Consider the following 57,671-nt stretch of genomic DNA (forward strand, 5'->3'; position numbering starts at 1 on the left):
CCTGGGAGCCTCCACAAGGACGTTGGCGTCAGGAGGCCTGACGTGGCCGCGTCGAGCGCCGCGCAGGCCTACCGGAGAGGGAGCCTCTGGCAGAGGGGGCGCGGCGAGCGCCTCCTCGCGTTCGCCGGCGTGAGGCGAGGCGAGCTCGTGCTCGACCTCGGCTGCGGCACCGGCGGCCTCACGCGGCAGCTCGCCGAGCTCGTGGGCCCCGACGGGCGCGTCCTTGGGATCGATCCGGACGAGGCGCGGATCGCGCTCGCCCGGCGCACCGCAGGCGCGCCCAACCTGGAGTTCCAGGTGGCGGCGGCCGAGACCCTCGGCGAGGTCGCCCGGGAGCGCTCCTTCGATCTCGTCTTCTCGAACTTCGTGTTTCACTGGATCCGCGACAAGCGCGCGGTCCTCCGCCTGACGCGCGACCGGCTCCGCCCCGCAGGCCGCATCCTCGTCCAGTGCGTCTCGTCGCTCCCCGCGCTCGTCGGGGAGCTCTCGCGGCTCGCAGACCCTTCCGGGGAGAGGATCCTGCGGGATTTCGCCTTCGAGGACGCCGCGGCGCTCGCGCACCACGTCGAGGGCGCCGGGCTGCAGCTGCTCCGCCTGGAGGAGCAGCATGGTACTCACGTGGTTCCGACGCTGGACGCGTTGCTGAGGTGGTGGCAGGCGACGACCCACGAGCGGTTCGACCCGCGGGCCATCGAGCCCGCGGCGCTCTCTCGGTTCGCCGAGCAGCACGGCGACGGCGGCGTGTTCCGGGTGCGCGAGACGTTCTGCTGGTTCGAGGCGCGGCTCGCCCCGGCGCACTCGTGGGGACGCGAAGGCTGACCGCTCAATCTCGAGGATTTTTCTGGATTGCTTCGACGTTTGTCTGGTTGCGGGACCAGGACGACGCGATGCTCCTGGTTGACAGGCCCCGTTCTTTTCCGAGGTGGGCTACCATGCGCTCTCCGCAGCCTCCCGCGGCGGGGCCCGCACCCAGGACCGATCCGAATGTCGATCTTCGAGCTCTCGTTCCAGTCCGGGGAGGACTCGCTCTCCGTGCGCCGTGTCGTGGTCCAGGAGGCTGTCTCCGAGCTCTTCGCCGTCTCGGTGTGGGCCCGGTCCAGGCTCTCGGATATCGAGCTGGAGTCGCTCGTCGGCCAGAGCGCGTCGCTCCAGATCCAGCCCGACACCGCGCACCTCCACTGGCTGAGCAGCAGGCTCTGGCAAGGCGTGTGCAGCCACGTGGAGCAGGTGCAGGCCGAGCCGACGGGGCTCTCGACGTACTACCTCCGCATCGTGCCGCGCCTCTGGCTGCTCACCCAGCGCCGCGGCCACCGCATCTACCAGCACCTCTCCATCCCCGACATCGTCGATGCGCTCCTCGGCGAGTGGGCGATCGAGCCGGCGTGGAAGATCGATCGCGGCGCGTACCCCAGGCTCGAATACAAGGTGCAGCACGGCGAGAGTGATCACGCCTTTCTCTGCCGCCTCCTCGAGGAGGCGGGCATCGCCTACACCTTCCCGGACCGCGGGGCGGACACCAAGCTCACCCTGAGCGACAAGCTCGAGGCGGAGCCGCTGCGGCCGGGGCCGCCGCTGCCGTACGTCGACAACCCCCTCGAGACCGCCGCGCGCGAGTTCGTCACAAGGGTGCGGCTCGGCCACGAGGTCCGGCCCGGCGCGAGCACGATCCGCGGCCACGACTTCCGCAAGCCCTCGTTCGCGCTCACCGGCGAGGCGCCCGCGGCGCCCGCGCCCGAGGCGACGTACGAGCAGTACCGCTACGAGCCCGGCGCGTTCCTCGCCGCGAGCGCCGGGGGCGGCGCGCCCGTCGGCGACGCCAAGGGCGTTTACCGCCACGACCCGAAGCACGGGGCCGATCTCTCGACGCGGGTCCTCGCGGCGATGCGCGCCGACAAGCGCGGCGTGCTCTTCGAGGCCAACGTGATCGACCTCTACCCCGGCCGGGTCTTCGCCGTCGATCAGCACCCGCACCCGGAGCTCGGAAAGGGGCCGCTCCTGGTGGCCGAGCTCGAGATCGTGGCCTCGCTCGGCGAGCCGTGGAGCGTGCGCGGGCGCGCGCTCTTCGCCGATCCCAAGGTCCCGTACCGGCCGGCGCGCAAGACGCCCAGGCCGGTCGCGCCCGGGCTGCAGAGCGCGACCGTGGTGGGGCCGCCGGGCGCCGAGATCCACACCGACGAGCTCGGGCGGGTGCGCGTGCAGTTCCCGTGGGATCGCGAGGGCAAGCTCGACGACAACAGCTCATGCTGGATGCGCGTGAGCCAGGGCTGGGCGGGCGCCGGCTTCGGGATGTTCATGCTCCCCCGCGTCGGCCAGGAGGTGCTGGTGGCCTTCCTCGACGGCGATCCAGATCTCCCGATCGTGGCCGGGCGCGCCTTCAACGGCCGCGAGCTCGTGCCGTACAAGCTGCCGGATCACAAGACGGTGAGCACCTGGAAGAGCAGCTCGTCGCCCGGCGGCGCGGGCTACAACGAGATCAAGTTCGAGGACCAGGCGGGCCAGGAGCTCGTCTACATGCAGGCGCAGCGCGACAGGAACCAGCTCGTCAAGCGCGATGAGGTCGAGCGCACCGCGCGCCACAAGCGGAGCACCGTGGGAGGCGACGAGCACGTCGTCGTGAAGGGCGCGCGAAAGCAGCTCGTCCACGGGGGTGACCACGTGCACGTGAAGCTGGACCAGCGAACGGCCGTCGACGGCTCGGTGTCGCTCACGGTCGCGGTGAACCGGGACGAGCGCGTGGGCGCGAACCACGCGCTCGAGGCCGGCAAGCAGCTCCACATCAAGGCGGGGGCGACCCTTGTGCTCGAGGCCGGCCAGCGGCTCACCATCAAGGGGCCAGGAGGCTTCATCGACATCCACTCAGGGGGCGTCGACATCGTGGGAACCATCGTCAACATCAACAGCGGCGGCGCGCCGGGCGCCGGCCAGGGCGCGAACCCGGCGGCGCCGCTCGATGCCGAAGAGGCGCACCCCAAGGACACGTCGTCTCCCTGAGACGAGGAGGAGCGAGATCATGCCCGCCGCCGCGCGCCTCACCGATCTGCACACCTGCCCGACCCACCCTGGGCCCACGCCGCTCGTCTCGTCGGCCAGGACGGTGAACATCGGCTTCCTGCCCGCGGCGCGGGTCGGCGATCGCGCCGCGTGCCCGGCCAGCGCCGCGATCGTCCAGGGCTCGGCGACCGTGTTCATCGAGGGCGCCATGGCCGCGCGGCTCGGCGACGAGACGGCGCCGAAGGGCGCGATCGTGACGGGGTGCCCGACGGTGAACATCGGCTCGACCCCCACCATCGATGCGTTGGTCGCCGCGTCCGCGTCGGGGACTCCGTTCCTCGATTGCGAGAGCTGCCGGATGGACGGCGCCGGGTGAAGGCGCTGCTCCACGTGACATCAGGGCTGCTCGCCGGGCGGCGCGTGCGCCTCCAGGCCGGCGAGGCGCTGCGCGTGGGGCGCCTCGGGCGGGCAGATATCGTGATCTCGCAGGACGAGCAGATGGCGCCGGTGCACTTCGAGGTGGCCTGGGACGGCGCCGCGTGCCGGCTCCTCGATCGGAGCCGCCGGGGGACGCAGGTCGGCGGCAAGGCGGTCGCCGAGGCCACGATCGGCGACGGCGCCCTCATCGTCGCGGGGCAAACCCACTTCCTGCTGCGGCTCGTGCCCGACGATCTGGGCGCCGATTTCCCCCCTGCGCCGCCGCGCCCGCCGCCGTCACGGGAGCTGCTCGCCGCGCGGGCGGTCGCGCTGGAGGCGCTGCAGAGCGAGCCGGAGCCGCTCTTCGCGCTCCTCGACGCCGCCCGTGAGCGGCGCATCCTCACGCTGCTGCGCGGCTGCGAGGACGAGAATCGCTCGCTCTTCGAGGGCGTCGCGGGCGAGGCGATGGCCCGGGCGGCGCCGCACCTCGTGCGGATAGAGAAGGGGTCGGCGCTCCTGCCGGTGCTCGTGAACGAGGGGTGGGGCGAGAGCTGGGGAGTCTACCTGACCGGGCGGAGGCCTCTTCGAGAGGTGCGGCAGAGGTTGCGGCGGTCGCTGATCGTGAGGGACGAAGAGACGGGGAAGGGGCTCTATTTCCGGTTCTACGATCCGCGGGTGCTGCGGTCGTTCCTGCCGTCGTGCTCGGCGCGGCAGCGGAGCGAGATCCTGGGGACGGAGATCGGCGGGTTCGTCATCGAGGGCGAGACGGGCGAGGTCCTGCGGCTCGGGGGGGCGTGACGGCGCCTGTCCGGATCCTCAGGATGCGCGCCGCTGCCTGACCTGCACCACCCGGCCCAGCGCCGCCGCCTGGAGCGCCACCGGCTCCGCCTCTCGCTCGTCCATCGCCGGGTGCACCGCCGCGATCACCCGCGCCCGGAAGCGCGCCGAGAGCGGCAGCGCCTCGGCGATCGAGGCCGGCAGGTAGATCACGAGCGGCTGCGTCTCTCCCGCGACGCGCAGCAACCCGCGCAGGTGCGGCCCGCCCAGCACCTTGCGCTTCTGGTAGTGCCGCTGCTCCAGCAGCGCGCGCTCCACCTGCTCGTTCGCGAGCTCCACCCGGCCCCTCTTTCCGTGGCCGAGCGCCTCGCGGATCTTCCCGCTCAGCGCCTCGGCGACGGCGGGCGCCGTCGAGACGCCCGGCGTGGCGAGGAATTTCTCGGCGGCCCCGAGCGCCGCCGCGAGCGCGTCGTCGCCGGCCGCGAGCGGCGTCGCGGTGGAGACCAGCGCCTTCAGCGTCTCCACTTCGTCAAAGGACAGCGAGAGCTCGCCCTCGATCAGCTCGAGCGGCGGCACCGGCATGCCGCGCTTGCCGGCGGCGCGCGCCAGCGCGCCGTGCACGCCCGCGACGTCGGCGGCCGCGCCGCGATCGAGGATCTCGAAGACCTGCGCCCGATCCTCGATCTCGGCGGGCTCGTCGGAGAGGGCCGGATCGTCGGCCTCCGGGTCGAGGGGCTCGGCCTCCATGGCGTCGAGCAGGCGCTGCCAGGCCGGCTTGCGGACGATGCGCGGCACGCTCTTCCGATCGAACCAGACGAGCGTCAGCGCGTCCCGCTGCGCGGGCGCGAGCGCGGCGCCGGCGTCCGCTGCCCCGCCTGCGCCCGCGAGCATCGCGCCGATGGTCTGCGGCGCCGCCGGCGCGTGCGGGATCATGCCCATGGCGCTCGACCCGGGCTGCGGGGCGCCGGCCGCCCAGGGGCTCACCGGCTCGCCGGGCGAGGCCTTCGCGATCGGCGGGGCAGGGATCGGAGAAGGGGTGTTCGGAGGAGGGGTGTTCGATGCGGCCGCGGGGGGCGGCGCCGAGGACGGGGCGACGAAGGGGAGAGGCACCTTCGTCGCATCCTCGGTGAGATCGCCCGTCTCGCCCTCGGTCGAGCTCGGCTTCGGCCGGACACCGGGCGGCTCGGCCGGCCGCGGCGCGGGCGCCTCGGGAGGAGGCGGCGTGGGCGGCCCCGCGCGAAAGGGCATGATCGGCGCCTGCTGGGGGCCCAGCGACTTCGCGTGGATGTCGAGGGTCAGCGTCGACGGGCCGGGGGCGGGGGGATTCACCCTGGGCGCGGCCGGGGCTACCCGCGGCGGCGGATGGGGCCCCGGCGCCGAGGGGGTGGGCGCCTCGGCCGGCGCCTGCCGCGCGGGCCGCTCCAGCGAGACGCGGATCTGCCCTGACTCCTTGGGGCTCGCGAGCGGGAGCTGGCCTCGCCAGGTCAGCGTGCAGAGGAGGCGATCGGTGTCGATCACGAGCGTGTCGCAGCGCATGCCGAGCTCGCGCGGCCCGCCGGCGCGGCCGGTGACGGTCGCCCGCGGGCGGACGCCGGGGAGGCTCGTGACGAGGCGCGGGTGGCGAGGATGGAGGTTCTCGAGCACGATCTGCTCGTCCTCGCGGAGCTGCAGCAGGCGCTGATCGAGCGGAGCGACGTTGAAGAAGGTGCGATCGAGATCCTCCGGAAGCGGGCTCGAGAGGAGCGCGCCCGACGACCAGGCCGCCGCGTGTCTGCCGAGCCTGCGGTGCCGCAAAGGCCAGGTGGGGGCGATGGGCCCGAAGCCCACGGCCGCGATCGGATCGTCCGGGCTGGCCACGACGTGATCCACGGGGAGGAGGTTCGGGACGGCGGCCCTGCCGCGGGCGTCGCGCGCCTCCCGATGGATGCCCGCGGGGTTGTCCGTGTCCGGCCCGCCCGCGGCGCGCTCGTAGGCGAGCGGCATCGCCGTGAAGTGCGCTCCTTCCTGGAGCTCGCCCCCCTGGGTGAACAGGCGATCGCAGAACACCTGAATGGGTTTGTCGATCTCGCCCACCGCCATCCGCGCGATCAGCGACCGCGCGGGGCTGCCGCCGGGCGCGTGGGCGTGGCCGACGAGGACGACATCGGCGCCCTGCTTCTGCGGCGCGAGATCGCTCGCCTCGATCAGGCTGCGCGCGGGGTCGTCGCCCAGGTGCGCGTCGCGCTCGCGGATCGGCTCCTGCGCGGGCGCGAGCGGCGACTCGCCCGGCGCGAGCGTGAACGTCGCCTTGCAGATGACGGTGAGCACCCAGGTCAGGGAGCGCACCTGCCAGAGGAGCGAGGCGACGGGGAGCGGCCCGTCGGAGACGACATCCATAGGGGGGCCGACGGTACCACCACTCCGGCCGATTGGATTCGGTCAGGCGCGGCGCTCCGCGCCGTCAGGGGGCGCGCGGGCTGTCCGCGATGAACGGGAGCCCTGCCGCGGCCGCGTCCCGGAACGCCTGGGCCGAGGCGGCGGCCCGCTGCAGGCACGGCCAGCACGGCTCCTCGTGCGCGTCGTCGGGCTCCTCCACCGGCGCTGCCGCGGCGCGCGGGCGCTGGGCCGGGACCGCCGCGGCGGGAGAGGGCGCGGGCTGGGCCAGGTCCTTCCCGGAGCCACCCTGGTCCGGGGCCTCCGCGACGTGCACGTGCCCCGCCGCGAGCGCGGCCGCGAGGTGGTCGATCACCTCGCGATCGTCCGGCGACATCGAGAGCCAGGGCCGATCCTCGCGGAGGAACCGCCGCAGCTCGTGCAGGATCTCGGCGCGCGCGCCGAGCGAGGCGATGGTGCGCCGCGCCGCGAGCCGATCTCCGCGAAGCGGCACGCGATCGCCCGGGGGCGGCTCTTCCCACGACCAGAAGAGATCGATCCACCGCTCCTCGCCCGGCCTCGCGGGCCCGCCGCCCTCCGGCGAGACAAGGTCGAGAAAACGCTCGTTCAACCGCAGCCGCAGCACGGAGGCAGGTTATCATGCCCGGGGCCGCGCCGGGCGGCCCCGCCGCGAGGTGATGGATGGATGACGCCGCGCTCGATCGAATCGTTCAGCACCTCTGGGGCGCGGAGGCGGATCTGGTCTACGCCGTCCTCGACGGCGCCCGCGACACGGCGATCTCCGACTCGGTGCGCTCCTCGGACCTGCCGCACTGCTGTCTCCTCGCGGGCGAGCTGGGCCCGGAGCTGGCCCAGGTGGCGCCCTACCTGGTGAGGCTCCAGCGATCGGGGGAGCTCACGCGACGCCTGCTCCGGCTCGGGTGGGGGAAGAGCTGGGGTATCTTCCTCGCCACGCCGTCTCCCCTCGAGACAGTGCGGCGGCACCTGCGCCGGCTGCTCCGCGTCCTGGGTCCGGACGGAGCGGCCATGTTCTTTCGCTACTACGACCCGCGGGTATTGCGCACCTACCTGCCCACGTGCAACGCCGGGGAGCTCGGCGAGGTGTTCGGTCCCGTCCTTCGTTACGCGGTCGAGGGCGAAGACGCCGGGGAGCTCGTCGTGTTCCGGCGCGCCGGGCCCGAGCTCGCGCGCTCCGTTGTCGACCTCCGCGCGGCCGCGCCGGCGTGAAGCGCCAGGGTAGCCCAGTCCACCTCGCTGAAGCGGCGGTCACTCCTCCATGAGGAGCCCGCGAAAGATGTCCACATAGCTGACGATGCCGACCAGCGCGCCTTCTCCGTCGACGACCGGGAGCGCGCCGATCTTGTTGTCGAGCATGAGCTCCATGAGCTCGGTCACGTCCGCGTCCGGACTGGCGCTCACGACATTGCCGCTCATGATCGTGGACACCGGCGCGCGGGCCTTCCGCGGCGCTGCGCCGGCCCCCGCGGTGTCCTCCGCGTAGGGCGACTGGAGCGCGCGCAGGTCGCGATCGCTGAGCATCCCGACCAGCTCACCCTGCTCGTCGACGACCGGCACGTGGCGGAAGTCCATCGTCTGGAGCACGTTCACCGCCTCGCCGATGGGGTCGTCGACCCGCACGGTCCGGGGGTTCTCGGTCATGAGCTCGGCGGCGCAGATCTTGGGCAACGGCATCACATGCACGTTTAGAGCAAGTTCCGGACCAGTCGATCCTTCGATGATGTCGAGCTCGCCGGGCGCGCGAGCGGCCCCATTCGCCGACCCGTCGACGCCGCCGAGGGCCTCTCCGAGGCGCGCGACACGACAGGACGATAAAGGCGTTCGGCGGCGGGAGCCTCCGAGGGGGGAAGCCAGAGATCGTCTTGGGCCGCGATGAACACCGGCCGGTCGTGGATGCGTGGCGTGGCCTTGGCTGCCGAGCGCGCATCGTGCGACAGCCACACGGCGTGCGACCTCCCGTGGTGAGCCGAGCGCTCCGCGCGCCGCCGTTCGCCGCGCCCGCCCCACCACGCCGCGAGGTGACGGCGTGGCCCTGCGCGGTTAAGCTCGCGCTCGTGCCGTTTCCCCGGAAGACCACCCCCCTGCGCCGCCTGCCCGCGCTCGCGCTCGCGCTCGCAGCGCTGACGGCGATCGCCGGCGCCGCGTGCGTCAGCAAGCCGACGATGCAGCTCGACCACGCCGAGATCACAGGGATCCGCATCGCCTTCCCGCCGAGCCTCGGCATCCTCATGACGATCGTCGTCAACGTGCACAACCCGAACTCGTACGACGTCGCTGTCCGCGCGGTGCGCGGTCAGGTCGTGCTCGCCGGCCGCTACCCGCTGGCGGTCGACTTCCGGGCCGACGGCGACGGCGTGTGGCTCGCTTCCGACCGCACGACCCAGGTCCGCGTCCCCGTGAGCGTCCCCGTCGATCTCGGCTTCCAGCTGCTCCGCGAGACGCTCTCGTCGCCCGTCATCCCGTACCGCTTCAGCGGCCGGGCGGACGTCACCGCGACGCGCACCTTCCGGCTCGAGGCCGACGACTACTCGATCGACGATCACGGCGTCGTCGCCCGCAACCAGATCGAGACCGCCCTGGGCATCCTGCGATAACACCCGCCGCGGCCGGAGGCCGCCGGCGGCACCCAGGCGGCCCAGGGGGCGCCCCCGCGCGGACGAACACGCGCTCGATCTCCGGCGAGGACCACGCGCCGCGGTGCCCGCGTCGGCGTGGCGCACGACGTGCCGATGTTGCGCAAGTCGCGCCGACGCGGCGCGGCTGCCCTCGACGTCGGCGCCCGCGCTGGCCGGCCGGCCCGATCGACGCTCGACGCGATGACAGTCCATGACGGCGGCGCGCCCGCGCCGTGAGCGTCTCGCTCCTTCCTGGTGGCGGCTCCCGCCATCGGGTGGAGGCTCCGGCCTCCAGGCGGCGCGGCGAGCCTCGACGCGCAGCCTCCGCGCGGGACATCCTGCCCGTCCTGCTCGCTCTCCTCGGCGGTGCCTCGCGCCGCCACGGAGCACGCGGGCACCCAGGCCAGTCCGTTCATCGATGGATCGGCGTGTTGGCCACCGACTTGCTTCGGCTCGCTCCTGAACTCGGTCGCACCTGCGACACGCCGTCCCGCGCCTTCGGCGCGAGGGGGAGCTTTCATGGTGGATGGCTGTTCCAGCGGTTTTCTCGCGCTCGATCCGGAGATGAGGCGCCTGCGAGAGGCCCTCGAGACCGTGGCGCCCACGCCGCTTCCGGTCCTGATCCTCGGCGAGACCGGGACGGGGAAAGAGGTGGTGGCGGAGTGGATCGCCGGCATGTCGGGGCATCCCCGCGAGCGCTTCGTGAAGGTCAACTGCGCGAGCCTGTCGGAGTCGCTCGTCGAGAGCGAGCTCTTCGGCCACGAGCGCGGCGCGTTCACCGGGGCGGTGGCGCCGCGCGAAGGGCTGTTCGAGGCCGCCCACGAGGGCACGCTCTTCCTCGACGAGGTGGGGGAGCTGTCCCCGCGCACCCAGGCGAAGCTGCTCCGCACGCTGGAGTACGGCGAGATCGTCCGCGTCGGGAGCACGCGCCCGCGGCGCGTGGACGTCCGGGTGATCGCGGCGACGCACCGCGATCTCGAGCAGATGGTGCGGGAGGGGAGCTTCCGCCAGGACCTCTACTTCCGCCTCAACGCGATCACCCTGCGGATCCCGCCGCTCCGGGCCCGCACCTCCGAGATCCTGCCGCTCGCGGCGCTCTTCGCGGCGCGCCTCTCGCAGCGGCTCGCGCGCCCGGCGCCGCCGCTCGCGAAGGAGGCGACGGCCGCGCTGCTCTCGCACGCCTGGCCGGGGAACGTCCGGGAGCTGCGCCACGTGGTCGAGCGCGCGGTGGTGATGTCGAAGGGCGGGACGATCGGCGCGGACCACCTGATGCTGGAGGCGCCGCGGGCGCCGGTCGAGGCCGGGATCAAGGGCGATCTGCGCTCCTTCGAGCGAGACCGCATCGTCGCCGCGCTCGAGCAGGCCCGCCAGAACCAGACGCGGGCCGCCGCGCTGCTCGGCGTGTCGCGGCGCACGCTGACCAACAAGCTCAACGCGTACGGCATCGCGCGGCCCCGCAAGAAGGTCGCGCTGGAGGAGTGCTGACGTGGCCTCGCCGTTCTTCCGCACGATGCGGTCGCTCGAGACCGAGCGCGGTCCGAGGACCTGGATCCGCCTCGCCGTGATCCTCGCCGTGCTCGGCGCCTGGGCGGGCTGGATGCACGCGGCGCGTGTCTCCGTCTACGCGACGACCGGGAAGGCGCGCCTGGAGGTCAGCCGGATGGCCCACCGCGTGGCCGCCGCCGAGCCCGGGCGCGTGTCGGTGGTGCAGGTCTCGCTCGGCCGCCACGTGGAGCAAGGGGAGGTGCTCGTCGAGCTGGACGCCGCCGTCGAGGAGCGGCGCCTGGAGGAGGAGCGCACGAGGGCGGCCGCGCTCGCGCCGAAGATCGAGGCGCTGCAGCACCAGATCGCGGTCGAGGAGGAGGTGCGCGCGTTGCAGGTGAAGCTGTCCGACGCCTCGGTCGCGCGCGCCAGGATCGACCTGCGCCAGCGGGATCTCTCCGCCGCGCACGGCGAGGAGCTCCGCGCGATCTCCGAGCGCCTGCACGACGAGCGGCTCGCGTCGACGGCCGACCACCTCGAGGCGAAGAGCCGCGCCGCCGACGAGCACCTCAAGGCGGAGGGGGCGCGCGCCGATGTCCAGCGGCTCTCGGTCGCGGGGCGCCACGACGAGCGGCAGACGGCGGCCCGCCTCGCCGAGCTGGCCCGCGCGCTCGGGGATCTGGTGGCCGAGCAGCAGGCGGCCGACGCGGCGGTGCACACGGCGCTCGCGCAGATCGAGCGGCGCAAGGTCCGCGCGCCCATCGCGGGGAAGCTCGGGAACATCGCGGCGCTCCAGGTGGGGGACGTGCTCAAGCCGGGCGACCTCGTGGCGACGGTCGTCCCGGGCGACGACCTCCACGCCGTCGCGCTCTTCGCGCCGTCCGACGCGGTGGGGCGCATCGTCCCCGGGCAGAGGGCGCGGATGCGCCTCGACGGGTTCGCGTGGACGCAGTTCGGCATGATCGAGGGGGAGGTCTCCCACGTTGCGAGCGAGCCGTACGAGGGCGCGATCCGCGTCGAGCTGCTCGTGCGGCCGGAGAGCGCGGCGTCGATCCCGGTGCAGCACGGGATGCCGGGGACCACCGAGGTCGAGGTGGAGCGCGTCTCGCCGTGGGCGCTCCTCCTGCGCGCGGTGGCGCCGGGAGGTGCGCGATGAAGCGCGCGTTCCTCGTCCCCGAGGTGCTGCAGGCGTCGCTCATGGACTGCGGCCCCGCCGCGCTCAAGGCGGTGCTGCAGGGGTTCGGCGTCGACGTGCACTACGAGTGGCTCCGCGACCGCTGCCAGACGGACGTGGACGGGACGTCGATCGACGCGCTCGCCGCGCTCGGGCAGGAGCTCGGGCTCGCGACCGCCGAGGTGGTGGTCCCCCACGACAGCTTTCTCCTGCCAGAGGCCGACTGCCTGCCCGCGATCGTGGTCAAGCGCGGCGCGGGCGGCGCGCTTCACTTCGTGGTCGTCTGGCGGCGGCTCGGGCCGTTCGTGCAGATCCTCGACCCAGGAAGCGGGCGCCGCTGGGTGCGCGCTGAGCGCTTCATGGAGGACATGCCGCACTTCCCGATCCCGATCTCGGTCGATCGGTGGCGGCGGTGGGCGTCGTCCGCCGACTCGCTCGGCCCGCTCCGCGCGAAGCTGCGCGCGCTGCGCGCAGACGGGGAGGCGCTGATCGCCCGGGCCGACGCGGACCCGGGGTGGAAGCCGTTCGCGGCGCTCGACGCCGCGGTGCGGATGGTGGCGCGCCTCGTCCGCGGCGGCGCGATCGCGCGCGGGGGCGAGGCGCAGCGCGTGCTCGAGGGCGTCTTCGAGCGCGCCCTGGCCGGGGAGGCGGGCGCCATCCCGAAGGGGTTCTTCTGGGCCACGGAGGGCAAGGCGCCGGGGAAGCTCCTCGTGCACGGCGCCGTCATCGTCCACGTCGGCCCGCGTCGCCCGCGTCAGCGCGGCGCGGGCGAGGCCAGCGCGGCCGCGCCCGCGCCTGCGTCCTCGGCTGTCGCGCCGCCGCCGAGCTACCGCGGCAGCGCCGCGCCCGAGGCCGCGCGCGCGGCCACGCCGGACCGGCCCGCGCCGCGCGCGAGCGCGACCGCGGCGCTGCCGGCGTCCGTTCGCCGGGAGCTCGAGCTGCCGACGCCATCCCCCTCGCGCCTGTTCTTCTGGATGCTGCGCGCCGACGCGGGCGGGGCGCTCGCGCTCGTCGGGGTGGCGCTCGCGGCGAGCGCGGCCATCGCGGCGATCGACGTTGTCGTCCTCCGCGGGCTGTTCGACGCGGTGAAGAGCGTCACCGTCGCGTACCAGCGCGCGCTCGGGATCATCGCCCTCGTCGCGTTCGCCGCCGGGGGCCTGGCGCTCGAGATCTTCGTGGCCCACGCCGTCTCGCGCCTCGGGCGCGCCCTCGAGGTGCGCTTCCGCGCCGCGTTCCTGGAGAAGCTGCCGCGGCTCGAGGATCGCTACCTGCGCAGCCGGCCGACCTCGGACATGACCGCGCGGGGCCACGCGATGCACCTGATGCGCGAGGCCCCGGCGCTCTTCGCCCGCATCGCGCGCGCGGCGCTGTCGTTCGCCGCGACGCTCCTCGGGGTCGTCTGGCTCTACCCGGGCGGCGCGTGGCTGTCGCTCGTGGCGGCGGCGGTCGCGCTCGCCGCGCCGTACCTCGCGCGGCGGCCGCTCGTGGAGAGCCTCATGCGCCTGCGCACGCACGCGGCGTCGCTCGAGCGGTTCTACCTCGACGCCCTGCTCGGCGTGGTGCCCATCCGCGTCCACGGCGCGGAGCGGGCGGTGCGGCGCGAGCACGAGGCGCTGCTCGTCGAGTGGGCGCGGACCGGCCGGCTGGTGCACGCGCAGTCCACCGCCATGCTGGCCGCCCAGGGGATCGCGAGCACGGCCGTGGCGGTCGCGATCGTCGGCGGCTACGTCGCCTCCGGCGGTCCGGCCGCGGCGCTGCTCCTGCTCGTGTTCTGGTCGCTCCGCCTCCCCGCGGCGGCGCAGGAGCTCGTCGCGGCGCTGCTCGGCTGGAAGAACGTGCGCAACGCGTCCGTGCGCCTCTTCGCGCCGCTCGCGGCGCCGGAGATGGACCTGCCCCGCGCGCCCGCCGAGGGCGTAGGCGATGCAGCGGGCGCCGCGTGCGCCACGTCGATCGACCTCCGGGGCGTGAGCGTGAAGGCGGGAGGGCACACGCTCCTGTCCGATGTCTCGCTGAGCGTCCCTGCGGGGGCGCACGTCGCGATCGTGGGGGCGTCGGGCGCGGGGAAATCGTCGCTGCTCTCGCTGCTCCTCGGGTGGCTGCGGGCGTCCGGGGGGGAGGTGCTCGTCGACGGGCGCCCCTTCGACGACGCGGCGGTCGAGCGCCTGCGCCGCGCGACCGCGTGGGTGGACCCGGCGATCCAGCTCTGGAACCGCACGCTCCTCGAGAACATCACCTTCGGCCACGCCGGCGACGCCCTCGCGCGCGTGCCCCTGTCCATGAGCCAGGCCGAGCTCACCGGCGTCCTGGAGAGCCTGCCCGACGGCTTGCAGGCGGCGATCGGCGAGGGGGGCGCGCGCCTGTCGGGCGGGCAGGGGCAGCGCGTCCGCCTCGCGCGGGCGCTCATGAAGGGCGACGCGCGCCTCGTGCTCCTCGACGAGCCGTTCCGCGGGCTCGAGCGCGAGCGGCGCCGGGAGCTCCTCGCGCGCGCGCGGGAGCACTGGGGGCGCTCGACGCTCGTCCTCGTCAGCCACGACGTCATGGACACGCTCGGCTTCGACCGCGTGCTGGTCGTCGAGGGGGGCAGGGTCGTCGAGGACGGCGCGCCGCGCGAGCTCATGGACGACCCGCGGAGCCGCTACCGCGCGCTCGCCGAGGCGGACGCGCGGGCGCGCGACGAGGTGTGGTCGAAGGAGCGCTTCCGGAGCGCGACGATGGAGGGCGGCCGGCTCCTCCAGGGGGCCGCGTGAAGGCGGGCGAGGCCGCGCAGGCCGCGCTGGCGGGGCTTGCGTGGCAGCCGTCCGCGCTCGGCCACGCGATGAGCGCGCTCACAGCCGCGTGCGGGCTCGCGAGCGGCGCGGCGCCGTCGCCCGGCGCGCCGCCCGAGGGCGACCCCACCGCGTGGATCGAGGCGTACGCGGGGTGCATGGGCGTCGAGGCGGAGGCCGTCCAGTGCAGCTTCGCCGAGCTCGCGCGCGCGCTCCCGTCCCTCGGCCCCTCGATCGTCCGCGTCGAGCAGGGCTACCTCGCGGTGATCTCCGCGGGCCGGCGGGGGCTCTCGGTGCTGACGCCGGCGCTCACGCCGGCGCGGATCCCGCTGGAGACCGTGCGCCGGGCGCTCACCGCCCACCTCGAGGATCGCCCCGCGTCGCACGTCGACAAGTGGCTCGCCGCGGCGCGGGTCCCGCCGCGGCGCGCCGCACGGGCGCGCGACGAGCTGCTCTCCCAGCTCGTCGCGGATCGCCCCATCGACGGCGTGTGGCTGCTGCGCCCCGATCCGGGGTCGAGCTTCCGGCGCCTGCTCTCGAGGCGCGGGGTGCTCCGCCGGGGCGCGATCTTCCTCGCGGCCGCCGCTTTGCAGATCGCGCTCGGCGTCTTCGCCTGGTGGCTGATCGGCGCGGGCGCGCTCGACGGCGACGTGCAGCCGGGGTGGCTGCTCGCGTGGGTGCTCCTGTCGCTCTCGGCGCTCTTCGTGCAGCTGTTCGCGTCGTTCACGGGGGGCATGCTCACGATCGACGTCGCCGCGCTCCTCAAGCAGCGCCTGCTGTGCGGCGCGCTCCGCCTGGATCCGGCGACGATCCGGGCGCGCGGCTCGGGCGAGCTGCTGGCGATGGTCTCCGAGTCCGAGGCGGTCGAGACGGCCGGGCTCGGCGGCGCGCTTGGAGCGATCGTCGCGCTCGTGCAGCTTGCGAGCGCCGCGGCGGTCCTCGCCGCCGGCGCGGGCGGCGGCCTCCACGTCGCGCTGCTCCTCGGGTGGACCGTCGCTGTGGCGCTGCTCGGGCGCCGCTTCGCCCGGGAGCGGGCGACGTGGACGGGCGAGCGGTTCGCGATCACGTGCGGCTTCGTGGAGCACGTCGTCGGGCACCGGACGCGCGTCGCCCAGCAGGCCTCGCAGCTTCACCACCTGGAGGAGGACGCGGCGCTCGAGCGCTACCACCGCGCCGCGCGCGGGATGGATCGCGTGGGGGATCTCCTTGCGTCGCTCCCGGCGCGCGGTTGGCTCGCGCTCGGGCTGCTCGGCCTGGTCCCGGCGGTCCTGGGCGGGGTGGGCGCGGGCCCGCTCGTCGTCGCGACCGGCGGCATCCTCCAGGCGCAGGCCGCGTTCGCGACGCTGGCGACGAGCCTCGGCGCGCTGCTCTCGGCTGCGGTGTCGTGGCGCTCGATCGCGCGGCTTTTCGTGGCGGCCGAGGGCCGCGAGCCCGCCGGGATCCCCCAGGCCGTGCTCGGGCGCCCCGCGGCGTCGGACGTCGTGATCGAGGCGCGGGGCGTGTCGTTCCGCTACGACGGGGAGCGCGGCGAGCCCGTCCTCCGCGGCTGCGACCTGGTCCTCTCGAAGGGCGACCGGCTGCTGCTGGAGGGGCGCTCCGGCGGCGGCAAGTCGACGCTCGCGGCCGTGCTGAGCGGCCTTCACGCGCCGTCGTCGGGGCTCGTGCTGCTGCGCGGCCTCGACCGGCGGACGCTGGGCGGGGCGGCGTGGCGCAGCCGTGTGGCGAGCGCGCCGCAGTTCCACGACAACCACGTTCTCTCCGGGACGCTCGCGTTCAACCTGCTGATGGGCCGCGCGTGGCCCGCGTCGCCCGAGGACCGGCGGGAGGCGGAGGTCGTCTGCCGCAAGCTGGGGCTCGGGCCGCTGCTGGACAGGATGCCCTCGGGGCTCGATCAGGTCGTGGGCGAGACGGGGTGGCAGCTCTCGCACGGCGAGCGGAGCCGGCTGTTCCTGGCGCGGGCGCTGCTCCAGCGCTCGGATGCGGTGATCCTCGACGAGAGCTTCGGGGCGCTGGATCCGCTCACCGCCCGCGAGTGCGTGGGCGCCGTGCTGGAGCGGGCGCCGGCGCTGATCGTCATCGCGCACCCGTGAGCGTCAGGGGGCGGAGGACGGCCTCGGCATGGCGGTCGTTGTCGCTGCCGTGAGAGCCAGTCGGTGAGAACGGCTGCTCGCGGCAGAGAACACGAGAAAGCGCGGGCTGAGCGATTCTACTGATCCACTCAGTCCAGTTGGGCTAACTCGACCACGCGACACGAGCGGCTACGGCCGCTTGCCGGAGCAGTAGGGCATCTCCCTGGTGAACTCGGGGTGCGCCAGCACGGCCTGGACTGCCTCGGCGACGCTGAGGTTCTCCCCAGGCGGCAGGAGAGCCAGGACGTAGGTCACCTGCTCCTCGATGCAGGTGGGCGACACTCCGGAATCCTCGTCGATCCCGGGTGGGCCCGCATCCTCAGGAGGTTTGCCTGGAGCGTTGCCTGAATCCTCGTCGATCTCGGTCGGGCCCGCATCGTCAGGAGGGTTGCCTGGAGCGTTGCCTCCGGATGTCCCTCCGCACGCCGGGAGTGCGGCAGCGAGCGCGACCACCACGAACCAAAGCTTTGACTGGCGCATGTGCCCTCTCCTGATGTCTGCGTCTGCAGGCCGGCGGTCAGCCGGTCCTTCATTGGATATTCCTCTGGAGTGCCACCACGTGATGTTCCTCTGGAGCGCCGCCGCAGGAGCGCGCTGGCATTGCCGGGATCGGCACCTCGCGATCCCGGCCGTGCAAGCTCACGGGCGCGCCTGCGGGAGCTCGTACCGGACGTCGCCGGAGGGGTAGGTGAGCTCGACCCACTCAAACCCGTGAGCATCGACGATCTCTCGTGCGCTGGGCTCCGGCGCCTCGATGGCCGACAGCTTCTCCTTCGCCTCCAGCATGCGCTTCTGCTCCGCGTCCAGCTGCTCCTGCGTGATGCGGCTGGATATCGTGTTGAAACGATCGAGCGCCGCCTCGACCTTCTCCACGTCGACCTTCGGCCGCTGGCTGGCGTCCTCGGACGGCGCGTCCGCGGCCCCGGCGGCCGCTCTGCCCGGTCGGAGTCGCGCGCGGCTCGAGGGGGCGCCAGCGCGCTCCTTCGCCTGCGCATGCTCGCCTGCCGCGGTGCGCTCGCCCGCCTGCCCACCCCCGTTCGGCACATCCCCGAGCCGGAGCGCCGTTGCCGCGCGGCCGAGATCGCCCCGCGTTCCCGCGGCGACGAGCCCGAGCGCCGCGACGACGGCGACAGCGCCCGCCGCGATCCATCGGCGCCGGGTCATTGCGCCCCTCCCGCCTGCGCAGCAACGTAGTCCTTGCCCCGCGCGCGCAGGGTGACCAGCTCGAGATCCCCGCCGTCCACGCATTGCTGCAACTGGAACGGCTCGCCAAGCCCGTCGATGCTTCCGACACAGTGCTCCGCGACCGCCGAGAAGAAAGCGCGCGAGAGCGTCGGTTTGTTCGCAGTCACGTAGACCACCCAATCCCAGTAGCTGCTGAACTCGATCTGGGCGACGTTCCTCGCCTCGTCGACCGTGAGGAAGCCGCCGTCCACGGCCGTGACGAACAGGGCATCGAGCCGCGCCTTGCGGTCGACCGCCCACAGGCCGCCGGGATGATAGAACAGCGGATAGAGCGACCGGATGAGATCGAGCAGCGGCTGACCGTTGAAGACGGTCGCGTCGAACTGGTCGGTCAGCATGCCGGAGGTGGCGGCCCGGATGTCGGCCTTGTTCCGCTCGAAGAACGGCAGCGAGTTTCGCCTCGTCTGGCAGCGGTTGGCCTTCCAGTTATCGAACATCTGCCGGCCGCCGTTCCTGGCGGCCTCGCGCTCGGTATCGCCCGGCAGGGCACCGCCGGCGAGCAGAAGGTTCAGCGCCGCGATCTCGACGCTATCCTCCGCGAGCGAGTGGAGGCACGAGAGCAGGTTATTGAGGTACGCCTCCGTGAGATTCCTGTTGGCCGAGCGCGGCTGGGTGAGGGCGTTGTAGCCCCACCGGACAGCGCTCCCCGACGGGCGCGCCGTCGCCGAGAAGCGATAGCCGTCCGCGGCGCCGTCTCCCGCGTCGGTCACAGCGTCGGTGAGCTGCGTGGACAGATCGGACGAGATCGCAGCGTTCCCCTTCGGAATGACGGCGACCGTCGGCATGGGCGCGAGCTCCGTGCTGCCGCCCGCGGCGGCCGTGTAGCGCACCTCGAATTCCTGCGGCGCTGTCTGCGCTGCCGTGGATCCGGAGGCGCAGAGGGCGACGAGGCCCGCGACCACCCCTGCGTGTTTCGGACTCTTCAACATGTTTCGCATGACTTCCTCGCTGAAAGCTCCGTTGAGCGGCGTAACACGGCGGCGGGGGCCGGTGCCGCCGACCCCCGCCGCCGTGCGATCGATCAGATCTCCGTCGACTCCGCGTCCACGCAGTCGCCGAAGACGTCCGTCTCCGCGCAGGCCTCTTCGCCCACGTCGACCTCCGTGGTCGCCTCCGGGAATAGCGCGTCCGGGCATGCCTTCATGACCTTGGTGAGGCTCCCCGCGGCCGGTGTCCAGCAGACCAGCGGGAATCCGTCGAACGAGTAGCGCCGGGTGCCCGTGAGATTACGCACGTTATAGCTCTGCTGCACATGGATCGCATCGATGCTGCTGGTATCGAGGATGGTCGTGTGCCAGTAGAAACCGCGGGTCTCGCCGATGAGCCGGGCACCGATGCCAGGGAAGATGCCCCCGCCGAGAAACAGGCCGAAGACGTCGCCGAACCAGCCTCCGCGCTTGGGGCGCTGGGCGTTCGCCTGGTGCTGCTGCAGCTCGGCCTCGATCGACTTGCGGTACGCGTTCTTCTCCCGCTTGGCGGCCTGCTGCCGCTCCCTGTGCAGCTTGGTGTAGTAGCGGTCCAGGTCCGTCAGGATATGATAGAATGCCGAGTCCTCGGATCCCTTCGGGATGTCGAGTCGGCAGCCGCCGAACCCAGAGTCGATGCTGTCATACTTGATCTTGTTCGTCAGGTCTCCGTCATAGATGATGGCGCCGTCCTTGATGTCGGCGCGGCCCTGGGCCGTCCAGCCGGTCTTGAAGTCGCACTCGATGCTTCCGACGAAGTCGGGCACGGCCACCGTCACGTCGGCCTCGAAGCGGACCGGCAGCATGACGGACGTCACCTCGGTGGGACCGCCGTGGGAGAAGCGCGCGGGCCTCACGCCGACGTTCGTGTACTCGATGAGGACGCTGCAGGAGCGGACGCTGCCGCACGCGCCGCCGCTGCCGAGGTTGACGCCGCGGATCTGTTCGGCGCTCTGGCGCGTAATGAGCCCGTCCTCCTGATCGAAGACCGTCTGCGCCGTCGGGCGGGCGTACACCTTCGTGGGCGACAGGTTCTTGGCGACGACGTCCGGGCGCAGCTCGAGGTAGACGCGCAGCACGTCGCGCTGCTCCGCGGTGTAGCCGCTCTCCAGGATGGCCTGGCGCAGGCCGAACTGGCCATTGCTCGCGCGCGCGCGCAGCTGGGTCAGGCCTGCGACCCAGCTCTGCGGATTGCTGGAATTGAGCAGCGCCTGCTCCTGGGCGTTGGGCGCCACGCCGATGCGGGACATCTGCAGCACGAAGCTGTTGGCGATGGATCGCCGCAGCGAGCTCCCGAGGCTGGCGGCGCCCTCGGCGCCCGCGCTGGCGAGCGCGGCGATCTCCGCCTCGACGGCGGCCAGCTCGTCTTCGAGCTGCGGGCGCAGCTGCTCGAGGCTCTGGCGAGCGATCGGATCGATGGAGCCGGCGAGGGCCTTATCGATCTTGTCGATCTTGTCCTCGATATCCTTCTGGCGGAGGGTCAGCCGCAGGTACTCCTGGGCCTCCAGCTCGAAGGAATTGAGCAGCTGGTCGGCCGCGTCCAGGATCGCGAGGGCGTAATCTGCGAACGAGTCCGCGCCGACGGCGCTCCGCGTGGGGTTCGGCGCGAAGAAAGGCGCTGCCCAGTAGACCTTGGCGACCGAGGGGTCGTTGCGCCTCTCGTCCGTCGGGTTCTTGTGATCGTCGTAGAAGGCGATCTCTGCGAGCGTCGCCATGAACTCGTCGACTTGCGTCTCCGTCATGCCGCGCTGGTTCTTCAACGTCTCCCGGAGCGACTGCGACACCGGCAGTTGCGTTAGCTCCATGGTGGGGGCGGCACTCGCGGCGCCGGAAGCGATCATGATTGCCGCTGCAGAGACGAACGCAACGTTCAACTTGCCACGTTTCATTCTATCACTCCTTGTATTGTGCAGAAAAAATGACTGTTTACGTGATCGAATTTCGAGGGCCAGGAATGGGATGCTGTGATGAGATTGCGAGGCCTGCTGTCCGTGAGCCAGGGCGTGCGTCGCTGGCGAAGGATCCGCCCCATGACCTTCTGCGGCGCTCGATGCCCGCCGGCTCATGGTGGGCGGCAGCCGTCTTCGGCTGGGCTCAATAGCATCCGCCATGCCAGTGTGCAGACAGGCTGCAGTGCAGGATGTCGAACGCCGGACGCCGCGTGAGGCGCAGTCGTTTGCGTCACCTCGTCAGCGAGGGAACCGACTGACCTGGGCTCGTCCGGCGTTGCGATCCGCGTCGCGAGAACCTGATACGAATAATGAGGAACGAAGGTCGGCTCCGGAAGACGCGCGAATGGATGCGGTGGAGCTGCTGCCGAGGTGAAGCCGCGCCCTGCTCACTGCTGCTTGGAGGGGTCGCCGCGCCGGCGGTTGACGCGTCGGTGACGACTTGACGCGTCGGCGACGAGGTGATGCGTCGGTGACGAACTGACGCGTCGGTGACGACCGGACGCGTCGGTGACGACCGGACGCGTAAAGCCACCGGGCGCGTGTCGACCTGAGCTGCGCTGGTGAAAAGAGCCTGGCGCTCGAACGCTGGCGCCCATGGGTGATCGGGTTCGAGCCCGATTCCCCGTCGAAGCGCGCGCTATGGCAGATCCGCGAGCGAGCCCAGGCGTGCCTGCCTCATTCTCGGCGGGGCATGTCCGTGTTCCGGCGGGCCAACACCGCACCCTAGCCCAGACCGAGATCGCGTACCCGACGCGCCAGCGCCTCCTCCGACACCTGGAGTCGCTCGACCATGCGCCCGAGATCGCCTTCGCACTCCCGGTGGCAGCTGGTGAGTTCTTCGAGCGTCAGATCCTGCGCCGCGCGGAACCGCGGATAGCGTTCGATGAGCACGTAGATCGAGGGGCGGGTGATGCCGAGCCGCTTCGCGGCCTCGGCGCGGTTCCACCGGCTCGCGTGGAGCGCGTCAGCCAGCTCGTCTTCGGTGATGTCGGCCGTCGAGCGCCGGGTCGGGTGGGGCGCCGCGTCGGTCGCGGAGGCCGGAGCGGACGCGATCTGGCCCGGCGGAGCCGCGGGCGCGGCTGGCTCAGGCCTCGTGGGTGAACGGGCCGCGTGCCGTGCCGGCGAATCGTCCTCGGGCAGCTCGGCGCCCGCGCTCGAGGGCGCGGCCAGGAGCCGCTCCACCGCGGGGGTGACCTCGAGGCGGTCCCTGCCGCGGCTCCCGATGACGAGCTGCCGTATGACGTTCCGGAGCTGTCGGATGTTGCCCGGCCAATCGTACTCGGCGAGCCGGGCGACGAGCGAGGCCGGGAGCCACGGTTTGTCCTCCGGCGCGGGGGGAGCGAGCCGGTGCATCTCACCGACCCGCTCTAGCTCCTCGCGGAAGAAGCGGATCAGGAGCCGGCCAATATCGTCCCGGCGCTCGCGCAGCGGCGGGACGCTGAGCTCATACGCGGAGAGGCGGTTCAGCAGAGGGGCGCGAAACATCCCGCTGGCCACCTTCGCCTCGAGATCCGCGTCCGTGGCCGCAATCACCCTGGCGTCGACCTTGCGGACCTGCGCGCCCGTGCGCTGCACTTCGCCGGTCTCGAGGACACGCAGCAGGGCGATCTGGAGATCGAGCGGGGCGTCTCCGATCTCGTCGAGGAACAGGGTGCCGCCGTGCGCCTGCTCGAAGTAGCCCTTCCGTTGCACAGCGCCGCTGAAAGATGCCTTTTCGGTGCCGAACAGCTCCGCGCTCGCCAGCGTCGGCGCGATGGCGCTGAAGTTGATCGCCACGAACGGACGCCCGCGCCGTGGCCCCGCCTGGTGGATGGCGTGCGCGACGAGCTCCTTACCGCTGCCGGTCTCTCCGCGGATCAGGACGGGCAGCTCGATGTCGGCGACACTCCGCACCTCCCAGAGGAGCTGCCGCAAACCGTCGCTGTCGCCGATCAGCTCGCGCTCCTCGCCTGGCACGCTGCTGCCTGTGATGAGGTCCTGCCGGGAAGCCGAAGCGTGGAGCAGGAGAACCACGCGATGACCGAGCTCGAGGATGACACCCCGCCTGAGCTGCGCGGCGGAGAAGTGGGCGGCGGACTGTAGGCGCTTGCCGTGGACCACGACCACCGTGCTGCTGTCGCCAAGCTCGAGCCGTACTCCCCCGTCGGTGGCTGGAAACAAGCGCAAGGGTTTGCGGCTCAGGTACTCGTCGGCGAGCGGCTCGCCCCCCGATCGACCAGGCGGCGCGAAGGCAGGCTCCGCCCGCGACAGCGGCGCTGCCCCGCCCGCATCGAGGTCGGGGAGCAGCGCTCGATCTCCGATGCGATCCAGGCAGGGGTGGTACAGGATCGTCAGCATCCGCCTTGCGGCGCTGCCTTGCGCGCCGCCGGTGGTGTGCCGGCCAATGAGCGTCGATCTCTCGAGCAGTGCTCGGCTTCCAGGCTCCATTGGCACGGCATGTTGAACATGGCGCGCAGCGGCCGCAAGAACCAGGGAACCACGCGATAGCGATCCGGGGACACCCTGCCGCGACCGGCGTTCCGCCCTCCTCGAACGGCACTCGACCGACGTCGCTGGCACAGGCCCTGCAAGGAAGGAGCGAAGGAGCGGCGGAGCGACGGTCCGGCCGGGTGTACCAGGGCGGTTGAACCTGGCGTCGCGAACCCGCGCCCACTGCGCCTGCACGGCTCGCGGCGCGGGCGCTCGTCTGCGCTGAGAGCATGAGGAGGAAGAGTTCATGAGCATCATGGGGCTGCTCCAAGCTGGGGCTGTTCAGGTCGTCAACCCGAAGAGCAGGAAGGTGATTGGTTACGCGTTCAGCGTGGAGACGCAGCGTGGCCAGCTGCAGCGCTGGCTCCTGTTCGAGCACCCGCACAATGCGCTCGACATCGAACCGCCGCCTGAGCACATGGCCCAATGGTCGCTCTCGGATTGGCAGGCGAACGTGGCCGAGCTGTGGCGGCCCGGCTCGTTCTATGTGTGGGCTCAGGCCGACGTCTACCGCTACGACGAGGCATCCAGGCAGAAGGCATGGACGAAGATCCCGCCGGCATCGCGCCTGCCTGCGCCCACGTATCCCGACGTAGGAATTTGCGACTTCCAGCTGGATCCCACGGGAGGGAGGCTTTTCCAGGTGCTGCAGCAGAGAGCCGCCGGGGTCGTATTGGCGCGGAACGAGCCGTTCGAAGCGGCGGGAGCGAGGTTGAACGCGGCGATGGCGCTCGAAGCACGGGGCCTCGCCTATGTGGTGAATGGACTGCTCGATCCGGCGAGCACGGAGTACTGGATGCTGCCCGCGGCGTACGAGCCGGCCGGCAAGAGCGCGGCGGTCGCGGTCAAGACAGGGCCGCAGGAAGCGAAGTCGCTCCAGGAGTTCATCGATGTGGCAAACCGGGGATGGGGCCCTGGCAGCATCTTCGTGATCACCGGGTGCATCAACTACCGCGGAGAGCGGGTCCCGGCCGCGCGATAGCGCCGCTTGCCGAGGTTCGGCGGCCTGCGCGCCTGCCGCGGTCGACCCGTTTGCGGAAGACGCCGCCCGGGCGCTGGCGCTAGATTGGGCGCATGGCGCCGAGGGATGACACGCTCCTCCCGACGACCGAGCGCGATCACGACCCCAACGCGGCCGGCGCAGCGCGCGAGCTCCTGTCAGGAGCAGGCGGCACGAGTGCCAGCGCCGAGGCGACAGCGTCGTTGCAGGCAGCGCCTCCCGGCGAGGCGAGCCAGATCGGCCGCGTGATCGCGGGCCGCTACCGCCTGGTCGAGCGCCTGGGCGCCGGCGCGCACGGCGAGGTCTGGGCGGCCGACGATCTCGTTCTCGGCGGGCAGGTGGCGTTCAAGTGGATGCGCCATGCTGGGGGCCAGCTTCTCTCGCGGATCCATCGGGAGATCACGACGCTCCGGATGCTCCGCGTGCCCGGCGTGGTGCAGCTCCTCGACGACGGCATGGAGGGCGGCAGGCCATTCCTTGTGATGGAGCGTGTCGAGGGCGAGCCGTTTCCGGGGAGCGTCGCGCGCCGGGGCGGGGAACGACGCCGCTGCAGCTGGGCCGCGCTCGTCGACCCGACGATGGCGCTGCTCGAGGTGCTCGCGCGGGTGCACGCGGCGGGCATCGTTCACCGGGATCTCAAGCCCGACAACATCCTGGTGAGCCGGGAGGGGCGCCCCACGGTGCTGGATTTCGGCGTCTCGCTCTGGCGCGATCCGTCGGATCGGTTGACGGAAGCAGGAGAGATCCTCGGCACGCCGCTCTACCTCGCCCCGGAGCAGATCCTGGGCAGGGTGGTGGATCCACGGACCGATCTCTACGCGATCGGCGTGATGCTCTACGACGCGCTCACGGGGCAGATCCCTCACGACCGGGAGGACCTCCAGCAGATGCTGCGGGCGCGTCTCCTGGAGCCCGCGCCCCCCGTGCACGAGCTCGCCACCGACCTGCCGGCGGACGTGGCGGGGATCGTCGATCGGCTGCTCGCGCGGGACAAGGAGCAGCGCTTCCGGACGGCGATCGAGGTGCTGGCGGCCCTCCGAGGGCAGCCGGCCCTGGCGCGGGCCGGACCGACGTTACCGCTCCTCGGAGATGGATGCGCGCTCGGCGAGGTGCTCGCGGCCGCGCGGGCGGGGCGCTCGGTGGATGTGGTGGGCTCGCCGGGCTCCGGGCGCTCGCGCTGCCTGGGCGATGCGGCCGAGGCGCTCGCGCGCGAGGGGCGGGAGGTGGCGTGGACGCGCGCTGCCCGCACGCCGCTGGCCAGCGTGCAAGCGGTGGTCGGGGTGCCTCAGCAAGGCGCGGGGCTCGGGCTCGCTGACATGACGGCCTGGGTCGAGGCGGAGCTGCGGTCCGTGCTCGCGCGGGGCGTGGTCGTTGTCGCGGACGACGCGGAGGGGCTCGATCGGTGGTCGGCTGCGGTGCTGGATCGGGTCCGTTCCGGGCGAGGCACGATCGTGCGGGCGCTCCTGGCTGCGCCTTCCGATGCGCGGGAGGGGGCGGCGGACGTCGCGTGGCTGCGCCCGCTCGACGAGGCGGCGCTGCGCCCGCTGTTTGCGGGGCCCGACCGGCTGCTGCACCTGCGCGAGGACGCGGCGCGGGCGCTCTGGGAGCGGACCGAAGGGCTGCCCCTGTGGATCGAAGCCGAGGTGACGTTGTGGGTGCGCCTCGGGCTGGCCCGCTGGGACAGCGCGCAGCTACGGATCGACCGCGACGGGCTGGTGCGACTGAGCGCCGGCATGCTCGGCGCGATGCGCGCGCGGTCCTCCCCGGTGGAGAGGGAGCGCGAGTCGCACCAGGAGGAGCTGCTGCGATGGTTGGCGGTTGGTGGACATCACCTGGAGCTGCCGCAGCTCGCGCAGGTGATGGAGCAGCCGCTGTGGAAGATCGAGGCGGAATGCGAGGCGATCGAGGCGAGCGGCGCGGCGCGGCGGCTGCCGGGTGGACGCATGGTGCCCCGCGGACAGGTGGACATCCCGTGGCCGTCGAGCCGCCGCCTGGCGGCGCACCGGGCGATCGCTCGGACGCTGCGCCCCGGCCAGGAGGGGCGCCTGTTCCACTGGCTCGCCGCCGAGGACGTGCATGAGGCGTGGGCCGAGGCGATCGAGGTCGCGCAGCGGCGCGGGCGCGAGGGGGATCTGGCCGCTGCGGTGACGGCGCTCGCGGAGGGGCTGCGCGTCGTGCGGCAGCAGGACCACATGGAGGCCGGATACGAGGACGCGCTCCTCGCGGAGTGGGTGAAGCTGGCGTTCGCGGAGGGCACGCCGTACGCGCTGGATCGGGTGCTCTACGAGGTGTCGCGCGCGGTGCGCCGCACCCCGAAGGTGGGGTACCTGGAGTCGCTGGTGCGCGCCGGGCTCGCGGCGCCGGGCGCGAACGGGATGCGTGCCCTGGAGCTGGCGGACGGGATTCCCCCGTTCGCCGATGCCGAGCTGGAGCGGCGGCGCCAGCGGGTGCGTGTCGTGGTGGCTGCGGCCAAGTCGTCGCCGTCGCTGCTGGGAGAGGTCCTTGCGGCGGTGAGGGAGTGGGCGGAGCGATCCGGAGAGCCGATGGCGCAGCTCTGCTTCATCGAGGGGCAGGCGCTGCTGCGTTATAGCCAGGGACGGTTCGAGGAAGCGGCGGCGCTGCACGCGGTCGTGGCGGAGGAGGAGCCGCGGCTGACCGCGCGGATCGCGGCGACCGTGAACTGCGCCTCGGCGCTGCTGGAGGCGTTCCGTCACCAGGAGGCGGCCGAGCGCGCGGCCGTCGGACGAGAGCTGGCTGCGCGGGCCCGGCATGCGTACTGGGAAGGGCGCGCAGAGTGGCTGCTCCGCGCCGCGCGCTACCGCATGGGGGAGGCGCACGAGCCGGATCTGGAGCTGGTCGAGGCGGTGCAGCGGGTGGGCGTGCAGGAGCTGGAGGCGCTTGTGCGGCTGAACGAGGCGGCCGTGGCCTACCGGGCCGGGGCGCTGGAGCTCGCTGCGGCGCTCGCGGACAGGGCGGCGTGGCTGTGGCGGCAGATGGCGCGGCCGTGGGGGGCGCTGCTGGCGCGGTCTGTGGCGCTGGCGTGCGGAGCGGGCGCGCAGGGGGGAGAGGTGCGGTCCCTTGCGGAGCTCGCGGTGCAATGCCGCATTCCCGGGATCGGGGTGCAGGCGCTGGGGCTGCTCGGGCGGGCGTTCCCGGAGGCGAGGGACTCCTGGAGGGACGCGGTGCAGGGGCTCGTGCACGGGATACCGCGGGAGCACTGGGGTCGACGGATCGAGGTGCTGTCGGTGGAGGAAGCGCTGGAAGGGGCGCTGGGGGGCGGCGGGGGCGGCGAGCCGACCTCAACGACGGCGGCGGCCGGCAGCTCGCCTCCGGCGTCGAGCTGACGCGTCCGGGACCTGCGGACGCGTCACGTTGACGCGTCCGGGAGCTGCGGACGCGTCGAGCTGACGCGTCCGGGACCTGTTGACGCATCATGGGTGCTGCGGCGCGCATCGCCGGGCGCGGATGAGCCGCCGACGCGCTGAGCGTCGACCCATGCCGCTTGCGCTCGGGCGTGGAGAGCTCCGCAATGGGTGCAGCTCGTGCGGTCCTACGTTCTTGGAAGGCTCGTTCGGTTCCTGAGGGGCACGAGGCGGAACCAGGGCCCCTGGTGCTTGGCATGGTATCTGCTCGAGTCTGGGACAAGCGTGCTCCTCCGTGACGCGCAGCCCGAGGCGGGTAACCGCCGATGGGATGCACACCGCGCAGGAGAGGGCCGCACCCATCACTATCGATTGATCGGAGCGCGCGTGTGCCGTCGTGACCTCGCGTTGTCGTTGCGAATCCGCATGCTCATTGTCGTTCTCCCGCGATTGGCGCAGTAGACGAGGCGGCTCGCCTATGCAGTGACGTCTGCATCGGAGTATGCCCATGTGGATCGAGATCGAGGTGGACTCCGGCGGGCAGGGCGTGCGTGTGGGCGCGCGCGGGAGCCGCGGAGAGCGCCCCCCGGCGCACACGCTCTCGTCCGAGCTGGGCATCGATGCGCTGCAAAGCTTCGCCAGCAAGGTCGGGAGGGCGGTCCGGAGCGGAAGGGCGCTCGATCCCGCCGTCGTGAAGGAGGCCCAGGCGCTCTACGGCGAGCTGCTCCAGGGCGATCTCCGGGACGTGCTGGCGAGGCTCCGCGAGGCGTCGAAAGACAGCCCGCTCCTCGTGCGATTGTTCCTGCGCGACCGCGCGCTCCTGGGGATCCCCTGGGAAGCCCTTTGCCGTCCGGGTACCATGGAGGGCTTCTTGGGGACAGACCCGAAGGTCCTCCTGGCGCGCGGGGTGACCTCGCCGGATCCCTGGGAGCCGCGCGACGTCCTGGGAGCCGTGCGCGTGCTGGCGATCGCGCCGGGGAGCGACGAGCGGAGCCTCGTGGTGCTGAAAGAGGCCCTCTCGCCATCCATCGAGGCGGGTGAGGTGGAGTGGCTGGACCCGATCGCCGGCCCGGACATCAGCGCTCAAGTCCTCTTCGACCGGCTGCGGCGCGGCAAGACCCCTCACGTGCTGCACTGGCTCGGTCATGGCGGGGTGGATCTCTCGGGGAAGCCGGTCCTTCGCGTGGCCGACGACGAGGACGGCGAGGAGGCGTGGATCACCGCGGAGGCGCTCGGACGCGAGCTATCCGCGAGCTTCTGCGAGGAGCTGCGCGTCGTGGTCCTCGAAGCCTGCGAGGGCGCGAAGGCAGGCGCGTTCGGCAGCGCGGCCGAGATCCTGGCGAGCGCCGGCGCGGACGCGGTGGTGGCCCACCTGTGGCCGGTGAAGGCGGACGTGGCGCGCCTCTGCTCGTCCGAGATCTACCGGTCCCTCACGGGCGCGGAGCGAGGCCTCGGCGACATCGGCGCGAGCGTGGCGGCGGCGCGCAGGACGCTGCTCGCTCAGAGCGCCGAGGCGTTCTCTCCCATCCTCTTTTTGCGAGGCACAGGCTCGGCGATCTTCGACTTCGGCGAGCGCCGTGTCTCTCAGCAGCGAGCGCGGCGGGGCTCCAGGGGCCTCTCGCCGGCGCTGCAAAGCCTGCTCGAGAGGCCGTTCACGATGGTGCTCGGTGATTTCGAGGAGGACCGTGCCGCGCTGAAGGCCGAGCTCCTCTCGTTCATGAAGGAGGGCGGCGACACCGCGACCGCGACCCTCTCGCTGAGCGCCCTCACGCAGCGGTGCGCGCTCAGGTTCGGGCAGGAGAGCTTGCACGTGCTCTTCCAGCAAGCGCTCATGGCCTCTCTCGAGGTGCCGGTCCCGTCGCTCGCCCGGACGCTCGCGCGCCTCGTCACGCCCGGCGTCCACATCACGTTGCTCTGGCGGCCACACATGGAGCGCGCCATCGCCGAGGCTCACCCGCGGCGGAACGTGTTCGCCGTCCAGCCATCGCAGCTGGGCGCAAGCGGCAAGCCGCTCGTGGTGAAGCGCGCCGCCGGGGCCGCCGCGTGGAAGATGGAGCCCGTCCTTCCGAGGCGGTTCGACCTGGACAGCGACGTCGTGATCCTACGTCTTTATGGGGGATATTCGGCCGGGTCCCGCCCCATCTTCTCCCACCCGGTGCTCACCGAGGACGATCATATCCACGGCTTCCTTGGGGCTCTCGGGCTCGACCCTCCGGTATGGATGGAGGAGCTGCTCTCGCGGCCTCGCGTTCAATCAGGCCTCTTCGTCGGGCTCTCGGCGCTCGACTTTCGCCATCGCATGCTGCTGCGCTGGCTCTACGATCAGCGGCAGGCGCCGAGCGACAGCCTGGCGATCTTGACGCCGGACGCCGACGCCAGCGAGCCCGAGATCTGGGAGGCCGGCTGCGGGCTCCCGGGCGGCGGGCGCATCGCCTCGGTGATCGAGGAGCCGGAGCTCGTACCGCAGCTCGAGGCGTTCACCCCCGACGAGGGGCCGTGAGCGAGGGCGCGCTGCCGGAAGGCGAGGAGGCGGACGGAGGGCGCAGCAGCGTATCTCCTCCTTCCGGCGGCCGGATCTCGGCCGAGGAGGTGGCGGAGCCCGCGAGTGTCGTCGCCTCGCCGAACCCCTTTCCCGGCCCGCAGCCGTACCGCGCCGCCGATCGGGATCGGTTCCACGGTCGCGGAGAGCTCTCGTACCGCCTCGAGGCGAGCGTCCTCGCCAACCGCTGCGTGACCGTTTATGGGCCGTCTGGAGCGGGCAAGTCATCGCTCATGCAGGCGTCGGTGATCCCTGCGCTCGTCGACACGCAGCGGCTCCGGGTCGTGCGGGTCGACGCTTGGCCCGAGAACAAGGAGCCCACGCAGTGGCTCGCGGACGCGGTCTACTCCGCGCTTTCGTTCGGCGAGCTGCCGGCCGAGCTGCCGGCCGAAGAGGCCTTGCTGGCGGCCGCGCAGCGCGCCGCGCGCAAGTCGCCCCGGATCGCGCTTTTGTACCTCGACCAGATCGAGCAGCTCCTTTATCCGAGCCGGAGCACGACCGAGGTGGAGGCGTTCTTCGCCGCATTGAATCGCCTCGTGGACACGCCGCTCCGCGGCCTGCGCGTGGTGGTCTTGCTCCGCGAGGACTACCTGGGTCGCTTCCGCGATCGGCTGCGCGAGCACCGCCGGCTGTTGAGCCACGGCTTCCGGGTCGGCCCGCTCACCGTGGCCGAGCTCTCCGAGGCGGTTTGCAAGGCCGCGGCCTGCGGGCAGCCGCCGCAGACCTGGGAGCTCGCGCCGGTGCGCGCGCTCATGCTCCAGGTGCGCATGCCCGGCCAGGCCGAGTCGGACGACGCCGAGGCGCAGGCTGCTTATGCGCAGATCGTCTGCCGGGCGCTGTTCCAGCAGCGGGCGCAGGGCGGCGTCGCGGAGGAGCAGGAGGCCGTCGAGGCCGAGCCGATCCTGCGGCGTTACCTGGAGGCGACGCTCGACGAGCTCGGCACGCTCAGCGCGGCGGCGCGGCGCCTCCTGGAAGATCACCTCATCACGGCGGACGGCAGCCGCACGCTGCGCACCGAGAAGGAGCTGCTCCGGCTCTTGCCGGCCGAGGAACTCGGGCCGATCCTCAAGGCGCTCGAAGGCGCCGCCATCCTCCACGCCGAGGAGCACCAGGGCAGCCGCTATTTCGAGATAGGCCACGACTGGCTGGCGCGCAGGGTCTCCGAGGCGCGGCAGCAGCGCGAGCTCGAGGAGGAACAGCGCCGCCGCGAGGAAGCGCAGCGCCGCCGCGAGGAAGAGCAGGAGAGGGAGCTCGCGCGCGAGCGCAGCGAGGCGGCCGCGCGGCTCGCGAGGGCGCGGCAGCAGCGGCGCTTCTTCGCGGTCCTGGCGCTCGTGGCGGTCGTGGTGGCGGCGGGTGCGATGGCGCTGGGCCTCTATGCGTTTCGCCAGCGGGTGGCCGCCCAGACCGCGGCGAAGGAGGCCCGGGCGGCCGAGGCGATCGCCAAGGACAAGGAGATCGAGGCCTCGGACGCGCGCCTGCTCGCGGGCTTTCGCGAGCTCAAGAACAGCGGCCAGATCGCGTGGGGCATCAAGCTCTTGCCGGAGGTGCAGCGGCCCGAGGCCGCGCGCGGCTGGCTCGCGCTGGCGAGCGACGCGCTCGGCCAGAATGCGCTCTTCGTCACGCTCCGTGGCCACGAGCAGCCGCTCCGCGCGGTCGTGTGGAGCCATCACGGCCAGCGGGTCCTGTCCGCGTCCGACGACGGAACGGCGAGGCTCTGGAGCGCCGACGGAACGGGTGATCCCGTCGTGTTCTCCGGGCATGAGGGGCCGATCAACGCGGTTGCGTTCAGTCCTGACGATAAGCGCGTGCTCACCGCCTCGGAGGAGGGGACAACGCGCGTGTGGGGCGAGAGCGGTGGCCAGATCGCCGTGTTCGATGCCGGGGGCGGGCCTGTGGGTCGCGCTGCATGGAGCCCCGATGGAGCCCGCGTCGTGACCGCCTCGGCCGACAACATTGCCCGCGTCTACGCGGTTGCCGGCGGCGAGGGCAGCATCGAGCTGAGAGGCCATACGGGGGCGCTGACCGCGGCTGCATTCTTCTCTGACGGAGCGCGCGTGCTCACGGCGTCCGAGGACGGGACAGCGCGTATCTGGGCAGCCGACGGCGCCGGGCAGCCTGTAATCTTGAAAGGGCCGGATGCCAAGATCCTCTTTGCCGCGCCGAGCCCGGATGGAACGCGCGTCCTGACCGCGTGGAGCGACGGTGTCGCCCGGATTTTCGGTGCTTCCGGCGAGGGCAAACCGGTCGAGCTCGAAGGCCACCAGGGCAGCGTCCTCTTCGCTGCGTGGAGCGCCGATGGCGCGCGTGTCGCCACGGCGTCGGCCGACAAGACGGTCCGGGTCTGGAGCGCCGACGGCACCGGAGAGCCGGTCGTCCTCGCGGGGCACAGCCGCCCCGTCACCTTCGTGGCCTTCCGGCCGGACGGCAGGTATGTCGCCACGGCCTCGCTCGATCAGACAGCGCGTCTCTGGCCGTCGGAGGGAGGTAAGGAGCTGGTTTTGGCCGGCCACGACGGCCCGGTATTGTCCGCCGCGTGGAGCCCGGAAGGAACGCGGGTGCTCACGGCCGCGGCGCCGCAGGTCGGGGTGCCTTCGCGAGACAACACGCTCCGGATCTGGCGCCCCGCGCTGCTCGAATCGTTGCCGCGCGAGCGTCGCGCGTTCTACCACGCTGCGTCGATCGGCCCTGGCGCCGAGCTCGTCGCATCCGCTTACGACGACCGCGCGGTGCGTGTGTGGCGCGCGGACGGCGCGGGCGTGGACGTCGTGCTCGCGCAACAGGAGGCATGGCTTGCGGGCGCGGCCCTGAGCCCCGACGGTGCGCGCGTCGCCGCGGCGTGCTTCGACGGGACGACCCGCGTCGTCCCCGTGGACGGCAAGGGAGATGCCGTGTCGATCCTGGGCCACGTGGCCGCGGTGCGCGCCGCCGCGTGGAGCCCCGATGGAACGCGCCTCGTCACCGTATCGGATGACCGGACCGCGCGCGTCGTCTCCGCGGACGGCACGTGGGATGCTCGGGTGCTGTCCGGGCACACCGACGGTCTCACGAGGGCTGCGTGGAGCCCAGACGGACAACGCATCGTCACCACGTCCATGGACCACACGGCGCGCGTCTGGCTTGCCTCGGGGGCGCAGGAGCCCATGGTGTTCAAAGGGCACGGAGGCGCCGTGTACAGCGCGGCGTGGAGCCCAGACGGACAACGCATCGTCACCGGATCCGAGGATGGCACCGTCCAGGTCTGGGACGCGACGAGCGGCGCGGTCGTCGCGTCCTTGGATCGCGGCGTCGCCGTCCCGGAGGCCATCTGGAGCCCCGATGGCGGCCAGATCGCCTTCTCGTTGCGGCACGGCGGCGTCCTCCTGTGGCGCCGCGATGGATGGGACCGCCCCGGGACGAGCGAGCCAGTCCTGCTCGACACGCAGGTGGCGATCATCTCCATGGCCTTCCTGGACGGCGGGAAGCAGCTCTTCACCGTCGCGGCCGACAACACCTCCCGCACCTTCACGATAGACGTCGCAGAGCTCCGACGGGGCCTCGTCTCGAGCAATGCGGATTGCCTTCCCGCGAGCTTGCGGATGCTCCATCTCGGCGAGCCACCGGACAGAGCGTCGGAGCGTCATGCGGCGTGCGAGCGCGAGCATTCGAGGACGCCGTTCTTCGGGGAGGGACGGGGACCATGAGCGTCGGCACCTGGGTGCGCGTCCATCTCAGGGGGGCGTTCGTCGCGAGGGCGTTCGTGATGGCGCCTGCGATGTGCCTTGTCGCTTGTGAACAGCCGCCGTCGGAGGCCGGAGGCGGTGCGCCGGCAGCGTCGAGCGTGGTGAAGGGCGAGGCGCCCAGGGCAACGGCTCGCGCCGGGATGGCCGTCCTCGGGCCGGACGAGCGCCGGGTGCCTCTCCTCGTGGTGCCGGGTGACGCCTTGATGGAGGTGGATGGCCAGCCGGCGTATCGCCGGGATGGGGCGATCGACCTGACCGGCAAGGTCGGCGAGGTGCGCCGTGTGCGCGTGTGGAAGGGGGCGAAGGAGGTGCTGGATAAGGATGTGACGATCCAGGAGAGCCAGCCCTCCCCGCCGCTCGTGGACTTCAACGCGGTTCCGCCGGCGAGACCGGTAGCGAAGCCGAAGCTACCGGCGCGCTACGGCGGCTTCGACGACGAATGATGTCCCGGGTGTTATGACGGCTGGGAGGAGGGCGAAGCTCGTGCGTCCAATTCACTCGAGAAGACTGGCTGGCTGGGTCCTTGCACTGGGGCTGATCGACGTCGAAGCGAAGGCGGCGCCGCCTGCGCCGCAGGGCAAGGATTCGCAAGCGGAGGTCTACGGCAATGAGGCCGAGGCTCGGGCCCAATTCCAGGCGGGCGTCGCCCACTTCGACAAGCAGGAGTATCGCGATGCGCTGGAGGCGTTTCGCAGATCGCTCTGGCACAAGAAGAACCGGAACACCATGGGTTATATCGCGTCGTGCCTCAAGCAGGTCGGCCAGTTCGACGACGCGCTGGACCAGTACGAGGAGATGCGCCGCGAGTTCCCGCGGATGCCTGCCAAGACCGAGGCGACGGTGGCGGCCGAGATGGCGGAGCTCTCGGGCCTGGTGGGGACGCTGGCGGTGACGGGCGACGCGCCAGCCGGGGCGTTGCTGTTCATCGACGATCGCCTGCGGGGCAAGCTCCCCCTGGAGAAGCCGCTGCGGGTGAGCGCGGGGAGCCGGGCGATCCGCGTCCAGAAAGAGGGGTTCGCGCCGCTCAGGACGACGGTGGAGGTCAAGGCCGGACAGGAGAGCGTGGCGGAGCTGGTGGCGAAGTCGAGGAAGGGACTGCTGGTGGTGAGCGAGAAGCACAACTGGGTGCTTCGCGTGGAGCTGGACGGCAAGGATGTCGGGGTGACGCCCTGGCAGGGGCTGGTGGACGCTGGCGAGCACAAGGTGCGGTTGCACGGGTTCATGGGGGTGGAGGCGCTGGCTGCGTGCGAGGCGACGGCGACGGCGGCAAAGGACGGAGCGAGGGTGGCTTCGAGCGTGACGGCAGCGTCGGTGAGGCCGTACGAGGAGACCCGGCTGGTGCTTGGGGCGGAGGAGCGAGACGCGTCGCTGCGGGTCGAGTCGACGCCGGCGGGGGCGACGGTGACCATCGATGCGCGGGTGGTGGGCAAAGCGCCGTGGGAAGGGCGGCTGCCGCTGGGGGAGCATGTGATCGAGGTGAGCGCGGGCGGGTTCGTCTCGGAGACGCGCACGGTGCGGCTGGAGCGGCGCAAGCAGCGGGAGCTGTCGGTATCGCTGGCGGACCGTCTGGCGGAGGAGCGCGCGGCGAGGAACAGGAAGATCGGGGTGGGGTTGGGCTACGGCGTGGGGGTGGCGGGGCTCGGGGTGTTTGCCGTGGCCGGGGGGATGGCGCTCGACAAGGTCAACGAGCTCGAGGCCCGTTGTCCAAACAAGCAATGCACTTCCAGGGAGGAACGGGACCAGGAAGCCGCGGCGTCTCTGGGGACGGCGGCGACCATCGGCCTGGTGGTGGGAGGGCTCGGGGCGGCGGCGGGGACGGCCGTGCTACTGCTCACGAGGCCGGAAAGCGGTGAACGGGGCGGCGGCCCGAGCGTGAGCGCGGGCGTGGGGCTCGGGGGCTTCGAGGTGAAAGGAAGGTTCTGATGAGCCAGCCGAAAAGGGGTGGGAGGTCGGGCGGAGTCCGGATCGCGGGGGCGATCCTTATCAGCCTTGTCCTCTGGGCTTGCAACGGTGTGCTGGGGGTGGGCGAGTTCAAGCCGGCCGCGTGTGACGAAGGAGCCAGGCGGTGTGATGGCGATCGGCCCCAGGTCTGCAATATTGGACGATGGCAGAACGTGTCAGCGGCCCCCTGCATTGATCAGAAATGCGAGAACGGTGAGTGCCGCGCCGTGTGCGACTATGGCGATAGGCGGTGCAGCGACCAGCAGCCCCAGCAGCCCCAGATCTGCAGGGCGGGGCGATGGGTGGATGCACCCGAGGGCCCGTGCGTTGATCAGGCATGCATATTCGGCAAGTGCGAAGGTATTTGTGCTCCAGAGCGGAAGAGGTGCCAGGGCCTCACGCCCCAGGAGTGTGACAAGAATGGGGAATGGCAAAGCACGCGTGACCCGTGCGATTCGAATGCGGGGTTTCAGTGCTCGGGCGGAGACTGTCTGTACATTTGTAAACCGCCGGATCTGCGGTGCTCAGAAAACATTCCGCAGTACTGCGACGCGAACGGGAGCTGGCAGAATATCGGTCCTGTCTGCGACCCCTGTGTCGGTTGCGATCCAACCACCGCTGCGTGCAACGACAGCGCCCCCGTGGTCTGTGAAATGGGGGAGATTTGTGCCAATGGGACGTGCATCTGTAGAAAATTCGTGCTTAGTAATGTGATCCCCTTTTCTGTGGGTGTTTCCCCCACCTCGGTAGCGGTTGCGGACCTCAACGGCGACGCCAAGCCCGACCTAGTGGTCGCGAGCCTGATCAGCGTCGGCGTGACCGTGCTGGTCAATAACGGCCTCAGCATCCCCGCCCGCAGGGTCTACTATCCAACGGGCGAGGGTCCCTCTTCGGTTGCGGTCGCGGATCTCAACGGAGACGGCCAGCCCGACCTCGCCGTCGCGAACGGGGGCAGCGACAGCGTGAGCGTGCTGTTCAACAAGGGAGACGGTACGTTCGCCCCCAAGCTCGACTACCCGACGGGCGATGTCCCCCGTTCGGTGGCGGCCACGGACCTCAACGGAGACGGCCAGCCCGACCTCGCCGTCGCGAACTGGGGCAGCAACAGCGTGAGCGTGCTGTTCAACAAGGGAGATGGCACGTTCGCCCCCAAGCTCGACTACCCGACGGGTGACGGCCCTATCTCGGTGGCGGCCGCGGACCTCAACGGAGACGGCCAGCCCGACCTCGCCGTCGCGAACGGGGGCAGCAACAGCGTGAGCGTGCTGTTCAACAAGGGAGACGGCACCTTCGCCCCCAAGCTCGACTACCCGACGGGTAATTACCCCAGCTCGGTGGCGGCCGCGGATGTGAACGGAGACGGCCAGCCCGACCTCGCCGTCGCGAACGAGCGCAGCAACAGCGTGAGCGTGCTGTTCAACGAGGGAGACGGCACATTCGCCCCCACGCTCGACTACCCGACGGGTAATTACCCCAGCTCGGTGGCGGCCGCGGATGTGAACGGAGACGGCCAGCCCGACCTCGCCGTCGCGAACGGGGGCAGCAACAGCGTGAGCGTGCTGTTCAACCAGGGAGACGGCACATTCGCCGGCGAGCTCGACTACCCGACGGGTAATCTCCCAAGCTCGGTGGCGGTCGCGGACCTGAACGGAGACGGCCAGCCCGACCTCGCCGTCGCGAACGAGCGCAGTAACAGCATGACCGTGTTGTTCAACAAGGGAGACGGCACGTTCGCCCCCACGCTCGACTACCCGACGCGCGGCGGTCCCATTTCGGTGGCGGCCGCGGACCTGAATGGCGACGGCCAGCCCGACCTCGCCGTCGCGAACTACTACATCAACAGCGTGAGCGTGCTGTTCAACAGGGGAGACGGCACGTTCGCCCCCAAGGTCGACTACCCGACGGGCGAGGGCCCCTTTTCGGTGGCGACCGCGGACCTGAACGGCGATGGCAAGCCCGACCTCGCTGTCGCGAACTGGGCCAGCGATAGCGTGAGCGTGCTGTTCAACGAGGGAGACGGCACGCTCGCCCCCAAGCACGACTACCCAACGGGCGAGGAGCCCACGTCGGTAGCGGCTGCGGACCTGAACGGCGACGGCAAGCCCGACCTCGCCGTCGCGAATATCGAGAGCGCCACGGTGAGCGTACTGGTCAACAAGGGAGACGGCACCTTCGCCCCCAAACACGACTACCCAACGGGCGAGGAGCCCACGTCGGTAGCGGCTTCGGACCTGAGCGGCGACGGCAAGCCCGACCTCGTCGTCGCGAACTGGGCCAGCAACAGCGTGAGCGTGCTGTTCAACAAGGGATACGGCACGTTCGCCCCCAAACTCGACTACCCGACTGGCGATAGCCTCTCCTCGGTGGCAGCTGCCGACCTGAACGGCGACGGCAAGCCTGACCTCGCGGTCGCGAGCCGAGGCAGCGCCGGCGTGAGCGTGCTACTTAACAACGGGGATGGTACGTTCGCCCCCAAGCTCGACTACCTACCAGGTGAGGGCTCCAGCTCGGTGACGGCCGCGGACCTGAACAGCGATGACAAGCGCGACCTCGCCGTCGCGAGCGTCGATAGCGACAGCGTGCACGTGCTACTCAACAAGGGCGACGGCACGTTCACTCCGAAGGTTGACTATCCAACGAGCGATGAGCCATACTCAGTGGCGACCGCGGACCTGAACGGCGACGGCAGACCTGACCTCGCTGTCGCGCACTTGGAGGCTAACACCGTGAGAGTGCTATTCAGTATCTGCGACCGATAGCAATTCAACGCCTTGGATACGCCTGTGGCCCCACGTCACGCCAGGATCGCGCTGCGCATTGCTTGTGCCGGCCCGGTACCAGCGTCGCCCGGAAGGTCCCGATTCCGTTTCTGCACGACCATCTGCTTATCGGCCCCAATGCGAGGCGCAGGAGAACCAACGGTTTCAGAAGGTTCAGCTCATCCAGAGCTCGACGTCATCCAGACGCAGGTGGCCATCGTCACCCTCTCGGAGTCAGCCCCGATCCGGTCATGAGATGTAACTCATCGACGATCGCCTGCGCGGCAAGCTCCCCCCTCTAAAGGCCGATAGGATTGAGTGCGGGAAGCTGGGCCGTCCGCGTCGAGAAAGAGGGCTTTGCGCCGGGCAGGACGACGGTGGAAGTCAAGGCCGGAAAGGCGAGCATGGCGGAGCTGATGGCGAAGTCGAGAAAGGGACTGCTGGTGCTGAGCGAGAAGCACAACTGGGTGCTTCGCGTGGAGCTGGACGGCAAGGATGTCGGGGTGACGCCCTGGCAGGGGCTGGTGGACGCTGGCGAGCACAAGGTGCGGTTGCACGGGTTCATGGGGGTGGAGGCGCTGGCTGCGTGCGAGGCGACGGCGACGGCGGCAAAGGACGGAGCGAGGGTGGCTTCGAGCGTGACGGCAGCGTCGGTGAGGCCGTACGAGGAGACCCGGCTGGTGCTTGGGGCGGAGGAGCGAGACGCGTCGCTGCGGGTCGAGTCGACGCCGGCGGGGGCGACGGTGACCATCGATGCGCGGGTGGTGGGCAAAGCGCCGTGGGAAGGGCGGCTGCCGCTGGGGGAGCATGTGATCGAGGTGAGCGCGGGCGGGTTCGTCTCGGAGACGCGCACGGTGCGGCTGGAGCGGCGCAAGCAGCGGGAGCTGTCGGTATCGCTGGCGGACCGTCTGGCGGAGGAGCGCGCGGCGAGGAACAGGAAGATCGGGGTGGGGTTGGGCTACGGCGTGGGGGTGGCGGGGCTCGGGGTGTTTGCCGTGGCCGGGGGGATGGCGCTCGGCAAGGTCAACGAGCTCGAGGCCCGTTCTCCAAACAAGCAATGCACTTCCAGGGAGAAACGGGACCAGGAAGCCGCGGCGTCTCTGGGGACGGCGGCGACCATCGGCCTGGTGGTGGGGGGGCTCGGGGCGGTGGCGGGGACGGCCGTGCTGCTGCTCACGAGGCCGGAAAGCGGTGAACGGGGCGCCGACCCGAGCGTGAGCGCGGGCGTGGGGCTCGGGGGCTTCGAGGTGAAAGGAAGGTTCTGATGAGCCAGCCGAAAAGGGGTGGGAGGTCGGGCAGCGTCTGGAGCGTGGGGGCGATCCTTATCAGCCTTGTCCTCTGGGCGTGCAACGGCGTGCTGGGGGTGGGCGAGTTCAAGTCGTCCGTGTGCGAGGAAGGCGCCAGGCGGTGTGACAGCGATTGGCCCCAGGTCTGCAACATTGGACGATGGCAGAATGTGTCAGCGGCGCCCTGCATTGGCCAGAAATGCGAGAACGGTGAGTGCCGCCCCGTGTGCGACGATGGCGATAGGCAGTGTAGCGGCCAGCTGCCCCAGATCTGCAGGGCGGGGCGATGGGAGGACGCACCCGAGAGCCCGTGCGCCAGTCAGCAATGCGTTGGCGGTGAGTGCGTCCCCGTGTGCCTTGACGGTGCCAGACGGTGCATCGGCCAGCAGCTCCAGCAGCCCCAGATCTGCATAGCGAAGGATTGGCAGGATCTACAAGGGGGGCCGTGTGACGATAAGACCTGCTACGAAGGCGAGTGTATGGGTGAATGTGCTCCCGGGGACAAGCGGTGTCTGGGCCTCACGCCCCAGGCGTGTGGCGAGAAGGGGCAATGGTATAGCACGGGTGAGTCGTGCGATTTGGTTGCTGGGTATCAATGCTCGGACGGCGACTGCGTGCTGGACTGCACGCCGGAAGATTTGCGGTGCTCAGAGCACATTCCGCAGTACTGCGACGAGAAAGGGAGCTGGCAAAATTACGGTCCTGTCTGCGATCCCTGTGTCGGTTGCGATCCAACCACCGCTGCGTGCAGGGACAGCGCCCCCGTGGTCTGTGGGGTGGGAGAGCGTTGCGGCAATGGGATGTGCATCTGTAGAAAGCTCAAATTTAGTGACGAGCTGTCCTTTCCTGTGGGGCAATTCCCCGTCTCGGTAGCGGCTGCGGATCTCAACGGCGACGGAACGCCCGACCTCGCCGTCGCGAACTTCGAGAGTGGCACCGTGAGTGTGGTGGTCAACAACGGCATCACCATCCCCGCCCCCGCGCTGGACTATCCAACGGGCTTCGGCCCCTCTTCGGTGGCAGCCGCGGACCTGAACGGCGACGGCAAGCCCGACCTCGCCGTCGCGAATGCGGGCAGCGACAGCGTGAGCGTGCTGCTGAACAAGGGAGACGGCACGTTCGCCCCCAAGCTCGACTATCCAACGGACCGCAGCCCCTCTTCGGTGGCGGCCGCGGACGTGAACGGCGACGGCAAGTCCGACCTCGCCGTAACGAGCTACGGCCTCGACAGCGTGAGCGTGCTGCTGAACAAGGGAGACGGCACGTTCGCCCCCACGCGCTACTACCCAACGGGTAATTCCCCCAGTTCGGTGGCGGCCGCGGACGTGAACGGCGACGGCAAGCCCGACCTCGCTGTCGCGAACGCGGGCAGCGACAGCGTGAGCGTGCTGCTGAACAAGGGAGACGGCACGTTCGCCCCCAAGCTCGACTACCCGACCGGCGATAGTCCCTCGTCAGTGGCGGCCGCGGACCTGAACGGCGACGGCAAGCCCGACCTCGCCTTTGCGAATCGCGACAGCGCGACCGTGAGCACGCTGTGCAACAGGGGAGACGGAACGTTCGCCCTCAAGCGCGACTACCCGACGGGCGAGGAGCCCTGGTCAGTGGCGGTCGTGGACCGGAACGGCGACGGCAGGCCCGACCTCGCCGTTGCGAACCGTGACAGCGGCACCGTGAGCGTGCTGCGCAACAGGGGAGACGGCACGTGCGCCTTCGCTCCCGAGCACGACTACCCGACGGGCGAGGACCCCAGGTCAGTGGTGGCCGCGGATCTGAACGGCGACGGCAAGCCCGACCTCGCCGTTGCGAACGCGGCTAGCAACCGCGTGAGCGTGCTGCTCGGCGACGGCTACGGCTACCGCACGTTCGCCCTCAAGCTCGAGTACCCGACGGGCACCAACCCCAGGTCAGTGGCTGCCGTGGACCTGAACGGCGACGACAAGCCCGACCTCGCCGTACCGAACTACGGCCTCGACAGCGTGAGCGTGCTGCTGAACAAGGGAGACGGCACGTTCGCCCCCAAGCTCGAGTACCCGACGGGCAGGGACCCCCTCGCGGTGGCGGCCGCGGACCTGAATGGCGACGGCAAGCCCGACCTCGCCGTTGCGAATCTCGACAGCGCGACCGTGAGCGTGCTGCTGAACAAGGGAGACGGCACGTTTGCCCCCAAGCTCGACTACAAAGTGGTCGAGCTCCCCGTCGCGGTGGCGGCCGCGGACCTGAACGGCGATGACAAGCCCGACCTCGCCGTCGTGAACAGGACCAGCAACAGCGTGAGCGTGCTGCGCAACAAGAGAGACGGCACGTTCGCCCCCAAGCTCGACTACCCGACGGGCGAGGCTCCCGTCGCGATGGCGGCCGCGGACCTGAACGGCGACGGCAAGCTCGACCTCGCTGTTGCGAACGAGGCCAGCAACAGCATGAGCGTGCTGCTGAACAAGGGAGACGGCACGTTTGCCCCTAAGCTCGACTACCCGACGGGCGAGTACCCTGTCACGGTGGTGGCTGTGCACCTGAACGGCGACGGCAAGCCCGACCTCGCCGTCGTGAACAGGGCCAGCAACAGCGTGAGCGTGCTGCGCAACAAGGGAGACGGCACATTTTCCCCCAAGCTCGACTACGAAGTGGGCGAGTTCCCCAGCTCGATTGCGGCCGCGGACCTGAACGGCGATGACAAGCCCGACCTCGCTGTCGCGAACCAGGAAAGCAACAGCATGAGCGTGCTGCTCAACGAGGGAGAGGGCACGTTGGCCACGGACGTTGCCTATCCAACGATCGGTAGTGTTAGCTCGGTGGCGACTGCGGACCTGAACGGCGACGGCAAACCCGATCTCGCCGTTGCGTACCGCGACAGGTACTCCGTGAGCGTGCTGTTCAGATTCTGTGCCCGATAGAGCCGCAACGCCTTGGGCATGCCTCTGGATCCATGCGACTTCAGGCTCGCGCCGCACGTTGCTTGTGCCGCCCCGGCACACGCGCTGCCCGGCAAAGCCCCCCCAGGTCCCACACGGCCATCTGCCAATCGATTCCAGCTCGAGGCGCAGGAGAAACCAGCGTTTTTGGAGGCGTTCAGCGCACAGCTTGGCGTCTTCGAGCTTTCGGTGGCCGTCGTTGCCACCTCGGACACGGCCCCAATCCGGTCGTGCGATGCAAATTTGATGGACTCCTTCTGATCCTGCGCCCCGCCGATAGCTGGCTGTGGGCATGTCAAGCATGGGTCGGTGCCGTCGCCGAGCAAGCGGCGGGCATGTCGACCATGGGCGGGCGCCTGCTGGGTGACGCCCCCGGCATATCGGACATGAGCGGGCGCCTGCTGGGTGAGGCCCCCCCGGCATGTCGGACATGGGCAGGTGTCTGGTCGAGCAGGCACCGGGCCATGTCCAACTTGCCCGGCGCCCTGCTTCGCACGCCCCCGGCATGTCGCCACGAGTGATGCCGGCTACAAATCTAGGGCTGGTGCGCCGAGGCCGTCGACCTCGCAGGGCACCAGCCCGGTCGATGGCCGAGCCCGCCTGGGGCTGATGAAAGGTCGGGGGGGACGACGACGGAAATGAGGACCGCTTCCCCCTGTCATGGCGCCGGGGGAGACCGCCGTGTTACCATGCCCATGGAATGAGCGCCTGCCTGCACCCCGTCGCGTCGCGTTCGTGGCCTTGCCGCGGCGCGCGTAGCGCGCTCATTCCCCTGCGATCCCGGCTTCTCTGCCGGAGGTCGCCCGCACGCTCGTAGGGGAGCGGCCTTCCGGCGTCTTTCGCTGGCCGCTCCCTGAAGGAAGCGGGCCTGGCGTCGAGGGCGCCTGAGCGGGCGACCTGGGCGAGCACTCCCGCCGTCCAGCTCGCCGGCGCGGAACTTCGGCCAGGCCCGGATCGCACTGACGACACAAGGAGATCCCAGCTCATGGCACCTCACACGAACCCCATCGTCCTCACCGAATTTGACCGCGATCGCCTCGCGCGGCTGCTCGAGGCGCTGCGCGCGCGGCCCGGGGGAGACTCCCCCAACCTGGAGGCGCTCGAGATCGAGATCGAGCGCGCCGACGTGGTGAAGCCGGCGGATATCCCGCCGAACGTGGTCACCATGAACTCCAGGGTCGAGCTCTTCGATCTCGACACGGAGGAGCGGCTCTGCGTGACCGTGGTGTTTCCCGGGATCGCCGACGTGAAGAGCGGCCGCATCTCGGTGCTCGCGCCGATGGGGCTCGCGCTGCTCGGCTGTCGAGAGGCCGACGAGGTGGAGTGGCCCACGCCGAGCCGCACCCGGCGGCTCCGGATCGAGCGCATCGTCTATCAGCCCGAGGCGTCGGGTCGCTTCGATCTGTGAGCCTTCGGCCTGAACGGCCGGCCTCGCCGGCGCATCGTGCGTCTTGAACCGTCTTGAACGCGAAAGGCCCGACGCTGCTCATCGCAGCGCGGGCCTCCGCGGTCGTATCGTCAGGTTCGAGGTGCCGGTCGCCGCGGGCCGCGGTCTTCGGCTCCTCGCGGGCCTCGTCGGCGTCTCAGCAGCAGCAGCCGGGCGGACAGGTGCAAACCGGCGCGGCAAGGCCCGCCTGGAGCTCCGTGGGGACCTCCACCGTCAGGCGCGCAGGGCGCTCCTCGACGGTCTCCTGCTTCGACTCGACCTCGACCTCGACCTTGATCTGCTCGTTCATGGCGATTGCTCCGTAGATAGGTTGGTTATTTCATTCGGGGACTCGACGTCCCGCGAGGAGGGCTATTGCAGTCGCCGTGCCACGCCGTTTTCGGCGCGGTATCGGCCGCTTTGGCGGGGTACCGGCCGCGCTTGAGCAACCCCTTTCCCAATTGGGGAAATCCGTCTGGCATCGCCCTTCCCGAGCGGGTCAGCGCCGGCGCACGCGATGGGGTCCCCGAGCGGCGCTCACCCGCACAGGAGACGGGCTCAGATCGGCGTTTTCGGCGCGCAGGCGCACTCCGGTGCGCTGAGCACCGAAAACGTCGAGATGGCCCCGTCCCCGAAGCGGGTGAGCGCCGCTCGGCACGAAGCTCGCAACGAGCGCACGGTGATGGACACGTCAATCATCCCCGAACTGCTCTCCTTCCGCGCGCCGTGGCTCGAGGAGAAGCTCGTCAAGGACCGGATGGCCTCCTCCCGCGAAGATGCGGCGCGGCTCTTCGACGAGGTGAAGAAATATATCTTCGTCTGCCGCGCAGACCGGACCCGGCAAGTCCCCATGTTCTCCCGCAGGATCGACGAGGTCTGGCACCAGTTCGTCCTCTTCACCGAGGAGTACGCGGCGTTCGGCCATCGCTTCTTCGGCGAGTTCGTGCACCACACTGCCAACACCGCCCCTCGCGGCGAGCTTGGCGCGCGCCCCGAGATGACGCTCGCCGAGTATCGCGCCGAGTACGAGGCGCTCTTTGGGCCCCTCTCCGCCGCGTGGAGCGACGAGCTCGCCGTGACGCCCGACACACGCCTCATCCGCGTCAAGTTCGGCCGCCCCATCTATGTCCGGGTCGAGGAGGGGAGGGCGGAGCTCGTGTGGTCGGTGGAGCCGCAGCGCGTCCTCCTGCGCATCGACGCGTGGGCGAAGGACGCGCTGCAGTTCATCGTCGACTGCGATCACTTCTATGTCCGCGAGCTCCCCGGCCTCGAGGACGGCGAACGCGTGGCGCTCTGCCGTCCGCTCGTGAAGGGCGACTACCTCCGGATCGCGCCATGAGGCTCGCCGAGCTCACCGCCCTCTTCGGGCGGCTCGATTTCCCGGGCCCCGAGGGCCGCGGCCATCCGCCGCGCGATCACGTCCGCGCGGTCGAGGGCGCGGTCCGCGCCGGGCTCGCGGACGACGAGCTCCTGCTCGACCTCTTCGCGCTCGAGATCGAGCGTCGCGACGGCGCGCCGGAGCTCGCGCCGTTCCACGTCCTCCCCGAGCTCGGCGTGCGCCTCGCGTTCGCGTACTGGCGGCCTGGGCGCGCGGCCGGCGCCCATGAGCACTCGGACTGGACGGTCACGGCGGTCGTCCACAACACGCTCGATGTCGCGACCTTCGACTGGGACGCCACGGCCCGCGCGCGGCGGCTTGTGCCGAAGCGGCTGTTCTCCGCGGAGGCCGGGCGGGTCGGTCACATCTACGGGCCGTGCATCCACGACCCGCGGAACCCGACGGGGAGCTGGTCCATCTCGCTGCACCTGTTCGGCCCTCACGACGGTCCGGTCATCGAGGCGCAGGTGGGCCCCATCGAGGGCCTGACCCCCATGGCGCCCCGGGCCGAGCCGGACGACGCGCTCTCGGCGGCGCTCCTCGCGCACGAGCGGGAGTGCGTTCGCCGGGCGCAGATTGACGCCCTCGAGCGCCGGGGCCCGCAGGCCGCCGCGCTCCTCGCGCGCCTCCACGCCCGCGGCGACGCGGGGACCCGGCGGCGCGTCGCCCGGGCGCTCGGCCGGACCGAGGCCCTCGGCGCGCACACCGTCCTCGCGCGCCGCTGGCCGGGCGTGGATCTCGACGTGGCGCCCCGCGCGGGCCGCGCCGAGCTCGTCGCTCGCTGCGGCGGGCGCGCCCAGGTCCTGCTCCGCGTCGACGCGTGGGCCGGGCCCGCCCTCCGCGCGGTGTCGGCCGCCGGGGAGCTCCGCCCCACCGACATTCCCGGCCTCGCGGAGGCGGAGCAGTTAACGCTCGCCCGCGCCCTCGTCGACTGGGGAACCTTTCAGCCCTTCGAAGCGCAGGAGAACTGACCCATGCAATCCACGCAATCCACGCAACCGCCGCAAACAGACGTCGTGACGCCGGGCGCGCCCAGGCGGCCTGATCTCTTTGCCTACCGGGCGCCGTTCGTCATCAGCAAGCTGCTCATGAACAAGACCGTGGCCACCGAGCGCGAGGCAGAGGCGCTGTTCCGGGAGCTCGTGCGTTATCTCTGGCTCGTCGACTCCGATCGCTCCCGCGCTTACCCGATGTTCTCGCTGCGCGTGGACGAGGCCTGGCACCAGTTCGTCCTCTTCACGATCGAATATGCCGACTTCTGCCAGCGCTTCTTCGGGCGCTTCCTGCACCATGCGCCGAGCAACGCGCCCGTCACGCACGCCTGCCGCGAGGCGACGTGGGACGAGTTCGCGGCCGCGTACAGCGCCCTGTACGGCGAGCCGCCGCCCGAGCTGTGGAGCGACGCTTCGTCCGTCTGCGGCCCGCGCCGCGCGATCCGCGATCGCGAGGTGTCGGTCCGGCTGAGCGACGGCAAGGCGGAGCTCGTCGACGGCGACGCGGTGCTCGTCCGCGTCGACGCCTGGGGCGAGCCCGCGCTGCGCTTCATCGCCCGGCACGGCATCTTCTACGTGCGCGAACTGCCCGGGCTCGACCTGGACGACCGGATCGCCCTCTGCCGGGCGCTCGTGGCGTCGCGGACGCTCCGCGTCGCTCCGTAGCCGGTGCGGCCGCGCCGCGACCGTCGCTACCGCGTGCCCACGCCCAGGAGGGCGGTCATCGAGAGCTGCTGAGGACCGTCGCCGAACCGCGCCTGCAGCCTGCCGAGGATCGCCTTGCCGAACGCTTCCCAGCGCTCGTCGCCCAGCTTGTCCCGCAGGAGCACCAGCGGCGCGTTCGTCCGGCAAACCGAGCGCCAGAACTCCTCGGTCGAGGGCGACTCGCGGGAGTGCTCGACCTCGCGCACCGAGACGTCCCGGAACCCGGCAGCTTCCATCTCGGCGCGGAACTCGCCTGGGTCTCCGAGCGGCGCCTTGCCCTCGCCGAAGGGCAGCCCGGGCAGCTCGGCGCCGATCCCCGAGAAGAGCTCGGCCAGGATGGGCGTCCTGTCCATCGGCGCCCAGCTCCCGACGACGGCGCGGCCACCGGGACGCAGCACCCGGAGGAGCTCGCGGAAGCCGCGGTCGCGGTCCGGGAAGAACATCAGCCCGAACATCGAGAAGGCCGCGTCGAACGCGCCGTCGTCGAAGGGCAGCGCCATGCCGTCGCCGACGCGGGCGTCCACCGCGAGCGCCGCGCGCGCGGCGCGCTCGCGCAGCTGCTCGACCATCGCGGGCGCGAAATCGATCGCGGTCACGCGCGCCTCCCCGGCGGCGAGGAGGGACAGGGTGCCTGGCCCGGCGGCCACGTCGAGCACGCGGGCGCCCGGGCCGACGCCGGCGAGCCGGAGCGCGTCTGCGGCATACTTCTCGAAGTGAGGGACGATGTCAGCCGCGTAGTCGTCGGCGACCATGTTCCACGCGACAGGGGTGGCGAGGGGGCTCGGGGGCTGGGTCATCGGCGACGGTGCTACCACGGGCGCGCCGAGCGGATCCAGCCGCGGGCACCCCGGCGCGGCGTTTCCGCGGCCGGGGTGTTCCTTATCGCGCCGTGCCCTCCTGCGCCCGCTGCCGCGCCAGCACCTGCCCCGCGAGGAGAGCGATGTTGAGCAGCATCAGGTTCTCCGCCAGCTGCACGTGCCGCTGCTCTGGCAGGATCGATATCGACACCGCCGCCGTGAACAGCAGCGCGCTCCCCGCGAGCGCGAGCTGATAACCGCGGCGATGCCGCCTCGACAGCTGGAGCACGAGCGCCCCGAGCGCGGCCGCCGCGAGGATCGGCTTGAGCACGGTGAGCGGCCCGCGGTAGGGGAGGGTGAAGGAGCGCGTCTCGTGCCAGGTCGACACGTCGATGCCGTAGATCTGCTTCACCGCCTGGTGCGCAGTGGACGCCGTGGTCAGCTTGACGTGTCGGTCCAGCGTGCCCGCCGGCAGCGTCGCTTCCCGGAGGTGGCCAAGCAGGATACTCCCAGCGTCAGCAGGCCTGTCGAGCGCCGCGCTGAGCGCGACGCGGCTCGCGGGTCTCGAGCAGGAGGTTCGTGGGCCAGAACAGGCACAGCCCGAGCGCCGCGAGCGGCGCCCAGCCCGGGCGCGGCGCGAGCCGCCGGGCGATCCCGTAGAACAGCAGCGCCGTGATCAGGCCGAGGGTCAGCTGCGTCGCCTGGATGAGCCGGAGATCCGGGGAGATCGCCCGGAGCCCGCGCAGGAACCACGAGTAACCCTGCTGCCGGTCCAGCGCCGGAGCCGCGCCCGGCAGCGAGCGGAAGAGATAGGTCCCGCTGTCGAACCAGACCCTCGGCTCCGGCTGCGCCGCGAACAGGGCGGCCCGCAAGACGGCGCCCAGCGCGACCAGAGCCGCGGCGGCGCGCCGCTCCGGCGTGAACCAGCCTGTCCAGCGCACCGCTGTCACGCGCGCGCCGTGACCCCCACAGGTCCCTCCGAGCACTGCGTGATCCGCGGGTCAGGGGTCTCGCCGCGCTTCAGGCGGCGGTAGGTGATGAAGAGGCTCACGCAGGGGAGAAGGAGACCGAAAAGCTCTCGGGCGTGTCAAGCACCAGCCGCGCGCCCGGTGACGGGTCGACAGCGCATGCGTCATGCCGTCCGGGTTCGTTCCCTCGTATGTCCTGTTGCGAAGCCGGGAGCGCTCACGCGCTCGGGGCGATGCGACGGCCATCGCGCGTTTGCGCCAGGGCCATGGGGTGATGCGGTGATCCGGTGATCACCGCGCCACCGCGCTCTCGCGCCGGTTCGCCATGCGCGCCTGCGCCAGCGCCTTGGGCACGGCTCTCGGGCCGGCGGGGCTCGCCGCCGCCTCCGACGAGCCCGGATCAGCATCCGAGTCCGCGCCCTGCTCCTCATCCGCCTTGTCGGCGTCGGCCTCGGTCGCATCGTGGCGCGGCAGAACGGTCCTCGCGGTCGACACGAGCAACACGCTGGTCAGCGCGACGACGCTCGCAGAACCGGCGACGAGCACCGCGATATGCATCATTGTGCGCTGGAGGAGGCTCCCTTCATTCAACTTCCGGAGGATCTTCAACATGGTGCTACCTGCCTCGTTCGCGAGCGCCCGCTCGCTGCCAGCGTCTGTGGGACATCTCCTGTGAATGCGAGGGTCGTGCCAGCAGCCATCCGCTGGAACCAGCGCATGGATCGCGGTGCTTCTTGCGCCGCTCTGCCAAAGCTGACACGTCCGCCACCTGTACAATGGCTCATCCTGCCAAAATGACAATCCGTTCTTTGAGCGTCTGATGCTGCGTCGCCGCGTCGCCGCGCCGCCGCTTCGCCGCATGGACCGCGTTGCGCACCGAGCGCCGACCGCGCGCGCCGGCGACCGTGGCGACGGGAAGACATGCGTGTCTGACGTGCCTGCCGAGCCTTCCATGGTTTCGCGTCGCATCCTGTCCTGTCGATCTGGCCAGCCTGGACGAGGACTCCGTCGCTTCGTCCACCACACCCACCACACGACCACACGTGCGGGCTCTTCCGGCGGGGCGCGCCGTCGTCGCGCCGTCGTCGCCGATCACGGCCCCTTCCTGCGCGCGGCGGGGTAGAGATCGGGCCCATGCTGCTCACCCGCGCCGAAGCCACCGGATTCCGGGAGACCTCCCTGCACGCCGACGTGATGCGGTTCGTCCGCGCGCTCGAAGGACGCAACGACCCGCGCCTGCACGTGACCACCTTCGGGACCAGCCCGGACGGGCGGGAGCTGCCGCTGCTCGTGCTGTCCAGGGACGGCGTGCGATCCCCGGACGAGGCCCGCCGCGCCGGGCGCCCCGTGGTGCTGATGCTCGACGGGATCCACCCCGGCGAGGTGGAGGGCAAGGAGGCCAGCCTCGCGCTCGTCCGCGATCTGCTCGACGGCCGCCACCCCGACTGGCTCGACGCGCTCGTGCTGCTCGTCGTCCCGCTGTTCAACGCGGATGGCAACGACGCGCTCGATCCGCGGAACCGCCGCCTCGACCTCAAGAAGCTCACCGGCCAGCCAGGTCCCGTCGTCGGCACCCGCACCCAGAGCCAGGGCATCAACCTGAACCGCGACTACCTCCGCCAGGCCGCACCCGAGATGCGCCTGCTCCAGCAGCGCGTGTGCATCCCCTGGGCGCCCGATCTCACGATAGACAACCACGCGACCAACGGGTCGGTGCACCGGTTCCACATGACGGTCGACGTGCCGCACACCATCGAGTCGGGCCGCCCCGAGCCGATCGCGATGGTGCGCGACCGCCTGGTCCCCGACGTGATCGCCGCCGTCCGGCGGCGCGGCTTCGAGAGCGGCTGGTACGGCAACTTCGTCGAGGACGAGCGCGTGCTCGACGCGGACGGCGAGGTCGATCCGGCGGCGCCCGTCGGCCTCGGCTGGATGACCTACCCGCACCATCCGCGGTTCGGCTCGAACTACCGCGGGCTTACCGGGCGGCTCGACCTGCTTCTCGAGTGTTACAGCTACCTCCCGTTCGAGGAGCGCGTCCAGACCGCCTCGGCGTGGCAGATAGAGGCCCTCTCCTGGGTCGCCGCCCACGCCGACGCGGTCCGCGAGGTCGTGGCCGCGAGCGCCCGGCCGCCGGAGCGCGTCGCGGTCCGGTACCGCCTCGAGCCGGCCGGGACCCCGATCGACGTCCTGACGCGCAGCCCGCGGGCGTTCGACGGCGAGCCGGTCACCCTGCGGATCCCGCACCACGCGCGGTTCGTCGGGACCACGGTGGTGGATCGGCCGCGGGCCTACCTCGTGCCGCCGGCGATCGCCGACGCCCTGCGCCGGCACGGGCTCCGCGTCGAGCCGGCCGGGGGCGTCCACGACGTCGAGGTCGCCCGGGTGGCGTCGCTCGGCGCCGAGGGCGGACGGGCGATCCTGGAGGCGGCCCGGGTCGGCGAGGTGTCGGTGCGGTGGAGCGAGGAGGCCCGGCGGGCCCCCGAGGGCTGGTCCCGGGTCGACACCGAGCAGCCGCTCGGCGCGATCGCCGTGTACCTGTGCGAGCCGGAGAGCGACGACGGGGCGGTCGAGAACGGCCTTGTGGAGGCGCCCGCCCTCGGGGACGAGCACCCGGCGTGGCGGATCCGGTGAGCCCGGAGGGGTCGGGCGGTCAGGGCTTCCTTGTCGCCATCGCGAACGCGATCCCGTGCGAGAGGTCGCGGCGCGTGACGATGCTGCTGAGCTCCACCTCCAGGCCGACAAGCGTCTGAGCGACCTCGGGCCGGATGCCCGTCAACACCACCTCGGCGCCGAGCAGCCGCACCGCCTGCGCGATCCGCGCGAGCGCGCTCGCCGCCGCCGTGTCGAAGGCGGAGACACCCGTGAGGTCGACGATGCATACCTGCGCTCCCTTGTCGGAGATCTTGTGGAGGAGCGCCTCCGCCAGCTGGTGCGAGCGGCGCTCGTCCAGCGTGCCGATGAGCGGCAGGACCAGCACCTCGTCGCAGATCGGGATGATCGGCGTCGACAGCTCGCGAAGGGCGGCAGACTGCACGCGCAGCCGCTCCTGGAGCTCCTTCTGCTTGGTGATGACCTCGGTGAACATCATGATGCCACCGATCTCGCCGCGCTCGTCGTGCCACGGGAAGACCTGCCAGCGCACCCACTCGATGCGCCCGTCGGCCCGCTGGAACGGGTCCTCCTCGTGGCGCTCGCTCGCGCCCGCGAGACAGCGCTGATGGCTGTCTTTCCATCGCTGAGGGATCTCGGGGAAGACCTCGTAGTGCGAGAGGCCGATGAGCTCGCCCGGCGGAAGGCCGTAATCTTCGAGCCAGCGCCTGCTCGTCAGCAGGTAACGCATGTCGCGGTCGAACAACGCTACCGCCGCCGGCATGTAGTTTGTCAGGAGTCGCAGGTATTCTTCGATCCGTCCCACCCTCGCGTCGCGACGAATCATGTCCTTCTCGAGCGCGCGCACTCGCTGGCGCAGCCGCTCGATCTCCGCGACGAGCTCCTCGTGCTCCCGTCCCTGCATGGCGCAGCTCCCCCCTGTGTTGCCCCGGGCGCGCTCACGCTGCGTTGCGCGTCTCGCGGTCTATAACAACCCCGGCCCACGCTCGCAGCCCGGCGCGGTGGCGGCGTTGCGGAGAGCCGCCTCGGCGGGGGAGCCTGAGCGAGAGGACCATGACCGCGCGGGGCGAGCGCTGAGCACGCCGCGCAGCGGGGCCCGCGTCAGCGCGCGGTGCTTGCCCCCGGCCTGCGTCGCGACGCAAGCTGTGCGCATGGCGCGCCCCTCGGCACGGCCGGCCCCTGCCGCTCCGACACGCCCTCCGCGAGGCAAGGGCAAACACCTACATCGTCGTCATGCCGCGCGGCAGAAGGTCCGGTCCTGGCGTTTTCAGGACCTTCTGCTGTCTCGACGCCGGCGATCCCTGCCGATGCGGCGCTCGAACGAGACGGGCACAGGAACACGAGAGCACCAAGGACGTCAGGAACAGGATTTGCAATCCGAAAGGGTATCCTTGGCCCCCTGGCGGACTGCTCCATCCGGGCAGCTTCCCGGATGCGGCCGACCACGGCGCCAGATCCTCGCCGCGCGATCCCGATTCAAGGAGAGCCCATGAAGGACCAGATTCCCGGGTTTCTGTTCATCGACCACATCGCCATGGCGGTGCCCGCCGGGCAGCTCGACGCGCAGGTGAAGGCGTACGAGATGCTCGGCTTCCGCGAGGTGCACCGGGAGGAGGTGCGGGGCACGGATCAGGTCCGCGAGGTGATGCTCCGCATCGGCGACAGCGACAACCACGTCCAGCTCCTCGAGCCGCTCTCTCCCGAGTCTCCCGTCCAGAAGCTCATCGAGAAGAACGGCGGTCGCGGGGGCTTCGCCCACGTCGCCTACCGGGTCAGCGACGTCCAGGCCGCCTTCGACGAGCTCAAGGCGCGCGGCTTCCGCATCATCGACGCGGCGCCGCGGCCGGGCTCCCGGGGCACGACGATCTTCTTCGTGCACCCCCGATCGCGCGAGGACGCGCCGTTCGGTCACCTCATCGAGGTCGTGCAGTCCCATGGATGACAGGCTCTTCGCCGATTTCGCGCCGGTCGCGCTCGCGACGTGGAAGCAGGCGCTCCACCGGGATCTCAAGGGCAAGACCGCGGACGACCTCTCCTGGGCGAGCGCCGAGGGGCTGCTCGTGCCGCCGATCTTCGCGCCGGACAGCCCCCCGCTCCCGCCGGCCACGGGCGGCCCGCTCGTGGCGTCGCTTGTCGCCGAGCTCCGGAGCGGCGCGCCGGAGCTGCGCTTCACGATGGGATGCAGCTATTTCCTGGAGATCGCCCGCCTCTGCGCCGCGCGCCTCCTGGCCGAGCGCCTGCGGCCGGGCGCCACGATCACCGCCGTCATCCCGTCGGCCGCGGTCCCTGGCGACGAGGAGCACAAGAACCTCCTCCGCGGCATCGTCGGGATGATGGCGGCCATCGCGGGCGGCGCGGACGACATCGTCGTCACGCCGCCCGAGCGCCTGCTCGGCAACGCCCGGGTCATCCTCCGCGAGGAGGCCCGCTTCGACGCACGAGACAGCCCTGCTGCCGGCTCCTGGACCATCGAGCAGCTCGCGCGGAGCCTCGCGCGCGCGGCGCTGCAGCAGCTCGGCGACACAGGGGAGATCCCGGAGCCGGGCGCGGCCCCGTCGGACGTCGCGTCGCTCGAGCACCTCGGCTTCTCCGCCGGCGCGCCGCCGTTCCTGCGCGGGCCGTATACAAGCATGTACGTTGTCCGCCCGTGGACCGTCCGCCAGTACGCCGGGTACTCCACGGCCGAGGAATCGAACGCGTTCTACCGCCGCAACCTGGCCGCAGGGCAGACCGGGCTGTCGGTGGCCTTCGACCTCGCGACCCACCGCGGCTACGACTCGGATCACCCGCGCGTCGTCGGCGACGTGGGGAAGGCCGGCGTGGCCATCGACACCGTCGAGGACATGAAGATCCTCTTCGACCAGATACCGCTCGATACGATGAGCGTGTCGATGACCATGAACGGCGCCGTGCTCCCCATCATGGCGTTCTACATCGTCGCCGCCGAGGAGCAGGGCGTGCGCCCCGAGCTGCTCTCCGGGACCATCCAGAACGACATCCTCAAGGAGTTCATGGTCCGGAACACCTATATCTACCCTCCGGCGCCGTCGATGAGGATCGTCGGCGACATCTTCCGTTACACCGCCGAGAAGACACCCAGGTTCAACTCGATCAGCATCAGCGGCTATCACATGCAGGAGGCCGGCGCGACCGCCGAGCTGGAGCTCGCGTACACGCTCGCCGACGGCCTCGAGTACCTGCGCACCGGCATCGCGTCGGGCATGGACATCGACGATTTCGCCGGGCGGTTCTCGTTCTTCTTCGGCATCGGAATGGACCATTTCACCGAGATCGCCAAGCTGCGGGCCGCGCGGCTCCTGTGGGCGAAGATCGTGAAGGGGTTCCGCCCGAAGAACCCGAAGACGATGGCGCTCAGGACCCACTGCCAGACGTCGGGGTGGAGCCTGACCGAGCAGGACCCGTTCAACAACGTCACGCGCACGGCCATCGAGGCGCTCGCGGCCGTGCTCGGCGGCACGCAGTCGCTGCACACGAACGCCCTGGACGAGGCGCTGGCGCTCCCCTCGGACTTCTCGGCGAAGATCGCGCGCGACACCCAGCTCTTCTTGCAGCGGGAGACCGATGTCTGTCGGGTCATCGACCCGTGGGGCGGCTCCTACCACGTCGAGCGCCTGACAGACCGGCTCGCGCGGAGAGCGTGGCAGTTCATCCAGGAGGTGGAGTCCCTGGGCGGCATGGTCAAGGCCATCGAGAACGGCCTGCCCAAGCTGCGCATCGAGGAGGCCGCGGCCCGGAAGCAGGCCCGGATCGACGCGGGCCGTGACATCATCGTCGGGGTCAACGCGTACAGGCTGGAGAGAGAGGCGCCGATCGCGCTCCGCGAGGTGGACAACACCGCGGTTCGCGAGAAGCAGCTCGCGCGGCTGCGCGAGGTGAAGGCCGCCCGCGCGGAGGCTGCTGTCGGCGAGTCGCTCGCCGCGCTCACCCGCGCCGCCGAGACGGGCGAGGGGAACCTGCTGGCGCTCGCCGTCGACGCCGCGCGCCGCCGCGCGACGCTCGGCGAGATCTCGGACGCGCTCGAGCGTGTCTTTGGCCGCTACGAGGCCCCGGTGCGCACGGTGAGCGGCGTGTACGGCGCGGAGATCCGCGATGCGGGCGCTGGCCGCGAGGTGGAGGCGCTCGTCCGCGAGTTCGCGGCGCTCGAGGGCCGGCGCCCGCGCATCCTTGTCGCCAAGATGGGCCAAGACGGGCACGACCGGGGGATGAAGGTCATCGCCACCGCCTTTGCGGATCTCGGGTTCGACGTCGATATCGGCCCGCTCTTCCAGACCCCGGACGAGGTGGCCCGTCACGCCGTCGAGAACGACGTGCACGTGGTCGGGGTGTCCTCGCTCGCCGGCGGCCACAAGACGCTGGTGCCGCAGCTCATCGACGCGCTCGGGCAGGCCGGCCGCGGGGACATCCTCGTGGTGGCGGGCGGCGTGATCCCGCCGCAGGACTACCGGTATCTGGAGGAGCGCGGCGTCGCGGGGATCTTCGGGCCCGGGACGGTCATCCCCGAGGCCGCGGCGCGGATCGTCCGGACGCTCCTTGGGAGCCTCTCGTCGCAGGAGGCGCGCTAGGTTGAAGTCGAGCCCGAGCCAGCTCGTCGACGGTCTCCTCGCGGGCGACCGGGCGGCGCTCGCGCGCGCGATCACGCTGGCCGAGAGCTCGCTGCCCCGCCACCAGGAGCTCGCCGAGGAGGTTTTGGAGCGCTGCCTGCCTCACGCCGGCGGCGCCACGCGCCTCGGCATCACCGGCGTGCCTGGGGTCGGCAAGAGCACGTTCGTCGACGCGCTCGGCGTTCACCTCGTGCGCGATCGCGAGGAGACGGTGGCCGTGCTCGCGGTCGACCCGAGCAGCCCTGTCCATGGCGGGAGCATCCTCGGCGACAAGACGCGGATGCCACGGCTGGCGAGCGACCCGCGGGCCTTCATCCGCCCCTCGCCGTCGGGCGGCTCGCTCGGCGGCGTGGCGCGGGCCACGCGCCAGGCCATCGTGCTCTGCGAGGCGGCCGGATACCGCAACATCCTTGTCGAGACGGTCGGTGTCGGGCAATCCGAGGTCGCGGTCGCCGACATGACGGATTGCTTCCTGCTCCTCATGCTGCCTGGGGCCGGCGACGAGCTGCAAGGCGTGAAGCGGGGCATCATGGAGCTCGTCGATCTCGTGATCATCAACAAGGCCGATGGCGGGAACGTCGACAGGGCCGCGCGAGCGCGCCGCGATTACGAGAGCGCTTTGCACCTGTTCCCGCCGGCGCCTCACGGCTGGGCCCCCGTCGCCTCCGTCTGCTCGGCCCAGGAGGGCCGCGGCGTCCGCGAGGCGTGGGAGAGCGTGCTGCGCCACCGCGCGCACATGCAGGCCAGCGGCTGGCTCCTGCGCCGCCGCGCGGGGCAGGCGCGCCGCTGGCTGTTCGAGCTCATCGAGGGGCACCTGCGGGACGCGTTCCTGCGCAGCGCTGCCGTGCGCGAGCGCCTGTCCGGCGTGGAGGCGCTCGTCGAGGCGGGGTCGCTCAGCCCGCTGCGCGCGGCGCGGCAGCTGCTGGAGGCGTGGGAGCCGGCCGGGAAGGGCTGAGGGGGCGAGCGCTGCGAGATCTCGAGAGGGAGAAGAAACGCAAAGGCGCAAAGGCGCAAAGACGCAAAAATGAAATGACGCAAAGAGCAGGGATGAGCTCTATCCCTCTCCCTTGCGACTTTGCGTCTTTGCGACTTTGCGTTTCTTCTCCTCTTCACCCAGGGCCTGCCGCGGCACGAGAACCGGGAGTTGCAGGTCATGGACCTCGAGGCCAGCGCAGCCTATAGGGTACCCCTCCCATGCGCGACGTCTGCTGGCGCTGCCGGCGCCCCCGTCCGGTCTGCTACTGCGCGCTCCTGCCTTCCTTGCCGACGAGGACCCGGGT

At 71.3% G+C, this 57,671-nt stretch carries 42 protein-coding genes (1 of these 42 only partly in view); 28 read left to right on the forward strand and 14 right to left on the reverse strand.

Annotated elements, in window-relative coordinates; all coding sequences use genetic code 11:
- Positions 1 to 42 precede the first annotated feature (42 nt).
- The 4 genes from WMF45_RS15550 (at position 43) to WMF45_RS15565 (ending at position 4,206) form a co-directional block, all read left to right on the forward strand.
- On the forward strand, positions 43 to 819 hold the full coding sequence (locus WMF45_RS15550; RefSeq protein WP_437717669.1) for a class I SAM-dependent methyltransferase: 777 nt from the start codon (positions 43 to 45) through the stop codon (positions 817 to 819).
- A 165-nt stretch (positions 820 to 984) separates the two neighbouring features.
- Entirely contained in the window at positions 985 to 2,991 is a 2,007-nt protein-coding gene (locus WMF45_RS15555; RefSeq protein ID WP_437717670.1) for a type VI secretion system Vgr family protein, read from the forward strand.
- Between the two features lie 19 nt (positions 2,992 to 3,010).
- Complete coding sequence (locus WMF45_RS15560; protein ID WP_437717671.1) at positions 3,011 to 3,367, forward strand: PAAR domain-containing protein; 357 nt, start codon at positions 3,011 to 3,013, stop codon at positions 3,365 to 3,367.
- Complete coding sequence (locus WMF45_RS15565; RefSeq protein WP_437717672.1) at positions 3,364 to 4,206, forward strand: DUF4123 domain-containing protein; 843 nt, start codon at positions 3,364 to 3,366, stop codon at positions 4,204 to 4,206. Before WMF45_RS15560 ends, WMF45_RS15565 begins: the two co-directional genes overlap by 4 nt.
- 18 nt (positions 4,207 to 4,224) lie before the next feature.
- On the opposite strand, the gene WMF45_RS15570 is transcribed toward WMF45_RS15565, so the two are convergent.
- Entirely contained in the window at positions 4,225 to 6,561 is a 2,337-nt protein-coding gene (locus WMF45_RS15570) for a DUF2169 domain-containing protein (RefSeq protein ID WP_437717673.1), read from the reverse strand.
- A gap of 64 nt (positions 6,562 to 6,625) precedes the next feature.
- Positions 6,626 to 7,183: a hypothetical protein gene (locus tag WMF45_RS15575; RefSeq protein ID WP_437717674.1), complete on the reverse strand. Its 558-nt coding sequence runs from the start codon at positions 7,181 to 7,183 to the stop codon at positions 6,626 to 6,628.
- Positions 7,184 to 7,239: 56 nt separating this feature from the next.
- Here WMF45_RS15575 and WMF45_RS15580 point away from each other — a divergent pair, with 56 nt between their 5' ends.
- Positions 7,240 to 7,785 (forward strand): DUF4123 domain-containing protein, encoded by a 546-nt coding sequence (locus WMF45_RS15580; protein ID WP_437717675.1) that lies wholly within the window; start codon positions 7,240 to 7,242, stop codon positions 7,783 to 7,785.
- Positions 7,786 to 7,824: 39 nt separating this feature from the next.
- Here WMF45_RS15580 and WMF45_RS15585 read toward each other — a convergent pair whose 3' ends face one another.
- Positions 7,825 to 8,250: a CBS domain-containing protein gene (locus WMF45_RS15585; RefSeq protein WP_437717676.1), complete on the reverse strand. Its 426-nt coding sequence runs from the start codon at positions 8,248 to 8,250 to the stop codon at positions 7,825 to 7,827.
- A gap of 380 nt (positions 8,251 to 8,630) precedes the next feature.
- On the opposite strand from WMF45_RS15585, the gene WMF45_RS15590 reads away from it, so the two are divergent.
- From WMF45_RS15590 to WMF45_RS15610, 5 genes are all read left to right on the forward strand, one after another.
- The gene (locus WMF45_RS15590; RefSeq protein ID WP_437717677.1) at positions 8,631 to 9,170 is read left to right on the forward strand and encodes an LEA type 2 family protein; all 540 of its coding nucleotides are present in this window, start codon (positions 8,631 to 8,633) and stop codon (positions 9,168 to 9,170) included.
- Positions 9,171 to 9,710: 540 nt separating this feature from the next.
- Positions 9,711 to 10,676: a sigma-54 interaction domain-containing protein gene (locus WMF45_RS15595; protein WP_437717678.1), complete on the forward strand. Its 966-nt coding sequence runs from the start codon at positions 9,711 to 9,713 to the stop codon at positions 10,674 to 10,676.
- Between the two features lies 1 nt (position 10,677).
- A complete protein-coding gene (locus WMF45_RS15600; RefSeq protein WP_437717679.1) occupies positions 10,678 to 11,829 on the forward strand; it encodes an HlyD family secretion protein in 1,152 nt (383 codons plus the stop codon).
- On the forward strand, positions 11,826 to 14,594 hold the full coding sequence (locus tag WMF45_RS15605) for an ATP-binding cassette domain-containing protein (RefSeq protein ID WP_437717680.1): 2,769 nt from the start codon (positions 11,826 to 11,828) through the stop codon (positions 14,592 to 14,594). The genes WMF45_RS15600 and WMF45_RS15605 overlap by 4 nt, the downstream gene beginning before the upstream one ends.
- Positions 14,591 to 16,702: an ATP-binding cassette domain-containing protein gene (locus tag WMF45_RS15610; RefSeq protein WP_437717681.1), complete on the forward strand. Its 2,112-nt coding sequence runs from the start codon at positions 14,591 to 14,593 to the stop codon at positions 16,700 to 16,702. Before WMF45_RS15605 ends, WMF45_RS15610 begins: the two co-directional genes overlap by 4 nt.
- A 168-nt stretch (positions 16,703 to 16,870) precedes the next feature.
- On the opposite strand, the gene WMF45_RS15615 is transcribed toward WMF45_RS15610, so the two are convergent.
- From WMF45_RS15615 to WMF45_RS15635, 5 genes are all read right to left on the reverse strand, one after another.
- Entirely contained in the window at positions 16,871 to 17,023 is a 153-nt protein-coding gene (locus WMF45_RS15615; protein WP_437717682.1) for a hypothetical protein, read from the reverse strand.
- A 357-nt stretch (positions 17,024 to 17,380) separates the two neighbouring features.
- Positions 17,381 to 17,905 carry a hypothetical protein gene (locus WMF45_RS15620; RefSeq protein WP_437717683.1) on the reverse strand — a complete coding sequence of 175 codons (525 nt, stop codon included), beginning with the start codon at positions 17,903 to 17,905 and terminating at the stop codon, positions 17,381 to 17,383.
- Positions 17,902 to 18,915 carry a hypothetical protein gene (locus WMF45_RS15625; protein WP_437717684.1) on the reverse strand — a complete coding sequence of 338 codons (1,014 nt, stop codon included), beginning with the start codon at positions 18,913 to 18,915 and terminating at the stop codon, positions 17,902 to 17,904. The genes WMF45_RS15620 and WMF45_RS15625 overlap by 4 nt, the downstream gene beginning before the upstream one ends.
- 92 nt (positions 18,916 to 19,007) lie before the next feature.
- Positions 19,008 to 20,756, reverse strand: coding sequence for a hypothetical protein (locus WMF45_RS15630; protein ID WP_437717685.1), 1,749 nt, complete (start codon positions 20,754 to 20,756; stop codon positions 19,008 to 19,010).
- Between the two features lie 870 nt (positions 20,757 to 21,626).
- Positions 21,627 to 23,240, reverse strand: coding sequence for a sigma 54-interacting transcriptional regulator (locus tag WMF45_RS15635; protein WP_437717686.1), 1,614 nt, complete (start codon positions 23,238 to 23,240; stop codon positions 21,627 to 21,629).
- 379 nt (positions 23,241 to 23,619) lie between these two features.
- On the opposite strand from WMF45_RS15635, the gene WMF45_RS15640 reads away from it, so the two are divergent.
- From WMF45_RS15640 to rnk, 10 genes are all read left to right on the forward strand, one after another.
- Positions 23,620 to 24,354 carry a hypothetical protein gene (locus tag WMF45_RS15640; RefSeq protein WP_437717687.1) on the forward strand — a complete coding sequence of 245 codons (735 nt, stop codon included), beginning with the start codon at positions 23,620 to 23,622 and terminating at the stop codon, positions 24,352 to 24,354.
- Between the two features lie 92 nt (positions 24,355 to 24,446).
- Positions 24,447 to 27,716, forward strand: a complete 3,270-nt coding sequence (locus WMF45_RS15645; RefSeq protein ID WP_437717688.1) for a protein kinase domain-containing protein — start codon at positions 24,447 to 24,449, stop codon at positions 27,714 to 27,716.
- A gap of 526 nt (positions 27,717 to 28,242) precedes the next feature.
- Positions 28,243 to 30,234: a CHAT domain-containing protein gene (locus tag WMF45_RS15650; RefSeq protein ID WP_437717689.1), complete on the forward strand. Its 1,992-nt coding sequence runs from the start codon at positions 28,243 to 28,245 to the stop codon at positions 30,232 to 30,234.
- Positions 30,231 to 33,953 carry an nSTAND1 domain-containing NTPase gene (locus WMF45_RS15655; protein WP_437717690.1) on the forward strand — a complete coding sequence of 1,241 codons (3,723 nt, stop codon included), beginning with the start codon at positions 30,231 to 30,233 and terminating at the stop codon, positions 33,951 to 33,953. Before WMF45_RS15650 ends, WMF45_RS15655 begins: the two co-directional genes overlap by 4 nt.
- The gene (locus tag WMF45_RS15660) at positions 33,950 to 34,435 is read left to right on the forward strand and encodes a hypothetical protein (RefSeq protein WP_437717691.1); all 486 of its coding nucleotides are present in this window, start codon (positions 33,950 to 33,952) and stop codon (positions 34,433 to 34,435) included. Before WMF45_RS15655 ends, WMF45_RS15660 begins: the two co-directional genes overlap by 4 nt.
- 40 nt (positions 34,436 to 34,475) lie before the next feature.
- Positions 34,476 to 35,915, forward strand: coding sequence for a PEGA domain-containing protein (locus tag WMF45_RS15665; RefSeq protein WP_437717692.1), 1,440 nt, complete (start codon positions 34,476 to 34,478; stop codon positions 35,913 to 35,915).
- 716 nt (positions 35,916 to 36,631) lie between these two features.
- On the forward strand, positions 36,632 to 38,692 hold the full coding sequence (locus WMF45_RS15670) for an FG-GAP repeat domain-containing protein (protein ID WP_437717693.1): 2,061 nt from the start codon (positions 36,632 to 36,634) through the stop codon (positions 38,690 to 38,692).
- A gap of 416 nt (positions 38,693 to 39,108) precedes the next feature.
- A complete protein-coding gene (locus WMF45_RS15675) occupies positions 39,109 to 39,957 on the forward strand; it encodes a PEGA domain-containing protein (RefSeq protein WP_437717694.1) in 849 nt (282 codons plus the stop codon).
- 869 nt (positions 39,958 to 40,826) lie between these two features.
- The gene (locus WMF45_RS15680) at positions 40,827 to 42,872 is read left to right on the forward strand and encodes an FG-GAP repeat domain-containing protein (RefSeq protein ID WP_437717695.1); all 2,046 of its coding nucleotides are present in this window, start codon (positions 40,827 to 40,829) and stop codon (positions 42,870 to 42,872) included.
- 1,003 nt (positions 42,873 to 43,875) lie between these two features.
- Positions 43,876 to 44,298: a nucleoside diphosphate kinase regulator gene (gene rnk, locus WMF45_RS15685; RefSeq protein ID WP_437717696.1), complete on the forward strand. Its 423-nt coding sequence runs from the start codon at positions 43,876 to 43,878 to the stop codon at positions 44,296 to 44,298.
- Positions 44,299 to 44,473: 175 nt separating this feature from the next.
- On the opposite strand, the gene WMF45_RS15690 is transcribed toward rnk, so the two are convergent.
- Positions 44,474 to 44,626 carry a hypothetical protein gene (locus WMF45_RS15690; RefSeq protein ID WP_437717697.1) on the reverse strand — a complete coding sequence of 51 codons (153 nt, stop codon included), beginning with the start codon at positions 44,624 to 44,626 and terminating at the stop codon, positions 44,474 to 44,476.
- A gap of 369 nt (positions 44,627 to 44,995) precedes the next feature.
- Between WMF45_RS15690 and WMF45_RS15695 the strand changes: the two genes are divergently transcribed.
- The 3 genes from WMF45_RS15695 to WMF45_RS15705 are packed head-to-tail and all read left to right on the forward strand — an operon-like array spanning position 44,996 to position 47,352.
- Positions 44,996 to 45,655: a glycine-rich domain-containing protein gene (locus WMF45_RS15695; protein WP_437717698.1), complete on the forward strand. Its 660-nt coding sequence runs from the start codon at positions 44,996 to 44,998 to the stop codon at positions 45,653 to 45,655.
- Positions 45,652 to 46,665 carry a hypothetical protein gene (locus tag WMF45_RS15700; protein ID WP_437717699.1) on the forward strand — a complete coding sequence of 338 codons (1,014 nt, stop codon included), beginning with the start codon at positions 45,652 to 45,654 and terminating at the stop codon, positions 46,663 to 46,665. The genes WMF45_RS15695 and WMF45_RS15700 overlap by 4 nt, the downstream gene beginning before the upstream one ends.
- A 3-nt stretch (positions 46,666 to 46,668) precedes the next feature.
- Positions 46,669 to 47,352, forward strand: coding sequence for a glycine-rich domain-containing protein (locus WMF45_RS15705; RefSeq protein WP_437717700.1), 684 nt, complete (start codon positions 46,669 to 46,671; stop codon positions 47,350 to 47,352).
- A 26-nt stretch (positions 47,353 to 47,378) separates the two neighbouring features.
- Here the strand turns inward: WMF45_RS15705 and WMF45_RS15710 are convergent, their stop codons facing one another.
- The 4 genes from WMF45_RS15710 to WMF45_RS15725 all read right to left on the reverse strand — a co-directional run bounded on the left by WMF45_RS15710 (position 47,379) and on the right by WMF45_RS15725 (position 49,768).
- Positions 47,379 to 48,188, reverse strand: coding sequence for a class I SAM-dependent methyltransferase (locus tag WMF45_RS15710; protein WP_437717701.1), 810 nt, complete (start codon positions 48,186 to 48,188; stop codon positions 47,379 to 47,381).
- 82 nt (positions 48,189 to 48,270) lie between these two features.
- On the reverse strand, positions 48,271 to 48,600 hold the full coding sequence (locus WMF45_RS15715) for a hypothetical protein (RefSeq protein WP_437717702.1): 330 nt from the start codon (positions 48,598 to 48,600) through the stop codon (positions 48,271 to 48,273).
- 103 nt (positions 48,601 to 48,703) lie between these two features.
- The gene (locus WMF45_RS15720) at positions 48,704 to 49,138 is read right to left on the reverse strand and encodes a hypothetical protein (RefSeq protein ID WP_437717703.1); all 435 of its coding nucleotides are present in this window, start codon (positions 49,136 to 49,138) and stop codon (positions 48,704 to 48,706) included.
- A gap of 309 nt (positions 49,139 to 49,447) precedes the next feature.
- Positions 49,448 to 49,768: a hypothetical protein gene (locus WMF45_RS15725; RefSeq protein ID WP_437717704.1), complete on the reverse strand. Its 321-nt coding sequence runs from the start codon at positions 49,766 to 49,768 to the stop codon at positions 49,448 to 49,450.
- A 522-nt stretch (positions 49,769 to 50,290) separates the two neighbouring features.
- Here WMF45_RS15725 and WMF45_RS15730 point away from each other — a divergent pair.
- Positions 50,291 to 51,790: a M14 family metallopeptidase gene (locus WMF45_RS15730; protein ID WP_437717705.1), complete on the forward strand. Its 1,500-nt coding sequence runs from the start codon at positions 50,291 to 50,293 to the stop codon at positions 51,788 to 51,790.
- A gap of 19 nt (positions 51,791 to 51,809) precedes the next feature.
- On the opposite strand, the gene WMF45_RS15735 is transcribed toward WMF45_RS15730, so the two are convergent.
- Entirely contained in the window at positions 51,810 to 52,673 is an 864-nt protein-coding gene (locus tag WMF45_RS15735; protein WP_437717706.1) for a PAS domain-containing protein, read from the reverse strand.
- Between the two features lie 585 nt (positions 52,674 to 53,258).
- Between WMF45_RS15735 and WMF45_RS15740 the strand changes: the two genes are divergently transcribed.
- From WMF45_RS15740 to WMF45_RS15755, 4 genes are all read left to right on the forward strand, one after another.
- Positions 53,259 to 53,711, forward strand: a complete 453-nt coding sequence (locus WMF45_RS15740) for a VOC family protein (protein ID WP_437717707.1) — start codon at positions 53,259 to 53,261, stop codon at positions 53,709 to 53,711.
- Complete coding sequence (gene scpA, locus WMF45_RS15745) at positions 53,704 to 56,352, forward strand: methylmalonyl-CoA mutase (RefSeq protein ID WP_437717708.1); 2,649 nt, start codon at positions 53,704 to 53,706, stop codon at positions 56,350 to 56,352. Before WMF45_RS15740 ends, scpA begins: the two co-directional genes overlap by 8 nt.
- Position 56,353: 1 nt before the next feature.
- On the forward strand, positions 56,354 to 57,346 hold the full coding sequence (gene meaB / locus WMF45_RS15750; RefSeq protein ID WP_437717709.1) for a methylmalonyl Co-A mutase-associated GTPase MeaB: 993 nt from the start codon (positions 56,354 to 56,356) through the stop codon (positions 57,344 to 57,346).
- A 239-nt stretch (positions 57,347 to 57,585) separates the two neighbouring features.
- On the forward strand, positions 57,586 to 57,671 hold the 5' portion of the coding sequence (locus WMF45_RS15755) for a DTW domain-containing protein (protein WP_437717710.1). The gene runs 1,066 nt beyond the window's last position; the window shows 86 of its 1,152 coding nt (coding positions 1-86); its start codon is at positions 57,586 to 57,588; its stop codon lies beyond the right edge, outside the window.

The sequence above is a fragment of the Sorangium sp. So ce448 genome (genome assembly GCF_051520915.1).
GTDB lineage: Bacteria > Myxococcota_A > Polyangia > Polyangiales > Polyangiaceae > Sorangium > Sorangium cellulosum_B.

Bases quoted from the DNA above. Each gene is read 5' to 3' on its own strand.
- WMF45_RS15630 (WP_437717685.1), bottom strand. From the start codon at position 20,756: ATGGAGCTAACGCAACTGCCGGTGTCGCAGTCGCTCCGGGAGACGTTG.
- WMF45_RS15585 (WP_437717676.1), bottom strand. From the start codon at position 8,250: ATGCCGTTGCCCAAGATCTGCGCCGCCGAGCTCATGACCGAGAACCCC.
- WMF45_RS15705 (WP_437717700.1), top strand. From the start codon at position 46,669: ATGCAATCCACGCAATCCACGCAACCGCCGCAAACAGACGTCGTGACG.
- WMF45_RS15735 (WP_437717706.1), bottom strand. From the start codon at position 52,673: ATGCAGGGACGGGAGCACGAGGAGCTCGTCGCGGAGATCGAGCGGCTG.
- WMF45_RS15580 (WP_437717675.1), top strand. From the start codon at position 7,240: ATGGATGACGCCGCGCTCGATCGAATCGTTCAGCACCTCTGGGGCGCG.
- WMF45_RS15640 (WP_437717687.1), top strand. From the start codon at position 23,620: ATGAGCATCATGGGGCTGCTCCAAGCTGGGGCTGTTCAGGTCGTCAAC.
- WMF45_RS15650 (WP_437717689.1), top strand. From the start codon at position 28,243: ATGTGGATCGAGATCGAGGTGGACTCCGGCGGGCAGGGCGTGCGTGTG.
- WMF45_RS15595 (WP_437717678.1), top strand. From the start codon at position 9,711: ATGGTGGATGGCTGTTCCAGCGGTTTTCTCGCGCTCGATCCGGAGATG.
- WMF45_RS15710 (WP_437717701.1), bottom strand. From the start codon at position 48,188: ATGACCCAGCCCCCGAGCCCCCTCGCCACCCCTGTCGCGTGGAACATG.
- WMF45_RS15560 (WP_437717671.1), top strand. From the start codon at position 3,011: ATGCCCGCCGCCGCGCGCCTCACCGATCTGCACACCTGCCCGACCCAC.
- WMF45_RS15645 (WP_437717688.1), top strand. From the start codon at position 24,447: ATGGCGCCGAGGGATGACACGCTCCTCCCGACGACCGAGCGCGATCAC.
- WMF45_RS15725 (WP_437717704.1), bottom strand. From the start codon at position 49,768: ATGTTGAAGATCCTCCGGAAGTTGAATGAAGGGAGCCTCCTCCAGCGC.
- rnk (WP_437717696.1), top strand. From the start codon at position 43,876: ATGGCACCTCACACGAACCCCATCGTCCTCACCGAATTTGACCGCGAT.
- WMF45_RS15700 (WP_437717699.1), top strand. From the start codon at position 45,652: ATGAGGCTCGCCGAGCTCACCGCCCTCTTCGGGCGGCTCGATTTCCCG.
- scpA (WP_437717708.1), top strand. From the start codon at position 53,704: ATGGATGACAGGCTCTTCGCCGATTTCGCGCCGGTCGCGCTCGCGACG.
- WMF45_RS15675 (WP_437717694.1), top strand. From the start codon at position 39,109: ATGGCGAAGTCGAGAAAGGGACTGCTGGTGCTGAGCGAGAAGCACAAC.
- WMF45_RS15740 (WP_437717707.1), top strand. From the start codon at position 53,259: ATGAAGGACCAGATTCCCGGGTTTCTGTTCATCGACCACATCGCCATG.
- WMF45_RS15625 (WP_437717684.1), bottom strand. From the start codon at position 18,915: ATGTTGAAGAGTCCGAAACACGCAGGGGTGGTCGCGGGCCTCGTCGCC.
- WMF45_RS15635 (WP_437717686.1), bottom strand. From the start codon at position 23,240: ATGCTGACGATCCTGTACCACCCCTGCCTGGATCGCATCGGAGATCGA.
- WMF45_RS15555 (WP_437717670.1), top strand. From the start codon at position 985: ATGTCGATCTTCGAGCTCTCGTTCCAGTCCGGGGAGGACTCGCTCTCC.
- WMF45_RS15570 (WP_437717673.1), bottom strand. From the start codon at position 6,561: ATGGATGTCGTCTCCGACGGGCCGCTCCCCGTCGCCTCGCTCCTCTGG.
- WMF45_RS15730 (WP_437717705.1), top strand. From the start codon at position 50,291: ATGCTGCTCACCCGCGCCGAAGCCACCGGATTCCGGGAGACCTCCCTG.
- WMF45_RS15690 (WP_437717697.1), bottom strand. From the start codon at position 44,626: ATGAACGAGCAGATCAAGGTCGAGGTCGAGGTCGAGTCGAAGCAGGAG.
- WMF45_RS15620 (WP_437717683.1), bottom strand. From the start codon at position 17,905: ATGACCCGGCGCCGATGGATCGCGGCGGGCGCTGTCGCCGTCGTCGCG.
- WMF45_RS15660 (WP_437717691.1), top strand. From the start codon at position 33,950: ATGAGCGTCGGCACCTGGGTGCGCGTCCATCTCAGGGGGGCGTTCGTC.
- WMF45_RS15605 (WP_437717680.1), top strand. From the start codon at position 11,826: ATGAAGCGCGCGTTCCTCGTCCCCGAGGTGCTGCAGGCGTCGCTCATG.